Genomic DNA, 55,767 nt, shown 5'->3' with positions numbered 1-55,767 from the left:
CCGAAGGCGGCGCCCGCTCCGTCTGGGAATTTGCCCCCACCCCGCGGCTCTCCTCCTACGTCACTGCGCTGATCGCCGGTCCGTACCAGTCAGTCCGCAGCGAAGTGGTGTCCGCCGACGGGAAAGTCACCCCGCTGGGCGTCTTTGCCCGCAAATCACTGATGCAGTACCTGGACGCGGACAACATCTTCGAGCTCACCCGCCAGGGCTTCGAGTTCTTTGAGGCCCAGTTCGGCTGCCCGTACCCGTTCGAGAAGTACGACCAGCTGTTCGTTCCGGAGTTCAACGCCGGGGCCATGGAGAACGCCGGGGCCGTGACCATCCTGGAAGGCTACGTCTTCCGCAGCAAGGTCACCGACGCCCAGGTGGAACGCCGCGCCATCACCGTTCTGCACGAGCTGGCGCACATGTGGTTCGGGGACCTGGTCACCATGCGCTGGTGGAACGACCTCTGGCTCAACGAGTCCTTCGCCGAGTACATGTCCCACCTGGCCGCCGTGGAGAACACCAGGTTCGACCACGCCTGGACCACCTTCGCCTCGGTGGAAAAGTCCTGGGCCTACCGCCAGGACCAGCTCCCGACGACGCACCCGATCTTCGCCGAGATCAACGACCTGGAGGACGTCGAGGTCAACTTCGACGGCATCACCTACGCCAAGGGCGCCTCGGTGCTCCGCCAGCTGGTGGCCTGGGTGGGCCCGGAGCAGTTCATGGCCGGTGTCCGCGAGTACTTCAGCAAGCACGCCTGGCGCAACACCGAGCTCAGCGACCTGATGGTGGAACTGGAGAAGGCCAGCGGCCGCGACCTGGACCAGTGGGGCCGGCTATGGCTGGAGACCGCCGGCGTCAACACGCTCAAGCCCGAACTGTCCGTGGACGGGGACGGCACCATCTCCTCCTTCGCGATCCTGCAGTCCGCCACCGAGGCCCAGCCCACCCTGCGCCCGCACCGGCTCGCCGTCGGCTTCTACAACCTCAATGAAGCCGGGAAACTGGAGCGGGTCCACCGCGAGGAGCTCGACGTCGACGGCGTCCGCACCGACGTGCCGGCGCTGGCCGGACGCGCCCGGCCGCACCTGATCCTGCTCAACGACGACGACCTCGCCTACGCCAAGGTCCGGCTCGACCCGGAATCCCTGGCCACCGCCACCGCGCACCTCAAGGACTTCAGCCAGAGCCTGCCCCGCACCCTGGTGTGGGGCTCGGCCTGGGATGCGGCCCGCGACGGCGAGACGCCCGCCCGCGGCTATGTGGAACTGATCCTGGCCAACATCGCGGAGGAATCCGATTCCTCGGTGATCCTGGTCCAGCTGCGCCAGCTGGCCACCACGTTGAACTTCTACGTGGCGGCCGAACACAAGGAAGCCACCACGGTGGCAGCCGCCGACCGGCTCTGGCAGCTGGCTTCCGCCGTTCCCGCGGGCTCCGACGCGCAGCTGCAGTTCGTCAAGTCCTACGCGCTGCTGGCCCGCAGCGCCGGCCAGCTCGACACCGTGGCCGGCCTGCTGGACGGCAGCGTGACGCTGGCGGGACTCGCCGTGGATCAGGACCTGCGCTGGGAACTGCTGACTTCCCTGGTTGCCGGCGGCCGGGCCGGGCAGGAGCAGATCGACGCCGAACTCGGGCACGACAACACCGCCACCGGCCAGAACGCGGCCGCCCTGGCCAAGGCGGCGATTCCGACACCGGAGGCCAAGTCCGCCGCGTGGGAGTCGATTGTGGTCAAGGGCGAGCTGTCCAACGCCCTGCAGGGCTCGGCGGTGGCCGGCTTTACCCGGGTGCTCGATCCGTCCCTGCTGGAGCCGTACGCCGCGAAGTACTTCGACGCCGTCCCGGGCATCGTCAAGGAGCGCACACACGCGCTGGCGCAGCAGATCGTCGTCGGGCTCTACCCGGCGCAGCTGGCCACCCAGGCCACCGTGGACCGGACCGATGAGTTCCTCGCCTCGCTGCCGGAGGACAGCGCGGCTCTGCGCCGGATGATGCTGGAAAACCGCGACGGCGTGGCCCGCGCCCTGCGGGCCCGCGCCGCCGACGTCTGACCGGCAGCCACCGACCCGCAGGAACCCCGGCGCTGCTGTGCGGCGCCGGGGTTTTGCGTTCTAGGCTGGTGCCATGAGCCTCGACGAGCACCGCTATGCGCTGACAGTCCGCTGGACCGGGAACCTGGGCGAAGGGACGGCGTCGTACCGCGGCTATTCCCGCGACCACGACGTCGAGATCCCCGGCCTGCCGGTGCTCAAGGGTTCCGCGGACCCCACCTTCCACGGCGACCGGGACCGGTACAACCCGGAGCAGCTGCTGCTGGCCGCGCTGTCGCAGTGCCACATGCTGTCCTTCCTGCACGTGGCCGTGAAGCACGGCGTGGTGGTGACGGCCTACGAGGACCAGGCCGAGGCCCTGATGCGCACCAACCGGGACGGCAGCGGGCAGTTCGAATCGGCCACGCTCAAGCCCCGTGTGACCCTGGCCGCCCCGGCAGCGGAAGGCCTCCTGGAGGAACTGCACGCCGCGGCGAACAAGGTCTGCTTCATCGCCCGGAGCGTCAACTTCCCGGTGCTGCACCAGCCGACGGCGGGGGTCGAGGAGGCCGCAGGCTGACCCGAACCGGCACTGCCCCCGGCCCTAGCCGGTGGCCAGGTGCTCGGCCAGGAGGCGGCGTTCGGTGTCCGGGCTGAGACCGGCCTTGCGCTCCCGGTCCAGCCCGCGGCGCCGCTCATCGGCCAGGGTGTCCCGCAGCGTCTCCGGCCAGGGCCGGGTGCGCAATCCTGCGGCACGGGCGGCGGCGCCGCTGCGTGCTGCGAACCCCTCGTGTTTCGGCGGCAGCCACAGCGGGAACGAGTCCGGGCCAGCCCAGTAGTTTGCCCCGCGGGCTGCCAGCCAGTCCGGCGGAGCGGCCACCACCTCGGCGCCGCCGGCCAGCCGGCGGGCTTCCTCGAGGTAGGCGGCGAACGTCACCGGATCGCCGACGGCGTTCAGCGTCCCGGTGGTGCCGTTTTCGGCGGCGGCGAGGATCCAGGCCGCGAGGTCCCTGACGTCGATGACCTGGGTGGCGTCCGCCGGAATGTCGGGGACCAGGACGGGGCCGGCGCCCCGGGCGAACCGGGCCGGCCAGTACCCGTAGCGGTCGGAGCCGTCGCCCGGGCCACTGATCAGCCCTGCCCGGCAGACGTGGGCCTTATCCCCGGCGAGCTCCGCGGTCCACTGCTCGATGGTCGCTTTGGCTTCGCCGTAGGTGTCCGCACCGGGCTCCGTGCCGGCCGCAAGCGGAGCCAGCACCTCCGCGTCCTCCCCGGCCCCGGGCACGGAGTGGTCCGCGTAGACGGAACAGCTCGAGACGAAGGTCCAGTGCCGCGCGGAGCCGGCTAGTGCCTCGAGCGCCTCCCGCGCCTGGCCCGGGTCCCGCGAGACCTCGACGACGGCGTCCCACCGGCCGCCCGCGGCTGCTGAATAGGCAGCGGCACCCTGCGAGCGGTCTTCCCGCAGCCAGGTGGCGCCGTCGGGCGGGGCGGACGTGCTCCCGCGCGCGAGGCACGTGACATCGTGCCCGGCGGCCAGGGCCTGCCGCGCGATTTCTGCTGACAGGAAAGCCGTGCCGCCGAGGACCAGGATGCGCATGGGGCCACGCTACGGCGCTACTGTTGAAGGGGACCAGAGCGTTATGCGCCCGGCGAACACCGGCCGCCCCTCCGGTCCCCAAGCCCGGCGCCACCCGGCCGGCAGCAAGAACGCAGCAACGAGGAGTTCCCCCGGCGATGTCCATTCTGACCACCACTGAACCCATCACCCCGCCGGACATGTCGGCAATGTCCGAGATCAACCTGCCGGGCGTCCTGATCAGCCTGGGCGTCGGCATCGCCGTGTGGCTGGTGGCGTCCTTTGTGATCTCCGTGATCACCAAGCGCATCGCCGCAGGCTCCACCTTCTTCAAGAAGCCGTACTTCCGCTGGGCGGCCCCCGCACTCCGCGCGCTGGACCATGAACGCCGCGTGCAGCGGGCCCACACCATCGGCGCCCTGCTCCGGAGCGTGGTGGGCGTCCTCATCTCCGTCCTCACCAGCGTGTACGTGCTCAAGAGCCTGAACGTGGATGTGGCGCCCATCCTGACCAGCGTCGGTATCCTCGGCATCGCCATCGGCTTCGGCGCCCAGCAGCTCATCCGTGACTTCCTGGCCGGCATCTTCATCACCATCGAGGACCAGTACGGCATCGGGGACGTCATCGAGACCTCCGAGGTGGTGGGCACGGTGGAGGCGATGAACCTGCGGATCACCCGGGTCCGGGCCGAGGACGGCGCCATCTGGTACCTGCGCAACGGCGAGATCCTGCGTGTGGGCAACCGCTCCCAGGGCACCTACATCCCGCCGGAGACGCCGGCGGAGGACGACGCGGACACAGCGCCCCAGCAGAAGGCCGGAGAATAGGACCATGACGATTCCCAGCGCCGGAGAGCCCCGGCAGCCCAAGCAGCTGCTGCAGAACGATCCGTTCAGCAAGCCCGGCTACACGGACAACTTTTACGACGCCGTGGGCGGCCACGAGACCTTCGTGAAGCTTATCGACGTGTTCTACGACGGCGTGGCCACTGACCCGCTGCTGCGGCCGATGTATCCGGAGGAGGACCTGGGCCCGGCAAAACGCCGCTTCCTGATGTTCCTGGAGCAATACTGGGGCGGGCCCACGACATACAGCGAGGAGCGCGGACACCCCCGGCTGCGGATGCGCCACATGCCGTTCCGGGTCACCCCGGAGGCGAAGGACCGCTGGCTGTTCCACATGCGCACCGCCGTGGATGCCCTGGAACTCCCGCCGCTCTACGAGGGGACGCTCTGGGACTACATGGAGCGGGCAGCCCTGTCGATGATCAACAGCCCGTCCGACGCCTAGGGCGGACATGGAAAGACCCCGGAGGCACTTGGGGGGATGTCTCCGGGGTCTTTCTGCGTCAAGAATACCGGGCCGGGTATCCGGTGGCAAATATTTTTTTGGCTTTTTAGGAATCCGGTAGGGTCCGCGTGCGCTCAACGGCCAGCGCGGCGCGCCCGTTGCCGGCGGCGTGCACGAGGAACGCGACCACGAGGAACGCAACGAGGACCTGCGCGGTGGTCGCCAGCGCTGCCGGCCACCCGCCGTCGAGCGTGGGATCGAGGAAGTCGTACACGTACCATCCGTCCAGGGCGCCGCGCACCCAGGAGAAGACCAGAAAGGCGACGGGGTAGCTCAGCCACAGGACCGGCCGCCACCACCTGCCGCGCACGGTCCTGGTGACCAGGAGCCAGTCGAGCGCGGCGTACAGCGGAGCCAGCCGGTGGTGCGCGAGCTGCGGCCAGTACATGTCCCAGCTCCACCAGGGTTCGTCCGGCGGGGCCACCAGCACCGCGTAGATGATCCCGGTCATCACCAGGTAAAAGACCAGCGCGCCGAACAGGTGGTCCCACCACTCCGGCAACCGTGCCCGCCGCCGGCCAGCCGAGGCGATCAGCACGAGCCCGAGGACGAGGTTGGACTGGACCGTGAACTCCGAATAGAGCTGGAAGATGTCCACATCACTGCCGGGGAGCGTTGCGTCGTAGGTTTTTTGGGCGAGGGCGACGAGCACGAGGATGCCCACCCCGAGGCGGAGCAACCGGATCCAGCTGCGGTCCGGGTGCAGCGATTCGTTGAAGCCAAGGTGGCGGTCAACGGGCGGATCCAGCACCGACATGCCGTTCATGGGCCCAGTTTGCAGGCCCGTCAAGAGTGCTTGGGGCGTGCATCCTCCGGCGCCGCAGCCGCGGACGGCGCGCCTGCTGAGGTTTCTTTAGAGTCCTGAACCGGTGCGGGCCAGGACGTGGCCCCGGGCGCCGCTGAGCCGGAACCAGCGTCCCGCGCGGAAGAGCTGCTGCTCGCCGTCGGCCAGGAAGCCGAGGGTGAGGGCCGCGAAGGCGGCGCCCAGCGGCAGCCCGGCGGCGCCGGGCAGTTCCCTGCCCCAGACCGTGGCGCGGGCGTTGTTGACGATCAAGGCGCCGGGTTTGTCCGGGATGATGGCCGCGATCTCGGTGATGCCGGCCTCGGCGGACTGGCGCAGCGCGGAATCCTGCAGCGTGCCCGCGGGTTCCCAGCCGGTGCGGGGTGCCCCGACGCCGGCCCATGACTCGGTGACGGTGACCGGCGGCAGCGGCAGCCCGACGTCGTTCTCCCCCGCCCGGGCCAGCCGGTCCAGCACTGCGGAGATTGGGACGGTGACATCCGTGTCGGCCGGCTGCGCCAGGGCCATGGTCCGCAGCCCGAGGATAGTGGGCGTCGACTCCCCCAGCAGCCGCGGCCGCAGCACGCAGACGTAAGCGGCAAGCACCTGGCCCGAGGCCTGGAGCCGCATGGCGCCGTCGTCGATCGATTTGGCGCGGGTGGCGAAGGTGCGCAGATCGGCGAGGTCGCGGGGATCGGTGAACTGCAGGGACTGGGTGAGGACGTCAGACACAATATTGACTCTACCGGCTGTGCCTCCTTGGGACGGCGCCGACGTGGCGTCTAGAGTCGAACCATGACTGAAGCCGAAGCCGGATTGCAGGGGCCGCCGACCCAGGACCCCACCTCCTCACTCCTCCAACTGCTGAACCTCGGAGCCTTGGAGGGTGCCCGGACGGATGAGGACATTTTTATGGGCCCCTCGCAGCAGCAGCCCCGGCACCGCGTGTTCGGCGGCCAGGTGCTGGCGCAGTCGCTGATGGCCGGGAGCCGGACTGTTTCCGAAGGCCGGAGCGTGCATTCGATGCACGGCTACTTCCTGCGGCCGGGCGACGCCAACCAGCCCATCACGTTCGGCGTCCAGCGGCTCCGGGACGGCCGCTCGTTCTCGGCACGGCGCGTTCACGCCTACCAGGACGGCATGCCCATCCTGTCCATGATCGCTTCGTTCCAGGACGAGGACGAGGGAATCGAGCACCAGTCCGAGATGCCGGCCGGCATTCCAGCGCCGGAGTCGCTGCCCAGTACGGCGGACCTGCTGGGCAAGTACGACCACCCTGTGGCACGGCACTGGGCCTACGAGCGGCCGTTCGACATCCGGCACGTCGACCCGGCCCTGTACGTCTCGGCCAAGGGCGACAAGGAACCCCGCAATGCGGTCTGGATGAAGACCTTCGGCCCCATGCCGGACGATGCTGACCTGCACCGCGCGGCCCTGGCCTACGCCAGCGACTACACCCTGCTGGAGTCCATCCTCCGCAAGCACGGGATGAGCTGGATCACCCCGGGGATGTCGGTGGCCAGCCTGGACCATGCCATGTGGTGGCACCGCCCGGTCCGCGTGGACGAGTGGCTGCTCTACGTGCAGGAGTCCCCCAGTGCCCAGGGCGCCCGCGGCCTGGCCACCGGCCGGATCTTCAGCCGCGACGGCCGGCATGTGGCCACCGTGGCGCAGGAAGGCATGATCCGGGTTCCCACGGACTTCAAGAACAAGGTCAAGGGCGCCGTCCAGTCCAAGGTGCTGCAGCACCAGATGCGAAAAGCCGACCGCGGCTGATCCAAGGCAAACAAAACGCCGGCTCCCCTGTCAGGGAGCCGGCGTCCTGTTATGGCGCTTTTATGTCCGCGGACTAGTCGCGGGTGAGGCGACGGTGGGTCACGCGGTGGGGCTTGGCCGCGTCCGGGCCCAGCCGCTCAACCTTGTTCTCCTCGTAGGATTCGAAGTTGCCCTCGAACCAGTACCACTTCGAGGGGTTCTCCTCGTCGCCTTCGTAGGCGAGGATGTGGGTGGCCACCCGGTCCAGGAACCAGCGGTCGTGCGAGACCACAACGGCGCAGCCCGGGAATTCGAGCAGGGCGTTTTCGAGACTGCTGAGGGTTTCGACGTCGAGGTCGTTGGTGGGCTCATCGAGGAGCAGCAGGTTGCCGCCCTGCTTGAGGGTCAGGGCCAGGTTCAGGCGGTTGCGCTCACCGCCGGAGAGCACACCGGCCTTCTTCTGCTGGTCCGGTCCCTTGAAGCCGAAAGCGGCGACGTAGGCGCGGGACGGCATTTCCACCTGGCCGACCTGGATGTAGTCAAGGCCGTCGGAGACGACCTCCCACAGGGTCTTGTTCGGGTCGATGCCGCCGCGGCTCTGGTCCGCGTAGGAGATCTTGACCGAGTCGCCGATCTTCAGCTCGCCGCCGTCGAGGGGCTCGAGCCCCACGATGGTCTTGAACAGGGTGGTCTTGCCGACGCCGTTGGGGCCGATGACGCCGACTATGCCGTTGCGCGGCAGGCTGAAGGAGAGCCCGTCGATCAGGGTGCGGTCCTCGAAGCCCTTCTGCAGGCCCTTCGCCTCCAGGACGAGGCCGCCCAGGCGCGGTCCCGGCGGGATCTGGATCTCTTCGAAGTCCAGCTTGCGGGTCCGGTCAGCCTCGGCAGCCATCTCCTCGTAGCGGGCCAGGCGGGCCTTGGACTTGGTCTGGCGGCCCTTGGCGTTGGAGCGGACCCACTCGAGTTCCTCCGAGAGCCGCTTGGCCTGCTTGGCGTCCTTCTTGCCCTGGACTTCCAGGCGGGCGCGCTTCTTCTCCAGGTACGTGGAGTAGTTGCCTTCGTACGGGTACAGGTGGCCGCGGTCCACTTCGGCGATCCACTCGGCCACGTGGTCGAGGAAGTACCGGTCGTGGGTGACGGCGAGCACGGCGCCGGGGTAGCTGGAGAGGTGCTGTTCGAGCCAGAGCACACTCTCGGCGTCGAGGTGGTTGGTGGGCTCGTCGAGGAGCAGCAGGTCGGGCTTCTGCAGGAGCAGCTTGCAGAGCGCGACGCGGCGCCGCTCACCACCGGAGAGCAGGGTGACGTCGGCTTCCGGCGGCGGGCAGCGGAGGGCGTCCATGGCCTGCTCGAGCTGGGAGTCGAGATCCCAGGCATCGGCGGCGTCGATCGCTTCCTGCAGCTGGCCCATCTCCTCGAGGAGGGCGTCGTAGTCGGCGTCCGGGTTGGCCATCTCCTCGGAGATTTCGTTGAACCGCTGGATCTTGCCGAAGATCTCGCCAACACCTTCCTGGACGTTGCCCAGGACGGTCTTTTCCTCGTTCAGCGGCGGCTCCTGCAGGAGGATGCCCACCGTGTAGCCGGGGCTCAGCCGGGCCTCACCGTTAGAGGGCGTGTCCAGCCCTGCCATGATCTTAAGAATGGTGGACTTACCTGCACCATTCGGGCCGACGACGCCGATCTTGGCCCCCGGGAAGAAGGACATGCTCACGTCGTCGAGGATAAGTTTTTCGCCAACGGCCTTGCGCGCCTTGGTCATTGTGTAGATAAATTCCGCCATGCCTACAAATCTAGTGGTTCAACCGGGATAACTCACATCCAAGCGGCTCCGGTGTCCGCCCGTTGCGGGGCAGGATGCGGCCGGCCACGCCAGCTGGCCGCCACGCCGGCCGTGGCGCCGGACCGGACGGTTGGCGCCACGGACCCCCGGCCATGGGTGCCTCTTCAGGCGGCGGTCCCTTTCAGCTCGCCCGTCTCCTCGTCGAGTTCCTCCACGTCGCCGGTGGCGTCATTGACAAAGACCGTGCGGGATTCAGACTGGTGCTCGTCGTCGTCCGGCCCGTCGTAGGGGTAGCCGTCCTCCGGGCTGCCCTCCCGGCCGCCGTCCATGGAACCTTCCGGCGGCCCGGCTGCAGCGGAAGCGTCCGTCGGACCGTTGGCTGCCGCGCGGATGAAGTTGGCGGAGCCCCACATCAGGTCGTGGCCGACGGACTCGGCATCGATCTCCGCGACGTGGTGTTCCCGGCCGTCCTTTTCCCAGCTTCGCATCTTGAGGCGTCCCACAACGATGAGCCGCTGGCCCTTCTTGATGCTGCAGCCCATGTTTCCGGCCAGTTGCCGGTAGCCCTGGACCGTGAACCAGTTGATGGGCAAGTCGACCCATGTGTTGGTTGAGCGGTCGAAGCGCTGGCCCGTGGAACCCAGCCGGAACCACGCCGTTGCCACCCCGCCCGGAGTGGTGGAACTCTTGACGTCCGTGGCAACGAAGCCCCGGACCGTGATGCTGTCCCTCATTCTTATGTCCTGTCTCGAAGTGTGGTGCCCTAGCAGGCTCCTTCAGCTTCGCGCCGGACGGGGTTCTCCGCGAGAGCGCCGGTGCGCCATGTGGAAAACCTTCCCTGAGTCACGGGACCGGACCGCGCCCGCCGCGGCTGCGGGACGGCGCGGTGTACCTGAGCGCGGACGGCCTCCGGGCACGGTAAGCTTTTTGAGGCGTCCGCCGGCAACAGCCGGGCGGGTCCCGCCCCAGTAGCTCAGGGGATAGAGCAGCGGCCTTCTAATCCGCCGGTCGGGGGTTCGATTCCCTCCTGGGGCACACCGAAAAGCGGCTCTGACCTACGGAAACGCAGATCAGAGCCGCTTTTAATTTCCAACGGGAAGCAGCTAATCCACCGCTTACCCACAGCTTTGATCAGCGGCGGCGAGTGTTGCGCTTCTTAATAACGACCTTCATGGTCCTGGAAGAGACCTCCTTGGCAACAACATGCGAGCCCGCGGCGCTACTGAATCCCACCGCGTCACTGATCGCCTTCGCTTCTGCGCCGAGGCCGGCGACCCACAAGGATCCGACGAGCCAGACAATGAAGACAAAGATGTACGTACCATCCGCGATTACCTTGGCGTCGAAAACACTCGCGACGGTCTCCCTGAGGGAAAAATCCTGGATCTCTTCGGAGTAGCCAACAACCCCATCGACTGCCGCATGCGCGGCATCGACAAAGTCGGGCGCAAACTCGCCGGCCGCAACCATCTCTCCGAAATGCGCCAGCACGGATAGATCTGGGAGCTGAGCGGCGAGATCGATTGCAGAAAAAGTTGCTGCAATCGAAGTTAGAGCAGGGACAGTCACCTGGCGGAAGACGTCCATTGTCGGCGCGATAGTCATTGCTATCTGCTTCTGCAACTCCTGCAGGCCGAAAGCTGCCTGCAACTGGAGGTTCATGGACTGAACAAAAGGCTCAAGAACCGCGTGCAGATGAGTGTTTGTCGACTTGGTTATCGGCTCGAACGCGGCCTTAATTTCCGCCCCGATCATTTCTTGGGTGCGAAAGATTGCAGGATCGACGGCGGGCATGGCCTTGGAAAAGGCCTCCAGAGCTGAATGGACGCCCGCGAAGGCCGCAAGGTTGGGCTTGGCGGTCATTTAGTCTCCTGTTGGTGCGCCGAAGGCCTGCAGTAGTACTGTCATGTCTGGCGCCTCGTGAGTTTTCTGGACGTAGTGCCGGCTGGTGATCTGCTCGCTGGAGTGGCGCAGCTGGGCAGACGGGAGTGGCGCAGCTGGGCAGACGCTGACGCCATCCCCTCAGCCTTAGCCAGGAGCGTCTGATCGGCGTTGCGGAAGTCACGCTGGCGGGTTTGGAACCCGTGGCATGTGCAGCGCGAGTGGCCCCATGAGACGAGTTGTGTCGGGTGGGACGGGCGACCCCACGTATTTGGCTGCTCCCATGAGGTGAAGGGGCTCGATGACCAGGTCAACCTCATCTTCTGTCAAAGGTTGTTCGGGTAAACGAAACGGGCGACCCGCAACTGCCGGAAATAGGCGTCCAGGGACGAACTGGCGACTTGACGTCATCATGAGTCGAACTGAGGACGTGGACCACTTCGACCCTGTAGATAGGCCGCACTGGATGAGCAGATGACCGAGCTTTAGCGAGATGACATTTGCGGGCTCCCGCTCGGAAGATTCGAGGGGGCCTCGGGGACGCCCCGTTCTGATCAGGGTAGTGCTCGCGGATAATGCGCCGTCGTGTTCGTCGCACCAGGCGATCTGGGTTGAGCGATGGTGCGTCTCTGTACGTTGGGCGTAATAGCGGCGGAAGACGTTGTCGGCAAAAGTCATGGAGGACTTCCGGTCTGCGTAGCTTCGGACCAGAGCTACTTTCGTGACCCACTGGATCAACGAATCAACTTCCGTGGATGACAACGTTCGCCTAACTCCGTTGGCCAGGTCAAAAACTAAGGGTTTCATGGCCTCATCCATGAGGCGCATCCATCCGTTGTTGCAAGGGGCGCACACGTTGGGAACCTTCATGTCGAAGGGAGTTATGTGTTTGCGCGGCGGGCGATCTGTGATGCCTTGGGCGGTGCTGACTCGGAGGCCTGTACCCGACTCTTTTGGGAAATGCTTCTTCCAATGCTGCGGAAGAACGTGCTCGTCGCTGGTCGGTGCAGTCACACTACCGCAGAATACGCACGGGATTTTCTGGCCCATAGTCCCCCCCCCCTGAATGGCTCGCTTCGAACCGCTCCATCTTAGGGGTAAGTAAGACCGGTTGAGTTACCCAAGCTGGAAGCCCAGAGACAGACCTTGAACTACTGTCTCTGGGCTTCCCTATGCGAATTCCGGGCGTCGGCACCGTCTTGGAGCCGCTGCAGCTCCGCCGGCGCCTGGTACACCTCGCGCAGGATGTAATCCATGAAGGTCAGGACCCCTTTCGCGTCAGCAGCGTCCACTTCAACCGTGAAGTCACCGTGAGCCATATCATTCCCAAACGTGCGGATGGTGTGAGCAGTCTTTTTGGCGAACTCGGTGATCAAGCCCTTGCTGTGCATCGCATCTATCTTCTTGAAGAGACTTCCCGAGTCGATTCCATTGTCCTTAGCGACTGCCTCTATCACGGACCGGGCCATTAGAATCGCGGACATGTGCGCGGACACGCTCATGCACATGTGGGCCTCCGATGCTGGCCGTTCTACGTGCTCCGGTACGTCTGGGTAGTCCTGACCTTGGACAAACTGTGGGTGCCAGTAGTCCGGTTCCTTTGAGTGCCAGAATGCAGACATCGCACCCTCATTGCTGGTATGCATCGGAAGGCTATATACCTGAGACCCTCCGATATTAAGTCCATGGCAGTTGTCGCAGCGGAATGGGTTCTCGATGATGTAGGGGCCGGAAGAGCCCAGTTCCGCTGTGATGGCGGGCCCGATGCTAGTCATGTGGCTGAACTTTCCACACCGTCCGCAAGTTGTCGCAGCCATGGCGGCCTCCCCAAAGTCGTGATATCGCGAACCCTAGCCTAGCTGCCCGATGGGTAAGCGGTGGATCTACTGCGTGGCCAGCCTTGGACCGACCTAGCGGCATGGCAGGGATACCCATGCGCCTCAGATCAGCATGATCTCAGGCGGGCTGAGCGACGGCCATTTCATAGACCGTTCGCGCAAAGGTGTACACACTGTGGACGCCCTTTTGCGGATAGCTTGTCACTCGCCGGGCGTCGGCCCCGCAACACGGGGCGTGTGGCACGTCTACTTGTTAGTCCGGCGTCGTCGTCCAATCGACAAGCTACCCCTCTCCGGGATCCGAACTTCCGCTCCCCAGAAGCGCCGAAGTAGCCCATCCCAGTTTCTCCGTAGCTTGAGGGATAGAGCCTTCCGCCGCATCGGAGAACAGATGAATAGCTTTAAAGTAGACGCAAGCGAATTGACCGCCTTCGCTGACAGCCTAGAACCCAAAACAGAAGTCGCGGTCATCCTGATCAGGGGCGCGGTGCGGAAAACTACCGCCGACACTGCAGCTGATGCGAAGGCCAATGCCCCCGCAGACACGGCATTCCTTCGGAGTAGCATCCAGACATCCTCTGCCGAGTCCAATGCCCAGGTAGCGCAGGGCGTTGTGCAAGCCCGGTCGAGCTAGTCGAAGTTCGTGGAGTTCGGGACGATCAGGTCCGCCCCGCAGCCGGTCCTCGGGCCGGCTGGAGACGAACACGAGCCAATACTTCGTGACGCCGTTGGTCACGTTCTTCAGAAATTTGGGGAGGGGCTGTGAGCGACAAGGTCCTAACTCCCAGGCTGCAGGCCGAGGTATCTCAGTTCGTGCAGCGCATGAACAACGCCGCGCGGAAGACCAAGGAGACTGCCAAGGCCGCCGAAGACGCGGGTAAGACCGATTGACTACTATTAGGCGACCCAGGCAAATCTTTGAATCCCACCGTTCACCCACCGGAAACGCCGAAAAATAGTGATATGCGACTAAAATCGCCCGGCCTGCCTAGCGCCTAATTTCCCCGGAATCACGCGGCCGGTGATGGACAGTGCAAAACCGCCAAAAGCGCCATCCGCTAATCCGCCGATCGGGGGTTCGATTCCCTCCTTGGGCACCCATACACGGCCCCGGCCTGCCGAAACATTCTGCAGGCCGGGCCCGCAGTCCACCGGGCTCCGGCCCAGCGCCGCAACATCCACTTCTCCCGCCCGTTAAAGCCGTCGCATACGGCCCGGCCGATGGGCTCCCGGACATAAGCCGTCAGCACGCTTAGTATTGAGCAGACAGGCAGGGCCCGAGGTATGGCCGCTGCCCGCAACCGAAAGGTACGGCCGCCATGACGCAGACACCCCGCGAATTTGATCCCAGCAACGTCCCGCCCACCCAGCCGGGCACCTTTGACGCCACGGCTGCCGGGCAAGACGCCGAAGCCACGTCCCCCGCGGCCGGCACCGGCATGGTGCCCGGAACACCGGCCGCCGCACCGGCAGACGGGAGGGGCGTGGATGCCGGGGCCGAGGCTCCCGAAACAACCGCACCGGCCCCGGAACGCCAGGTCACCCGCGCCGGCATGGTCTGGGCAGCGGTTGCGAGCGCCTTGGTGGTGCTGATCCTGCTCATCGCGTTCATCCTGCAGAACCAGGAGTACGTCCAGGTGAAGTTCTTTGGCCTCCAGGGATCGGTGCCGCTGGGCATCGCACTGCTCATCGCTGCGGTGGGCGGCGGCGTACTGGTCGCCATCGCCGGAGCCGCGCGCATCATCCAGCTCCGCGTCGCCGCACGCCGCAGCCGCGCCACCCGCTAGTCCGGCCCGGGCGTCCGGCCCGGACGTCCGGTCCCAGGGCGTCCGGCTCCTAGGGCAGGGTCAGGATGACGGGCCCCTCTTTCGTGATGGCCACGGTGTGCTCGCTGTGGGCGGCCCGGCGGCCATTGGCTGAGCGGAGGGTCCATTCGTCGTCGTCATGGAAGTAGTCGTCCTTGCCGCCCAGGATCAGCATCGGCTCGATCGCGATAACCAGGCCTTCGGTCAGCTTGATGCCGCGGCCGGGCCGGCCGTCGTTGGGGACGTGCGGGTCGGCGTGCATGGTCTTGCCGATCCCGTGGCCGCCGTGGTCTGCCAGCAGCCCGTAACCGGCACGGCGCGACGCCCCGCCGATCGCGTAGGCCAGGTCCCCCATCTTGTTGCCGATCCGTGCCGCCTCGATGCCGCGGGCCAGGGCGGCCTCGGTGGCGTCGATCAGGGCTTGGTCCACCGGATCAGCCGTTCCCACGATGAAGCTGATGGCAGCGTCCCCGCACCAGCCGTCAAGGAATGCGCCGCAGTCCACGCTGAGCAGGTCGCCGTCCTGGAGCCGGTAGCCGCCCGGGATGCCATGCACCACCGCGTCGTTGACGGAGGTGCAGATCACCCCGGGAAACGGGACGGACGCCCACCGCGGCTTGTAGTTGAGGAAGGCCGGCGTTGCTCCGGCGGCGGCGATGGTGGCCGCGGCCAGTTCGTCGAGTTCCTTCAGGGAAACCCCGACGGCGGCAGCCTCCCGGACGCGTTGCAGCGTGGCCGCCACCACCCTGCCTGATTCGCGCATCAGGGCTATCTCGGCGGGACTTTTGATCATCGACATGCGCTCAACTTTAGGGCCAGCCGGGGTTTGGCTGAAGCCCCGCACCCGACGCTGAACCAACGTCGCGGTGCACCGCCGGCGTCGGGATGCGGCCGGGACTGGCCCTGACACTTTTCATGGGACCGTACCCAACGACCACAGTAACGAGGCCTGTCACCGACTCCGCGCCCCGCACCAACTGTGAGTTTCCCAACATACTTGACTGATCCAGCCGGATTGTGCCACGCGCGCACAACAAGGAAGGTGCAAGCGCTTACATTCTCGCCCGCCACCCCTGCGGGGCCACAGGTCGGGGGATTTGAAACCCCTCCAAAGCCGTGCCTAGTGTGTTTGCAGGCGCAGCACAGGAAACCCCCAGCCGCCTATGACAGGGGAACGAACCCCTTATCACCCACCACAAAGGCGTCCCCGCGACAGCTCTTTGTCATCGGGGAGCCGGAGTGCCGGGAAACCCTTTTCCACAGATGGCTTCGAACTCCCCGAGAAGAGCACCATGCCTCAGCACCACCCCCATCAACCCCGGAAGCTGCGGAAGCGCTCTGCTGCCGCGGCAACCCTGGCGGCCCTTGCCGTCAGCACGCTCCTAGCCGTTCCGGCCGCCCACGCCAACGAGCCGTCGGACCCGCCGGCAACCCAGCAGATGCCGGCCCCGACGCCGGGCTTCCCCCTTCCCACCGCGCACAGCCAGCAGGCCTACGATCCGGCGTCGGACTTCACCTCCAAGTGGACCCGCGCCGATGCCAAGCAGATCATGGCCCAGAGCGACCCCACGGTAGCTCCCGGCGTGAACTCCATGAGCCCGAACGTCACCATGCCGGAAATTCCCGAGGACTTCCCCACCATGAATGAGGACGTCTGGGTCTGGGACACCTGGTCCCTCACCGACGAGAACGCGAACCAGATCAGCTACAAGGGCTGGGACGTCGTGTTCTCCCTGGTCGCCGACCGCGACGCCGGCTACGGGTTCGACCAGCGCCACTGGAACGCCCGGATTGGCTACTTCTTCCGCAAGACCAACGCCGACCCGGCCACGGACAAGTGGAACTACGGCGGACACGTCTTTGCCGACGGCGCCTCTATCGGAAACACCGAATGGTCCGGTTCCACCCGCCTGATGCAGGGCAATCAGGTCAACGTCTTCTACACGGCCACCACCTTCTACGACGTGGCCGAGCGCAACGCCGGTGGCGGCGGCGTCGCCCCGGACGCAGCCATCGCCAAGGCCCTGGGCAAGATCCACGCCGACAAGAACGGCGTCACCTTCGACGGCTTCCAGCACACCAAGCTGCTGGAACCGGATGGCACGATGTACCAGACCAAGGCCCAGAACCCGGGCTTTGCCTTCCGCGACCCTTACACGTTCGAAGATCCCGCCCACCCGGGCAAGACGTACATGGTCTTCGAAGGCAACACCGGCGGAACCCGCGGTGATTACGAGTGCAAGGCCGAGGACCTCGGATACCGCCCGGGCGACGCGAACGCCGAATCCGTAGCTGAGGTCAACAGCAGCGGCGCCTACTACCAGACGGCGAACGTCGGCCTGGCCGTGGCGGACAACAAGGACCTCACAAAGTGGTCCTTCCTGCCGCCCATCCTCTCCGCCAACTGCGTCAACGACCAGACCGAGCGCCCGCAGATCTTCATCCAGAACGAAGGCGGCAAGAACAAGTACTACCTGTTCACCATCAGCCACCAGTTCACCTATGCGGCCGGTATGCGCGGCCCGGACGGTGTCTACGGCTTCGTAGGCGACGGCGTCCGTTCCGACTACCAGCCGATGAACAACAGCGGCCTGGCGCTGGCCTCACCGACCGACCTCAACCTGCCCTCCGAATCCCCGGAAGCGCCCACCCCCAACCAGAACGGCCGGCAGTTCCAGGCCTACTCGCACTATGTGCAGCCCGGCGGCCTGGTCCAGTCCTTCATCGACAACGTCAACGGGGTCAGGGGCGGATCGCTGTCCCCCACCGTCAAGATCAACTTCCGCGATGGCGTCTCCGAGGTGGACCGCAGCTTCGGCCAAAACGGCCTGGGGCCGTTCGGCTACCTGCCCACCAACGTCAAAGTTGGCGGCGAGGGCCTCTACAAGTAGTTTCCACCGCCCGCCAGGCCACCGCCTGTCGCGACGGCCTGGCAAGAGGTAACGGACGGGGGCGCCGGAATGGCGTCCCCGCCCCTTTTTGCCGGTACCGGCCCTACCCGAACGGCCATGATGTCCCACAAATGGAACCTGTCTTTACCCGCCGCCAGCCGTAGCACCTGGTTCGCCGTGGCGCTGGCTGCCAGCGCCCTGCTGGCCGCCCTGGTGGCGTTCATTCCCCAGATCCACACGCCGGACACGGCCGCGAACAGGGCTGAAAGCGCCCTGGAGAACGTTGCCTCGGCACAGTCCGCGCTCAAGGCTTCCCGAGGCACTTACGGCACATATTGGCTCTCAGGGGGCGATCGTACGCTGGAGGACGGCCAACCCATCCGGTCCGCCGGAGTGGAGGATCTCCGCAGCATCACCTGCCCCGACGGGTGGGTTGCCGCAGCCCGGACCGGCAGCGACGTCTTCCTACGATCAAGCCTCGATGATCAAACACAGCAGGCCGGGGCAGGGGAAGTCCGCCGGCCGGACTGCATCACGCCTGAAGCCGTTGATGCCATGCTCGGCGACCTCGGCAGAATCGACCGGACACCGGCCCCGGGGACATCGCCTGAGCGTCCTGCCGGCTCTTCGCAGTACCGCCCGGCGTACCACATCACGCCCGGCAAGGACTGGATGAACGACCCGCAGCGCCCCTTCTTCCTGGACGGACTCTGGCACTACTACTACCTGTACAACGCTGACTACCCTGAGGGCAACGGCACCGAGTGGTACCACCTCACCAGCACCGACCTGTTGACGTGGAAGGACGAAGGCGTTGCCATCCACAAGTACGAAAACGGGCTGGGCGACATCGAAACGGGCAGTGCGGTGGTGGACTACCAGAACACGGCCGGCTTCGGATACGGCGCCGTCATTTCGGTCCTGACGCAGCAGGACGAAGGGGTCCAGCGGCAGTCTCTTTTCCATTCAAACGACGGCGGCTACAGTTTTACCGCCTACGAGGGAAACCCCGTGATGGAGAATCCCGGGGAGGAACACTGGCGCGACCCAAAGATCGTCCGCGATGACGCAAACGGGCAATGGCTGATGATCCTGGCCGAGGGCGGCAAGCTGGGAATGTACACATCGCAGGACCTCAAGACGTGGCGGTACGCCTCGAGCGTTGAGCTGCCCGGCCTCGGCGTCCTTGAATGCCCGGACCTGTTCCAGCTGGACCTGGACGGCGACCCCGCGAAGCGGACCTGGGTCCTGGCAGCCAGCGGAAATGGAACCGAAGAAGGCAGGACAACCGGCGTCGCCTATTGGACTGGAACCTGGGACGGCCACACGTTCACGCCTGCCACTGACAAGCATCAGTGGCTGGACGCCGGCTCCGACTTCTACGCTGCGGTGACCTGGGACGATCCCCGGCTCACGGACGGGCAGCGGATGCAGTCGCGGCAGGCCCTGGGCTGGATCAACAACTGGGACTACGCCCGGAAACTCCCCACAGACGACTGGCACGGCGGGATGGACTCTATCGTGCGTGATATCCGGCTCAAGACCGTGGAAGGGAAACCGACACTCGTCTCAAGCCCGTCACAGACGTTGGCCCGCCTTGAAGGGGAAGCCTCCTCTACCGGCCCAACACCAATTACCGCGGCAGGCACTGCAGGCCTTCCCGCTGTCCAAGGCGGTGCCTACCGGCTGGACCTGACCATCGAGCGCTCCGCAACGGACGGTGGGGACGGCAACCCGGCCGAGGCGCTTCTGCAGTTGGCGAGCGAAGACTCAATCTTCGCAACCGTGGGCTACGACTTCACGGCCGGGACAGCCTTTGTCACGCGTGAACAGCCGGCGGACGGGGGTGCAGACCTTGGACCGCTGTTCGCCGAGCGACGCACCGCCCCGGTTCCGGCCGGGGACGGCAGCGTGGACCTGACCGTGTTCGTTGACCACTCGTCCCTCGAAGTCTTCATCAATGACGGGGAGAAGACGCTCACGTCACTGGTGTTCCCAAAGTCGGAAAAGCAGTCGTTCAAGCTGGTGGCCGGCGCAGGAGACCTGGCCCTTAGGACCCTGACGTATACCCCTTTGGCTTCAACGCGCTGAGCGGCATCTATCAACTGCGTCGCGTCCAAGGACGCAGTAATCCTGTTCCCCACCACTGAGTCGTCCTCCGGCCTGCGGGCGATCCGCAGGCCGGAGCCCCGCGGGAGGAGCGTGGCGCTGCCGCCAGTCAGCGAGCCCCGCCGAAGCTCAGATGACCGGGCGGGTGGTGACCGGTTCCTCGGACTTGCTGAAGAGCATCTTGGTCTTGGGGTCGAGGAAGATCAGGTAGAGGGCGAAGAGCAGCGCAATGATCGCCGCGGCGTTGCGGGCCAGGGCCAGCGCCAGGCCGAGGTCGGCGGTCTGCAGGTAGGGGAAGACTTCCAGCTGGTCCGAGATCGCGTAGACCATAAAGAACGACACGATGAAGTACAGGGCCTTGACCTGCCAGTCATCCCGGATGCCGGTCACCGCGAAGAGCGGGATGAGCCACACCACGTACCAGGACTGGATCATCGGGGCCAGGACCACGACGGCGGCGAACGCCAGCGTGAGCCTGCGGATCAGGCGGTCGTAGTCGCCGCGGAAGATCTGCCAGGCGATGATGCCCACCGCCAGGAGTTTGCCGGCGTCGTACACCCACTTGGCCAGGCCCCAGCCGTCCAGTCCGAAGGCGTTGGAGATCGAAGCCACCACCAGGCCGAGCAGCCCCACCGGGGCGTACCAGATCCAGATGCTGCCCGGGGCGGAAAGCCCGTTGATCCAGCCGAACCCGAAGCCGTTGACCATGCTCATGGCGTACAGCAGCCCCAGGCTGATGCCTGCCGTGAGGCCCCAGAACACAAACTTGCGCGGCCAGCCGGCGTCTTTGCCGGCCCACAGCAGGCCGATGAACGGCAGGAAGACGATGGTGATGGGCTTGACCGAGATGGACAGGGTCACCAGGACCAGGCCGAAGATGACCCGCCGGGTGGCGCAGTAGTAGAGCCCGGCCAGTGCCAGGCCGATCATCAGCGCGTCGTTGTGGACGCTGGCGATGAAGTTGGTGAGGAACAGCGGGTTCGCGGCGGTGAGCCACAGCGCCCGGTGCGGGTTGACGCCGTGCAGGTCCGCGAGCTTGGGCACGTAGATGATGCACAGCACCACCCCGATCAGCGCCGCCAGGCGGAACAGCATGATGCTGGCTTCCGGGTGCACGTTGGTGGACCAGACCACGAACTGCTCGATCCAGAGGAAGAGTTGGCCGTACGGAACGGGCGCCTCGGTCCACATCTTGTCGGCACCGAGCTGGAAGTAGTTCGACAGCGCGGAAATGCCGTTTTCGTAGGGGTTGAAGCCCTCCACCATCAGCCGGCCCTGCCCGATATAGGCATAGACGTCGCGGCTGAACAGGGGCACGGAGAACATCAGGGGCAGCCCCCACAGGACGACGGCCTGCAGCGTGGCTTTGCGGGCCTCCGCCCCCCAGACGCGCACGCGCTGGCCCAGCCTCAGCCAGGCGCGGACCAGCAGCATCCCGCCGACAGCCAGCAGCACAATGCACAGGGCGACGCCGACGGCCTCGGTGCGCATCCAGATGAACAGCGGCACCCGGCGGAGTTCGGAGGCCGGGGCGAGCCAGCCGACGCCGAGAGACCCGATCGCCATAAAGAGCGAGCCGACAAATCCCGCCAGCAGCGGTGAACGGGCGTTGTCCACTTCAGCAAGAGGTGCCGCCGGAGACGTGCCGGCAGCCGTCTTCCCTGCCGCAGGCACAGGCGCCGTCATCTCAGGATCGTCCAATCTGTTGTGGGGCTCGTCACCGCCCGCAGCCGGGCGTCAGAATGAGGCCCGGGGAGCGCCGCGGGAACGAAAAAATTTCGACGCCCGCGTACCCGAAATCCTAGCATCGGACCGCCCGGAGGCGACGAAACGGTAGGCTGGGCGCGTGCCTATATCTAATGAACGCATCGTCTGGATCGACTGCGAAATGACCGGCCTGGACACCACCAACGACGCCCTCATCGAGGTGGCCGCCCTGGTGACGGATTCCGAGCTTAATGTCCTCGGCGACGGCGTCGACGTCGTCATCAAGCCCGACGACGCCGCCCTGGCGCAGATGAACGATTTCGTCCGCGACATGCACACGCGCTCCGGTCTGCTGGCCGAACTACCCCACGGCAAGACCATGGCCGAGGCCCAGGCGATCGTCCTGGACTACATCAAGAAGTGGGTGCCGGACCCGAAGAAGGCACCCCTGGGCGGCAACTCCGTGGGCACCGACAGAGTGTTCCTGGTCCGTGACATGCCGGAGCTGGTGGAGCACCTGCACTACCGGGTGATCGACGTGAGCACCATCAAGGAGCTGTCCCGGCGCTGGTACGCCCGGGCCTACTTCCAGTCCCCCGCCAAGCTCGGCGGCCACCGCGCCCTTGGTGACATCCAGGATTCCATCGACGAGCTGCGCTACTACCGCGAGGCCGTCTTCGTCCCCGCCCCCGGGCCGGACAGCGCCACGGCGCAGCGGATCGCCAAGCGGGTCATGGGCGCAGCGGACCAGCCGGCACCCGCCGGGGATCCCGCTGGCGACTCTGCTGGGGACCCCGCCGCCAGCCCGGTGAAGTGACCCCGCACCTGCACCCCGGGTGTAATCTGCGCCACGTTTGAGGAAAATTTTCCCGAAAACCGCAAAAGTGGCAAAAGCATCCCCCGGAAGCAGGTAAGCTATTTGTCGTTGCCTTTTCAGCCCGCCGGTTCACCGGAGGGCATGGCGGGGCACATGGTGGGCGTAGCTCAGTTGGCAGAGCGCCTGGTTGTGGTCCAGGAGGTCGCGGGTTCAACCCCCGTCGCTCACCCTCACGAAGGACGGCAGTAATTGTCCGATCCTCTTCAAAGGCCGTACCGGTTATCCGGTGCGGCCTTTGTTGTCTCTCCAGTTGCCCGTGCCAGGAACCTTGAACGGAAGGAACCGCAATGAAGCGCAAGCTTTTTGAAGAAGACCACGAGATGTTCCGTGAGGTGGCGGCCGAGTTCAACACCCGCGAGGTGGCACCGCACTACGCCCAGTGGGACAAGGACCACATGATGTCCCGGGAGCTGTGGACGGCGGCCGGCGGTCAGGGCCTGCTGGGCCTGGCGGTCCCCGAGGAATTCGGCGGCATGGGCATGAGCGACTACCGCTTCCGCGCGGTGCTGGATGAGGAGTTCGCCAGGAGCAACCACCTCGCCGTGGGCCTGGCCTTCCACCTCCACGACGACCTGGTCCTCCCCCACCTGCTGGCTTACGGCTCGGATGACCTCAAGAGCCGCTGGCTTCCGGGCATGGTCTCCGGGGAAAAGGTCACGTCGGTGGCCTGGACCGAGCCCGGCGCCGGCTCGGACCTCCGGGGAATCCGCACCAAGGCCGTCCGCGACGGCGACGACTGGCTGATCAGCGGCCAGAAGACCTTCATCGGCAACGGCATCTCCGGCGACGCCTCCCTCGTCCTGGCCCGCACCGACGGCGGCACCGGCCGCGGCAACGCCGACTCCTTCTCCCTGTTTATGGTGCAGAAGGGGGAGGGCTACAACACCGGCAAGCAGCTGGACAAGATGGGCCTGAAGGCCTCGGACACCGCGGAGCTGTTCTTCGACAACGTCCGGGTTCCGCACGGCGACCTCGTCGGCGAAGAGGGCAAGGGTCTGCAGTACGCCGCCGAGCAGCTCCCCCAGGGCCGGCTCGCGATCGCAGTGGCGAGCTCCGCCGTCGTCCGCGCCGTCTACGAGGCCACCGTCGGCTACACGAAGGAACGCAACGCCTTTGGCGAGCGGATCATCGACTTCCAGAACAGCCGCTTCGAACTCGCGGACATCCTCACCGAGGTTGAGGTCACCGAAGCGTACGTGGACCAGGCCGTCCTGGCCTTCAACGCCGGTGAACTCGATGCCGCAGGCGCAGCCCGGGCGAAGCTGTGGGCGTCCGAGCGCGCCAAGTCCGTCACCGACCGCTGCCTGCAGCTGCACGGCGGCTACGGCTACATCCTGGAATACCCCGTGGCGCAGGCCTACCTGGCCGCCCGGCTGCTGACCATCTTCGGCGGCACCAACGAAATCATGCGCGACGTCGTCGGCCGCACCATCGCGGACTGACCAGCCTCCCGCAAAATCACAGCCCAGCACCAGAGGAACTTTCCTGACATGACCGTTCTGCCCATCACCATCTGGGGTGAGCCCGTGCTGCACCGCCGGGCCGCCGAGGTTGAAGTCTTCGACGACGAACTCCGGACCCTGATCGCCGACATGTTCGAGACCAACGACGCCGCCAACGGCGTCGGGCTCGCCGCACCCCAGGTGGGCGTGGGAAAACGCCTGTTTGTCTACAAATACGAAAACGACGACGGTGCCCCGCCCACCGGCGTCGTGGTCAACCCGGTGCTGACCCTCTCCAAGGTCTCCGGCGCGCTGCCGGATCCGGACGAGGAAGAGGAAGGCTGCCTGTCCTTCCCCGGCGGACAGTATCCGCTCAAACGCGCCGAGTGGGCCCGGGTGGAGGGCTTCGACGGTGACGGCAACCCGATCTCGTTCGAGGCGACCGGCTGGTTCGCCCGGGTGATGCAGCACGAGTATGACCACCTCGACGGCAAGCTGTACGTCAACCGCCTGATCGACCGCTACGCCCGCAAGGCCATGAAGCAGGCCAAAAAGAGCGGCTGGGGCGTGCCCGGGCTGACCTGGATGCCGGGCGTGGACCCGGACCCCTTCGGCCACTAAGCCCCGGGCTCACGCCGTCCGGTCGACGGCGGCCAGGATGGCCGCGCCCAGCTCCGCCGGCCGGGTGAACTGCGGCCAGTGACCGGTCGGAAGGTCCACGTAGTCGACGTCGCGGATGCGTCCGAGCTCCGCAACGTACGGGTGGCCGGCGTCGATCATCTCCTTGAGCATCGCTGAGGGGAACTCGCACGCGATGACGGTGGCGGGGACGTCGTAGCGGCGCTCGTCGTGCAGCCGCTGCTTGTCCTGCGCCACGCCCTTGGGCTGCGGGACGGCACGGGCCCGGAACGCGGCCCGCAGTTCCTCGTCGAGGTCGGTGAGGTCTTCGTCCTCGAAAAGCTCCCACGGCGGAAGCGGCACGTCGTCGCCGTCGTCGGGCAGTTCATCGTTGATCACGCCGCCCTCGCCGAGCGGGCCGCTGTCGACGTAGATGGCCCGGCGGACCTTGTCCGGCCGGGAATCGACGGCGCCGTGGATGATGGCGCCGCCGCCTGAATGGCCCACCAGCACTACCGGGGCCTCAAAGGCGTCGATAGTGTCCACCACAGCGTCGATGTGTGTCCGCAGCCCGATGCCGGCGCGCGGCGCGTCGACCGATTCGAGCCCGGGCAGCGTGAGCGGGTGGACCCGGTGCCCGGCCGCTACGAGCGGCGGGGTGACCTCCTCCCACGAGGCGGCGTCCAACCAGAATCCGGGTACGAGGATGATGTCCATGCCGGTACCCTACCGTCCCTGTCCGACCAAAAGGCAGGTCCGACCAAAGGGCAGGAAACTTCGGATCAGCCCTCGTCCGGCCGCTGCAGCTTGCCGGCGTGATCCGGTACGTACCGGAACAGCTCCCGCGGCGGGCGGGTGTAGTTCACGGCTTTCGGCCGTTCGGGCAGGGTCACGGGTTCGGTCCGCACTTCGGTGTAGTCAATGCTGGAGAGCAGGTGGGCGATCATGTTGATCCGGGCCCGGCGCTTGTCCTCCGCCTCCACCACGTACCAGGGCGATTCGGCGGTGTCCGTCTGCATGAACATGTCGTCCTTCGCACGCGAGTAGTCCTCCCAGCGGAGAATCGCTTCCCGGTCCATCGGGGAGAGCTTCCACTGCCGCAGTGGATCGTCCAGCCGGGACTTGAACCGGCGTTCCTGCTCCGCATGGCTGATCGAGAACCAGTACTTGAACAGCAGGATGCCGTCCTGGATCAGCAGCCGCTCAAAGACCGGGCACTGGGCCATAAAGCGTTTGTGTTCGGCCGGGGTGCAGAACCCCATGACATGCTCGACGCCGGCCCGGTTGTACCAGGAGCGGTCCATCAGCACGATTTCTCCCGCGGCGGGAAGATGCGCCACATAGCGCTGGAAGTACCACTCCCCCCGCTGCCGCTCCGTGGGGGCCGGCAGTGCCACAATGCGGGCAACCCTCGGATTCAGATATTCGGTGACCCGCTTGATGGCGCTGCCCTTCCCGGCGGCGTCGCGGCCCTCGAAGATCACCAGCACCCGGGCGCCCGTGCTGCGGACCCATTCCTGCAGCGCCACCAGCTCGGACTGGAGCCGGACCAGCTCGGCCTCGTAGACAGCGAGGCCCAGCCGCCCGGGGCGATCCGGGTCCCCCTTGGCCCCCTTCCGGCCCGAGGGTTTCTTGCCGGAGCTGCCTCTGGCGGAGCTGGCTCTGCCGGTGCCGGCCTTTGGATGTGCCATGGTTACCGTCCCGTCCCTGCGGTATGGCGGACTGTTCCTGCCGCACTAGCTGCCGCTCTTGCCCGCCGCGCCCATTCTCGCCGAGCGGCCCGCGGCCCACAAGGGGACGTCCGCCCGGGACAACGGCAACCCGGGTGCCTATGCTGGGGCCATGGAAGCCCCCGGCCGGACAGCGATGCAGCCCATCCTCACGCTCACGGTGAACCCCGCCCTGGACGTCAGCACCGCGACGGAAGAGGTCATCAGCGGCCACAAGCTGCGCTGCCACACCAGCCGGCTGGATCCGGGCGGCGGCGGCATCAACGTGTCCCGGGTGGTGCAGCGCCTGGGCGGGCGGACCCTGGCTGTCTACACTGCCGGCGGACCCACCGGCGAGGCGTACCGCCGGCTGATTGAAGCCGAGCGCGTCCCCACCCTCGCGGTGCCGATCCAAGGCAGCACCCGCGAGGACTTCACCGTCGATGAGACGACGACGGGCCGGCAGTTCCGCTTTGTGCTGCAGGGCCCCGAACTGAGTGAGCCCGAGTGGCGCCTGTGCCTGGCGCTGGTGGCGGATTCGATCCCGGTCGGTGGGTACGTGGTGGCCAGCGGAAGCCTTCCGCCCGGCGTTCCGGACGACTTCTACGCCCGTGTGGCCCGGCTCTCACGCCTGCATGGTGCGCGCTGCATCGTGGACGCCTCCGGCCCGGCGCTGTCCGAAGCCCTCGCCGAGGGGGTGTTCCTGGTGAAGCCGAGCCGGCGCGAGCTGGGGCTGCACTTCGGCGCACCTCTGGACAGCCCCGGGAGCCAGGTGGAGGCGGCCAGGGCACTGGTGGCGCACGGCTCCGCGGAGCACGTTGCCCTGACCCTGGGCGGAGGTGGTGCCGTGCTCGCCTCGGCGTCGGGCGTTCTCCGGATGGCTGTGCCCCAGGTGACGGTCCGCAGCACCGTTGGGGCCGGCGACAGTTTCCTGGCCGCGTTCGTGCTGCGCCTGGCGCAGGGCCGCACCCTCGAGGAGGCGCTCCGGGCCGCCGTCGCCGCCGGAAGCGCCACTGTGACCACGACGGCCACCGAACTCTGCCACCGCGAGGACGTGGAACGGCTGGAGGCCGGGCTCGCCGCGCAGTCCCGGAACGAACGCACCTGACCTACCGCGCCGCAGCCCCCACCGTCTGCTGTCCGGGGCAGGACCCCAGGATGCGCTTCATGGCGTCCCTCTCGGCCGGCGTGACCCACAAGCCGTAGGCCGCCTTGACGGAGATCTGCCGGGCGACGTAGTGGCAGCGGAAGTTCTTGTTCGGCGGCAGCCAGGTGGCGGCGTCGGACGCACCCTTGTCCTGGTTCGCGTCGCCGTCGACGGCGATCAGGTTCAGCGGGTCGTTCGCCAGGTGCTGGCGCTGCACAGGTGTCAGCTGCTGGGCCCCCTTTTGCCAGGCATCCCCCAGCGCCACGACGTGGTCGATCTGCACCGCCGCGCTGCTCTCGGCACCCCGGCGGAACGATGCCTCATGGCCGGTGCAGGGTTCCCGGAACGATCCCGCGGCCACCAGGCAGCGGGACCCCGTTGTGAACGTGGTGTCCGCCAGGTCGCGGCGGAGGATGTCGTTGCGCGTGTCGCAGCCGTTGCGGTCCACGTCCAGCCACGCCTGGCCGAAGGCGCTGCGATCGTAGTTGTCCCGGCCGGCACGGCCTTTGACCGGGAGCGCGTCCAGCAGCGCCGTTGCGGGCCCGGATGGGACCGGCCGCACGGAGAGGACCGCGTCCATCCAGCCGGGCGCAAGCACGGGAGCCTCGCTGGGGCCGTCTGCCGGCGGGCCGACGGCGTCGAACTGGCCTGCGGTGAAGAACCAGCCGAGCCCCGCAACAACGGCGAGGGCAGCGGCAGCCAGCAGCGCCCACGCCTGGCGGGACCGCCGTCGTTCCTTCCGGAACTCCGCCCACGTCAGCGACATGCCAGTTCCGGGACGGAGTCAAAACTCTCCACCCCTGAAGCCTAGGCCGCTCCCCCGGTGCAGCCGGGGTTCTCCACAGTGTGGAGGACGAGTGCGCCTCAGTTCTCTTTCGTGACGCGCACCAGGTCCTCGTTGGCGAGGGCCATCAGCGATTCGAGTTGCTGGACCCGCGACTCGTCGACCTCACCGGCCGCATGTTTGGCGCGGGCGTCGTCGAGCAGCCGTTTGGCTTCCTTGACGTTGTGCCGCGCGACGTCCAGCGCGTGTTCCAGGGTGGTTTCGTGCTCCACTGCCGGGTTCTGTTCCATTGCACCATTGTGGTGCGCTTTCCCGGCCGATTCCAGAGGTATCGGCCGGGAAAGACAGAACAGAACAGCTTTCAGGGCCGGAGTATTAGGCCGTGACCTCGACGGGGAGGCCGGCAGCTTCCAGGGTGGCGGCTGCGTCCTTGGCGGGGAACGACGGCGGGTTCACGCCGGCCATTTCCTCCATCACGCGGACCACCTGGCAGCTGTAGCCGAACTCGTTGTCGTACCAGACGTAGAGGATGACGTTCTTGTCGTTGGAGATGGTGGCGAGGCCGTCGACAATGCCGGCGCGGCGTGAGCCGACGAAGTCGGTGGAGACCACCTCGGGCGAATCGATGTAGTCGATCTGCTTGCGGAGGTCCGAGTGCAGCGACATTTCCCGCAGGTAGTCGTTGACCTCGTCCTTGGTGGTGCCGTTTTCCAGGCTCAGGTTCAGGATGGCCAGCGACACGTCCGGGGTGGGGACCCGGATGGAGCTTCCGGACAGCTTGCCCAGGAGCTCCGGCAGGGCCTTGGCCACCGCGGTGGCGGCGCCGGTCTCGGTGATGACCATGTTCAGCGCCGCGGAGCGGCCGCGGCGGTCGCCCTTGTGGAAGTTGTCGATGAGGTTCTGGTCGTTCGTGAAGGAGTGCACGGTCTCCACGTGGCCATGGACCACGCCGTAGCGGTCGTTGATGGCCTTCAGGACCGGGGTGATGGCGTTGGTGGTGCAGGAGGCGGCCGAGACGATGGTGTCCGAATCGGTGATCGCGGTGTGGTTGATGCCGTGCACGATGTTCTTCAGCTCGCCCTTGCCCGGAGCGGTGAGCAGCACGCGGGCAACGCCCTTGCTCTGGAGGTGCTGGGACAGGCCCTTGGCGTCGCGCCAGCGTCCCGTGTTGTCAACAACCAGGGCGTCGTGGATGCCGTAGGCGGTGTAGTCCACGGTCGCGGGGTTGTCCGAGTAGATGACCTGGATCTGGACGCCGTTGGCGGTGATGGTGTCGTTCTCGGTGTCCACCTTGATGGTGCCTTCGAAGGAACCGTGGACCGAGTCGCGGCGCAGGAGGCTTGCGCGCTTGGCGAGGTCGTTGTCCGATCCGCGGCGGACCACGATGGCGCGCAGCCGCAGGCCGTGCCCGCCGCCGGCCTTTTCGATCAGGAGGCGGGCCAGAAGTCGGCCGATGCGGCCGAAGCCATAGAGGACGACGTCGGTGCTGGTGCGGTCGTCGCCGCCGCGCTTGCCAACAACCTCGGCGAGTTCCTTCCGGAGGAACTCATCCAGGCTGGCGCCGTCGCCTTCGACCCGGTACTTCTCGGCGAGGCGGGCGATGTCGATCGCCGCGGCGCCGAGGTCCAGCTTGGTCAGGGCGTCCAGCAGAGGAGCGGTCTCCTCGAGGCGCAGTTCTTCCTTGCTCATCCGGCGGGCGAAGCGGTGCGCCTTGAGGATGTTCATGGTGGACTTGTTGATCAGGCTGCGGCCATGGATGGACGTCACCACGTTGTTCTCACGGTACAGCCGGCCGATCACCGGGATCATGGCCTCGGCGAGCGCCTCCCGGCCCATCCACGTATCAAGACAAGAATCTGACGTCTGGCTCACAGAAATACCTTCCTAGAAATCCACCACATACGCCCTCGTATGCGGAAGTCGGCTGCCGGAGGTTATCCGGCACCTCGGCGCCGGGGATTCGGTCCACCCCGGGGCGCCTGTGACGAGCAAAGAAAAACCGCCGGCTGCGAACGCAGACCCGGCGGCAGAACTTCTACGTTCACCACCCATTCTACGGGCGGACCGGCCGGGCCCGTGCCCAGCGGTGGGTGAAATGACTCACACCGGATCCTGCCCCGCTAGGCTGGGGCGATGGTCAAGATGGGGTTCCTGGTACTTGCCGTGGTGCTGTGCACCGGCTGCGCGGCCACGGGCGCGGGCACGCCGGCGGGGTCACCGTCTCCGGTGCCGCCGCCGGCGTCAGGTCCCGGACCCGGCATCCCGACGGCGGTCGGGTTCACCCTGGTGGCGCACCGCGGCGGTGCACTGGTCTACCCGGAGTCCTCGGCGGAAGCCTTCGAGGCCGTGAGCAAGACGGAGTTCCCCATCGAGACGGACCTGCGGCAGCTCCGGGACGGGACCCTTGTCCCCCTGCACGACGACGCCGCCGAACGGACCATGACGGGAGTCACCGGACGTCCCGGTGACATTACGCCGGCCCAGTGGGCTGCGGCCCGCATCAAGCACCCGTCGGGCGGCGCCGAGGGCACGCCCACCACGTGGGAGGAAATGCTGGACCTGTACGGGGGCCGGAACGTCCTGGTCCCCGAGGTGAAGGATCCCGCCATCGACCTGGCTGCCTTTGCGCAGTCCATCCTGCGGCGCGGCATCCAGGAGAAGGTGGTGGTGCAGACCTTCAGCTTCCCCGCAGCCCAGGCCCTGGCCGGGCACGGCCTGCAGGTGCTGTACCTCGTTCGGAACGGCGACGAGCCCGATCCGGCGTCGATCACCGCGGCGGGGATCGGGCATGTGGGCCCGCACAAGGGCATCACCCCGGAGTACCTGCACCGGCTGAAGGACTCCGGCCTGACCGTGTGGCCTTACACCGTCAACGACGCGGCAACCGCGTCACGGCTGCGGGCCGGCGGTGCCGACGGAATCTTCACGGACACCCCTTGGGAGCTGGCGGAGCAGCTGGAAACGCGCTGATCCGCCCCGGCTTCAGGGGAAACGTTCTAGTTAGCGTCGGCGAGGATCATGTCCGCGGCCTTCTCCGCGATCATGATGGTGGGCGCCTGCGTGTTGGCACTGACCAGGCGGGGCATGATCGAGGAGTCGACAACGCGCAGGCCCTCAAGCCCATGGACGTTCAGGCGCGGCGAGACGACGGACTGGTCAGTGGTTCCCATGGCGCAGGTGCCCACCGGGTGGTAGGAGGTCCGCCCGTAGGACCGTACGAAGTTGACGTACTCGTCGCGGGTTTCCACGCGTGTGCCGTCCCCGATGCGCTCCGCTTTGACCAGCGACGCCATGGACGACTGGCTCATGATCTCGCGGCTCTGCTTGACCCCGGCGATGGACATCTCAAGATCGTAGTCATCGGCAAGGTAGTTCGGGTCGATGAGCAGCGGCTTGCTGGGGTCCGAGGACGCGAGCCGGACCGTTCCCCGGCTGCGCGGACGCAGGAAGTAGGAGTTCAGCGTGGCCCCGAACCCGGGCTTCAGCGCTTCGGCGGCCGTTCCCACCCGGGCGGCCGGCAGGAAGTGGAACTGCAGGTCGGGGCTCTTCTCGTCCTTGTTGGCGTAGCTGAACCCGCCCGCCTCGACCAGGTTTGAGGCGAAAGGTCCTGACCGGAAGGCAAGGTACTCGACGCCGGCCAGCACGGTGGCCGGCCGCACCTGGTTGAGCCGGTCCAGGCTGTGGTAGTCCGTGAGTTCGTAGACAATGTCGACGTCGCAATGGTCATGCAGGTTCTTGCCGACGCCGGGCAGCGCATGGACGGTCTCGATCCCGGCAGCCGCCAGGTCCGCCGGATCGCCGATGCCGGAGAGCTGCAGCAGCTTGGGCGAACCGAAGGCACCGGCCGAGACGATCACCTCGCGGTTGGCGCTGTACGTCCGCACGCTTCCGCCTTCGATCGCCTGGATCCCGACGGCCCGGCCGTTCCTGATGATCACCTTGGAGACGGTCACGTTGGCGCGGACAGTCAGGTTGGGCCGTTTCCGGGCGGGCTTGAGGTAGGCCACGGCCGCACTGCACCGGCGGCCGTTCTTGGTGGTGGTCTGGTAGAAGCCCACACCGTACTGGTCGGCGCCGTTGAAGTCGCTGTTGTACGGCAGCCCGAACTCCTGGCCGGCCTTGACGAAGGCCGCTGACAGCTTGTGCGGGCGCTGGGGGTCGGAAACACCGAGCGGGCCGTCGGTCCCGTGGTGCGGCGCCGAGAGCCGGCTGTTCGATTCGGAGCGCACAAAGTACTGGTTCACCTCGCACGCGGACCAGCCCTCACAGCCGAAGTCCGTCACCCAGCTGTCGTAGTCCTCAGCGACGCCGCGGGTGAAGACCTGCGAGTTGATGGAGCCCCCGCCGCCCAGGACGCGGCCCTGGGTGAGGGGTATGCGGCGGCCGTTGCTGTGCGGCTGCGGGATGCTGGCGTAGTCCCACTGGTACGGGCTGCCTTTCAGCTTCGGGAAGCCTGCCGGGACATGGATGAAGGGGTGCCGGTCGGATCTGCCGGCTTCGAGCAGCAGGACGCGGACCGAGGGATCTTCGCTGAGCCTGCCGGCCAGAACGCTGCCGCCGCTGCCGCCCCCGGCAATCACATAGTCGTATGCTGCGTCATCCGGCATTCTGGCTCCTATGCTGTTCGCAAAATCCACCGCTGCTTGAAGCGTTCCCTGCAGTCTCTGGTTCCGTAGAAAGGATGTCAAGCAATCAGTTTGGTCTGACGCACAGCGGGAGGAGGCCGGTGGGCGGGCGGCGGGGCGGAAAAGCGGCCGGCAGGGCCGCTGTCGGAGGCCGGCGGCGCCGCGCTGCCGCCGCAACGATTCAGTGAGTGGATGGGTTGACCGATACGCCGGGTTCTGTGTTCCCGCGCCGTTACCAGCGCGGGAGTAGCGGCCATCCATCTACGAACGCCGTTGCCGACGCCCTCCAGCAGCCTACCCGGGCACTCGGGCGGGCAGCCCTCAAACGTGCCCTGTCTGGCCTTGCTCCGGGTGGGGTTTACCTAGCCTTCCCGGTCACCCGGGAAGCTGGTGGTCTCTTACACCACCGTTTCACCCTTACCTGCCCTGCCGCGCGCGCAAGCACGCGCCGCATGCAGGCGGTCTGTTCTCTGTGGCACTGGCCTGCGGGTTACCCCGAGTGGGCGTTACCCACCACCCTGCCCTGCGGAGCCCGGACGTTCCTCGAGCCACTTGCGTGACGCGCGGCCGCCTGGTCAACCCATCCGCAGTCCATTCTACGGTCAGCGCAGACCCGTCCTGCGACACGACGGGCTGCCGGGCCTAAGATCGGGGCATGGATCCGTCCGTCCTGTCCCGGCGCCGGCTGCTGCAACTGGCAGCAACTGTCTCGACCGGGGTGAGCACGGCCGCGCTCACGGCGTGCACGGCCGGGCTCACCCCTGTCGAGACGGACTCTCCCACCAACCCGGCGGCGGCCCCGGTTTCGGCGCCGCCGCCGCTGTGGCCGTCCGCACCAGCACGGGCCAGTTCGTCTCCGCTTTCCGTCCGGGGACCGCCACCCACTGGTCGCTGGCCGCGCCGGACCTGCCGCCGGGCGGCGCGCAACCCGAACTGCCTGTGGCGGTGTTCCTGCACGGGCGCGGCGGCGACCACTCCGTCCTGTTGGAGGGCCTGGCTGGCGCTGAGGCCCTGGAGCGGCATCTCGCCGCGGGCGGCGCGCCGTTTGCCCTGGCGGCCGTGGACGGCGGCGACACCTGGTGGCACCGCCGGGCAGACGGTACCGACACCCAGGCGATGCTGGTGCAGGAATTCGCGCCGCAGCTCGGCCGGCTGGGGTTCGACCTCGGCAGGATCGGCCTGTTCGGGCTTTCCATGGGAGGCTTCGGCGCCCTCCTGCTCGCCTCACAGGGCAGGCTGCCCGGGGTCCGGGCCGTGGCGGCCATGAGTCCCGCGGTCTGGGCGGCATATGATCCGCGGCTGGAAGGCGCCTTCGACGGCCCGGCCGACTTCGCTGCCCACAATGTGTTCGCGCTCCGGCCAGCCCTCGCGGCGCTGCCCAAGAGGATCGACTGCGGCACCGGGGACGATCTGGCCGCCACGGTCCGGGACTACCGCGCCGGACTGCCGGGCGCCGTCGACGGCGGGTTCCAGCCCGGCGGGCACGACGACAGCTACTGGCGTTCGATCCTGCCCGACGTGCTGGCTTTCCTGGGCCGCCACCTCGGCTGAGCTGCACCCGGGCCCGGTCAGCAGTCACAGAGAACGGGGACACCGCACGGCTAAGATTGACCGGTGCTGATTCTGCTCCCGCCCTCCGAAGGCAAGACCCCCGCCACGGCCGGCGACACCATCGACTGGTCCGCCCTGAGCTTTCCCGCGCTGAACGCCTGCCGCGCCAAGGTGCTGGACGGGCTCGGAACGGTCAGTGCGCACCAGGACGCGCTGTCGCTCCTGGGCGTGGGGCCCTCGCTGCAGGCCGACGTCGACCGCAACACCCGGCTGCACGCCGAGCCGGCCGCCCCCGCCCACCAGGTCTACTCCGGCGTTCTGTACGACGCGCTGGGCTACGACTCCCTGACGCCGGCGCAGAAGCGCAAGGCCGATGAAACCGTCCTGGTGATCTCCGCACTCTGGGGAGCCATCCGGTTCGGCGACCGTGTGCCCGCCTACCGGCTTTCCATGGGGACCGCACTGCCCGACGTCGGTCGCCTTGCGTCGTTCTGGAAGCCGCAGCTTTCGGCGGCCCTCGCGGAGGCCGCGGACGGGGAGCTGCTGGTGGACTGCCGCTCGAGCACGTACGCCGCGGCGTGGGCTCCCCCGCCGGCGCAGACCGTTGCCGTGAACGTGTTCACGGAGGCGGGCGGCGTGCGGAAGGTGGTCAGCCACTTCGCCAAACACACCCGCGGCGAGCTGGCCCGGCACCTGCTGGCCCGGAGGGGCAAGGCGCCGCAGACCCCCGCGCAGCTGCAGAAGGCCGCGGCCGAGAAGTGGACCGCGGAGCTTGTCGAGGGCACGGCCCGGAAGCCGCACGCCCTCAACATCATCCTGCCCGGCTAGCGGGACAGGTGCCCGGCTTGCGGGACAGCTGCCCCGCGGTCAGCAGGGTCCTAGGCCCATTCGGCGGAGCGGACCAGGATGCAGCCGGAGTCCGGGCAGAAGACAATGTCGTCCTCCGCTGCGGCCTTGATGTCGGCGAGGTCTCCCGGGCTCAGCTGCATGCCGGACCCCTCGGACGTTCCGTGGAAGAGGCGGGCCGCGCCGACCCCGCGCTTGGCAAGGGTCTTCTCGTAGATGGCCAGCAGTCCGGCGTCCAGGCCGTCGGCGAACTTGGCACGCTTGCCGCGCACCACGGTGGCCTCGGCGGCAATCTCGGCGAGCTTCTCGTCCAGCTCGGCACGGATGGCCCCGAAGGAGCCCTGGATGTCGTCTACGATCTGCTGCTGGGAAGCCTGGCGCAGGCGGAGGGAATCGAGCCGCTCCAGGACTTCCAGTTCCACGTCCTCAAGGTCGGAGCGGCGCTTGTTCAGGGAAACAAGGTCGCGCTGCAGGGCCACCAGGTCCTTGGACAGCCCGGTGCCGCTGTTGAGCCTGGCCTCGTCGCGTTCAATCCGGGAGGCCACCTGCTCGACGTCCGCTTCGGCGCGCTTGAGCTCGAGTTCGGCGTCGTGGACGGCCACCTTCGCGGCGCCCAGTTCGCCGTTGGCCACAGCAAGGGCGGCTTCGAGATCGGTGATGCGGGAGTCGCTTTCAAGGCTCCGGCGGCGGTTGAACAGGGATTTGAGCTTCGCATCAAGTCCCTGCAATTCGAGCAACTTCAACTGTTCCGCCGGTGCTGCCTTGGCCACTATTTACCTCCGCTTGTTCCCTGCCGGCCGAAGCCGGGCGCCTGCGCGGCGCTCCCTAGACTCTAGCGCGTAGCGTGCTCCCCAGGCTTAGCCCGGAGTCAGAATGAAGTCCCACGGGTCGCTGTTGGTGGTGCTGACCCGGATCTCGACGTCGTGGCCCTGGTCGCTCAGCACATTGCCCAGCGCCTCGGCGGCGGCCGGCAGCCACAGCCACTCGCTGGCGAAGTGTGAAACGTCGATCAGGTAGGGCCGGTCGTTGACCGCCGCCTCGCGGGCTTCCGACGCCGGATGGTGCCGGAGGTCCGCCGTCAGGAAAACGTCGGCGTTGCTCGCCCGGACCTCGCCGAGGAGTGAGTCCCCGGCGCCGCCGCACACCGCCACACGGCGCACCAGCCCGTCCCTGTCCCCCGAAACGCGCACGCCGCCGGCGACCGAAGGCAGGATGCCGAAGACGCGGGCGGCGAAGTCGCCCAGGGTGACGACGTCGTCGAGGTCACCCACCCGCCCGATGCCTTCTTCCGGCAGGCCGTTTGCCGCCTGGGTCAGCGGCTCGACGTTCTGCAGCCCCAGCGCGTCCGCCAGGACATCGGAGACGCCCCCGACGGCGGAATCCCCGTTGGTGTGCACGGTCAGCAGGCCCGTCCCCGACTCGATCAGCCGATGGATGGCCCGCCCCTTCGCGGTGGTCGCCGCGACCGACGTGACCCCCTTGAGCAGCAGCGGATGGTGGGTGATGAGCAGCTCGGCACCGAACTCGATGGCCTCCTCGATCACCTCGAGGGTGGGATCGACGGCGAAAAGGATCTTGCCCACCGGTGCGGACGGATGGCCGGCCACAAGGCCCACCTCGTCCCAGTCTTCAGCGAGGGATTCCGGCCACAGTTCCTCGACGGCCAGCAGGACGGTGCCCAGCGTGGGAGCCTCGGCAGCTTCCCCGGACCCGTTGCCGGCGGCATCGTTTTCTTCGGCCTGCGTGGCTGAAACGTCGGTGTTTTCAGGTTCCATACCCACATTTTTACCCTATCGACCGGGCTCCCCCGCAGACGCCGGGAATCATCGGGGCCCTTCAACCATTGAAGAGAGCATGAGAACTTTTGTCCTCGGCGGAGGCTGCTTCTGGTGCCTCGACGCCGTCTACCAGAAAACCAACGGTGTCAGCGAGGTCGTTTCGGGCTACACCGGAGGCCATGACCGCGACCCGGACTACTACTCCGTGTGCTCCGGAACCACAGGCCACGCCGAAGTTGTGGCCGTGACGTTCGATGAGGAGGTCATCCCCGCGGAGGTCATCCTGGACATGTTCTTCGCGCTGCACGACCCCACCACCCTCAACCGCCAGGGCTACGACGTCGGAACCCAGTACCGCTCCTCGATGTTCTACGAAACGACCGAGGAGAAGATCCTCTTTGAGGAGGCGATCGACCGGAACCAGGAGCTGTGGGCGCACCCGATCGTCACGGAGGTCAGCAGGCTTCCCGTGTTCCACCGGGCGGAGGAAATCCACCAGAACTACTTCGCCAAGTTCCCGGAGCAGGGCTACTGCCAGGTGATCATTAATCCGAAGCTGGCCAAGGCCAGGAAATATTACTCTGCATGGCTTAATGCTTAGCTAGGGTCCGAAAGCCCTCGTTAAGCTGACCTCAGCATTCCCTCTTCGACAGACAGGCGCAGACACCCATGGCACGGATCTATGACGATGTTACCCAGCTGGTCGGCGGAACCCCGCTGGTCCGGCTCAACCGGCTGAGCGAAGGACTGGACGCCACGGTGGCCGTCAAGCTGGAGTTCTACAACCCGGCCAACAGCGTCAAGGACCGCATCGGCGTCGCGATCATCGACGCCGCGGAGAAGTCCGGGGCCCTGAAGCCCGGCGGAACCATCGTCGAAGGCACCTCCGGCAACACCGGCATCGCCCTGGCCATGGTGGGCGCTGCCCGCGGCTACAAGGTCATCCTGACCATGCCGGAGACCATGTCCACCGAACGCCGGGTCATGCTGCGCGCCTACGGTGCCGAGATTGTGCTCACCCCGGGTTCCGAGGGCATGCGCGGCGCCGTCGAAAAGGCCCAGGAGATCGTCGCCAACACGGAGAACTCCATCTGGGCCCAGCAGTTCGCCAACGAGGCCAACCCCGAGGTCCACCGCCAGACGACGGCCGAGGAAGTCTGGGCCGACACGGACGGCAAGGTGGACATCTTCGTCGCCGGCGTCGGCACCGGCGGAACCGTGACCGGCGTCGGGCAGGTGCTCAAGGAGCGCAAGCCCGACGTGCAGATCATCGCCGTCGAGCCGAAGGACTCCGCCATCCTCAACGGCGGCGCACCGGGCCCGCACAAGATCCAGGGCCTCGGCGCCAACTTTGTCCCGCAGATCCTCGACACCAACATCTACGACGAGGTCATCGACGCCACCCTTGAGGACTCGGTCCGCGTGGCCCGCGACCTTGGCGTCAAGGAAGGCATCCTGGGCGGCATCTCCTCCGGCGCGATCGTGTGGGCTGCCCTGGAACTGGCCAAGCGCCCCGAGAACGCCGGTAAGCTGATTGTTGCTGTTGTGTGCGACTTCGGTGAGCGCTACATCTCCACCGTGCTGTACGACGACATCCGCGGCTGACACCCGGCCGTGCCCCAAGATTTCGTAGAAAGGTCTTTGTGAGCTTCTTCGCAAGACTGAAGGAAGACCTCGACGCCGCCCGGTCTCATGACCCGGCGGCTCGAGGTTCTTTTGAGAACTTCTTTGCCTACTCCGGCCTGCACGCGATCTGGCTGCACCGCCTGACGCACCGGATGTGGCAGAACCCGGCGCTGCGGTTCCCTGCACGGCTGGTCTCTCAGCTGGCCCGGTTCCTCACCGGGATCGAGATCCACCCCGGCGCCACGATCGGCCGCCGCTTCTTCATCGACCACGGCATGGGCGTGGTGATCGGCGAGACCGCCGAAATCGGCGAGGACGTCATGATCTACCACGGCGTCACCCTCGGCGGCCGCTCCCTGGCCAAGGTCAAGCGGCACCCCACCATCGAGGACCGCGTGGTGATCGGCGCGGGCGCCAAGATCCTCGGCCCCATCACCATCGGCCGGGACAGCGCCGTGGGCGCCAACGCCGTGGTGGTCAAGGACGCCCCGGCCGAATCAATCCTCACGGGCGTGCCCGCCACGTGGCGGCACCGGGACGCGCAGCGCGAGACCAAGGCCGCCGTCGATCCCGCTGAATACCTGATCGAATACCGGATCTGACCGACGCCTGACGTCCGGGCAGTCTTACGCGGGGAACCGCTTGTAGATGTTCCAGATGACGACGTCGAACACCCTGTCCGGCAGCACCCGCCGCAGCAGCAGGATGGCCCGGGCGCCCTTGCCCACGGGATAGCGGGTCTTGGGCTTCGGGGACGTCGCGGCGTGGACGATGGCGTCGGCAATGACCCCCGGGGGCGTCGACATCGTTGAGCCCACGGTGGACGCCAGCGCCGCCGCCACCACCTTTGCCTGGTCCATGTAAGGGCCGTGGCCGGATGTGGCGAGCAGGCTGTCGCCCGAGATGACGCCCCACTCCGATTCGGTCCCTGACGGCTCGATAATGCACACATCGACGCCGTGGGGCTTGAGTTCGAGGCGCAGTGAATCGCTGAGGCCCTCCACGGCGAACTTCGTGGCGTGGTACCAGGCGCCCAGCGGCTCATACATCTTCCCGCCGATCGAGGACACGTTGATGATCCTCCCCCGCCCCGCGGCCCGCATCCCGGGAACCACCAGCTGGGTCATCCGTGCCAGCCCGAAGACGTTGACGTCGAACTGCCGCCGCCCCTCGGCCAGCTCGACTTCCTCCAGCGAGCCGTAGGACCCGTAGCCGGCGTTGTTCACCAGCACGTCCACCCGGCCGTGGGCGGCGATGACCTGCCCGACGGCGGCGCTCATGGAATCCTCGTCGGTGACGTCCAGCTCCACGACCGTTACGCCGTGGGCCTTGAGCGGCTCCATCTTCTCCACCCGGCGGGCACCGGCGTACACGGTGAAGCCCCGGGCGGCGAGCTTCCAGGCGGCCTCAAAACCGATGCCGGTGGAGGCTCCGGTGACAAACGCTACGGGCTGGGTCATCTGCTGCACTCCTCGGACGGCGGCGTGGACGCGGGCATGGATTCCCGGGCGGTTCCCGGGGAAAACGAACGGCCGGTGCTCCCAGAGTAACGGGAGCACCGGCCGCGGCGTCAGGTGTGGACCTAGTGCGTGTCCACTGCCTCGATTTCGGACTTGTCCTCGCCCCAGAGGGTGTGAAAAGTGCCTTCAGCGTCGACACGGCCGTAGGTGTGCGCGCCGAAGAGGTCGCGCTGGCCCTGGATCACGGCGGCCGGAAGGCGCTTGCGGCGCAGGCCGTCGTAGTAGGCCAGCGAGGAGGAGAACACCGGCACCGGGATGCCGAGCTGGACGGCGGTCGAGACCACGCGGCGCCAGGCGGGGAGGACATCGGCGATCGCCTTGGTGAACGCCGGGGCGAAGAGCAGGTTGGCCGGCTTCTGGTCCGCGGCGTACGCCTTGGTGATTTCCTTGAGCAGCTCGGCGCGGATGATGCAGCCGCCACGCCACAGCGAGGCGATCTCGTCCAGCTTCAGGTCCCAGCCGTATTCCTTGGCGGCGGAGGTGAGCATGTCCAGCCCCTGCGCGTAGGAGACCAGCTTGGAGGCGTACAGCGCCTGGCGGACGTCCTCGACGAAGCTCTCGGGGATCTCGACGTCGGCTTCTTCACCGGCCAGCAGTTCCTGGGCCAGCTTGCGCTGCTCCGTCTGGGAGGACAGGGCGCGGGCAAAGACCGATTCGGCGATGCCCGACGTCGGGGAGCCCAGCTCGAGCGCGGAGATGACCGTCCAGCGGCCGGTGCCCTTCTGGCCTGCGGCGTCCACGACGACGTCGACGAACGGCTTGCCCGTCTTCGGGTCCACGTGGCCGAGGACCTCGGCGGAGATTTCGATCAGGAAGGAGGCGAGGTCGCCCTTGTTCCACTCTTCGAAGATCTTTGCCTGGTCCGCCGGTTCGATGCCCGCGCCGGAGCGCAGCAGGTCGAACGCTTCACCGATGACCTGCATGTCGGCGTATTCGATGCCGTTGTGGACCATCTTGACGAAGTGGCCGGCGCCGTCGGTGCCGATCCAGGCGCAGCAGGGCTGTCCGTCCACCTGGGCGGCGATCTTTTCCAGCAGCGGGCCGAGGGCGTCGTAGGACTCCTTGGAGCCGCCGGGCATGATGGACGGGCCGTTGAGCGCGCCTTCCTCGCCGCCGGAGACACCGATGCCGACGAAGTGCAGGTCCTTCTTGGCCAGCGCGGCTTCGCGGCGGCGGGTGTCCTCGTAGTGGGAGTTGCCGGCGTCGATGATGATGTCGCCGGGTTCGAGGAGCGGCTCGAGCTGTTCGATCACGGAGTCGACCGGCTTGCCGGCCTTGACCATGATGAGCACGCGGCGCGGCTTCTCCAGCGAGTCGACGAGCTCCTGCAGGGTTTCCGTGCGGACGAAGTCGCCGTCGTGGCCGTGCTTGGCCAGGAGCGCGTCGGTCTTCTCGACGGACCTGTTGTGCAGGGCAACGGTGAACCCGTTCCGGGCCAGGTTGCGGGCGAGGTTGGCCCCCATCACCGCAAGGCCGGTGACACCGATGTGTGCTGACATCAAAACTCCAATTCATTCTGTGCAACGAGTGCAATCCGTGCCGCGCGGAAGGCGGCACTCTCTTCTTTGGGATCAGTGGCTGTCAATAAACCATATGTATTTCCGCGGGCTGCGGGAAAGCAGTGCCCACGTGGCGGAATATGGCGCGTCACAAACAGTCTATGATTTCCGGCGCCCTCTGCGCCGCTCCGGGCCGGGGCGGCAGGTGGCGGACCGTGCGCCGCACTATGCTTACGACTATGTCAACCAGCCTCCACCACCGCGCGATTGAGCACCTCGGCACCCGCATTGTGACGGGCGAGCTCCCGGCCGGCCACATCATGCTGGCCGAGCACCTCGAAGAGGAACTCAAGGTGTCCCGTTCGGTGGTGCGTGAGGCGGTGCGCGTCCTGCAGTCGCTGGGCCTGGTGGAAACCACCAAACGGGTGGGCATCCGGGTGCTGCCCGCCAGCCGCTGGAACCCCTTCGACCCGCAGGTGATCCGCTGGCGCCTCGCCGGCGTCGGGCGCGGCGCGCAGCTGCGCTCCCTCGCCGAGCTGCGCACCGCCGTCGAGCCCGTGGCCGCCGAACTGGCCGCCGCCAACGCCCCCGAGGAGATCCGCCGCGAGCTGGTGGAGGTCTCGCACGCAATGCGCGACGCCGGGAAGGCCGGGGATGTGCCGCGGTTCCTCGAGCTGGACATCCAGTTCCACTCCCTGCTGCTGACCGGCTCCGGGAACGAGATGTTCGCCAACCTGGTGGGCCAGGTGGCCGAGACGCTGACCGGACGCACTGTGCATGGCCTCATGCCGGACCACCCGAACGACACGGCCCTGCAGTGGCACGGGGACGTGGCCGAGGCTATTGCCGCCGGGAACCCGGCAGGGGCCCGCGAGGCCTCGGAGCGGATCATGCGGCAGACCATCTCGGAGATGGAACCCGAATGGCAGGACCAGCCGAGGGTGTTCGTCCCGGTCCCCCGGCCGTAGCCTTCCCTGACCCGGGCCGGTCCCGGTCCTGGTGCCCGGGTCCTGGTGCCCGGTCCGGTCACGCTCCGGCGTCCGGGCGGAAGTCCAGCAGCACCTTCCCGGAAGCTGCGGAGTTCCGCGCCACGTCGAAGGCCTCCAGTCCGTCGTCCAGCGGGAACGTGTGGGTGACCACGGGGTCGACGAACAGCGTCCCGTCGGCGAGTGCCGCAATGACATCGTCGATTTCGTCGTTGAAGCGGAAGGATCCCAGCAGTTCCAGTTCGCGGGTGATGGCGAGCGAGATCAGCACGGGCTGCGGCCCGGACGGCAGCAAGCCCACCATCACCACCTTGCCGCCGCGCACCGCCCCCTTCATCGCGGAGGCCAGACCGTGGTGGCTGCCGGAGGATTCGATCACCACGTCCGCGGCGACCGCCTCGATGGCCTCCGTTTCGTCGCCCCTGAGGACCCGGTCGGCGCCCACGGCGCGGGCTATCTCCAGCGGCTTGGCGTGCATGTCCACAGCCACGATCCGCCGTGCGCCGGCCCGTTTGAGGACCGCCACGGCCAGCGCGCCGATGGGGCCGCTGCCGATCACCAGGGCGGTCTTGCCTTTTACTTCCCCGGCACGTGAGACAGCATGCCAGGCGACGGCCGCGGGTTCCACCAGCGCCGCGGTCCGCAGCCCGAGGTGGTCCGGCAGGGCGCGGAGCATCCGGGCGGGCAGGGCGGTGTACCGGCTGAAGGCCCCGTCGGTGTGGGGGAAGCGCGCCGCGCTGCCGAGGTACGTGCACCCCGGCGAAAGGTTGGGCCGGTCCTCCGGGTAGGGGACGGAGCCCGGGCCGGGTGTGGCGGGATGGACGGCCACCCGGGTTCCGGCCGCGGGCCCGGTGCCGTCCGCGGCGGACTGGAGTACGGTCCCCACAATTTCGTGGCCGAGGATCATCGGTGCTTTGAGAACGGATTCGCCCGCGGCGCCGTGCAGCCAGTAGTGCAGGTCGGAGCCGCAGATGCCGCCGAAAGCCACCTCAATCACTGCCTCGTCGGACGCCGGGGCGGCGAGGGGGATGTCTTCGATGCGGAGGTCGCCGGCGGCATGGGCCACCACGGCGGGCGCGGTGGACGGGAGGAGCGCTGCGCCGGGCATCAGACCACCACCGTCATTCCGCCGTCGATGAAGATGGTCTGCCCGTTGACGAAATTCGAGCCGTCGGACGCGAGCCAGACGGCCGGGCCAGCCAGGTCCTGCACTGTCCCCCAGCGGTGGGCCGGGGTGCGGCCCAGGATCCAGGCGTTGAACTGTTCGTCGTCCACCAGGTTCTGGGTCATTTCGGTGTGGATGTAGCCCGGAGCGATGCCGTTGATCTGCAGCCCGGAACCTGCCCATTCGGCCGTCATGGCCCGGGTCAGGTTCCGCAGGCCGCCCTTGGCCGCGACGTAGGGTGCGATGGTGGGGCGGGCCAGGTCCGTCTGGACGGAGCAGATGTTGATGATCTTGCCCCTGCCGCGCGGGATCATGCGCCGGGCGGCCTCACGCCCCACGAGGAAGGCGCTGGTCAGGTCGGTGGCAATGACGCGTTCCCAGTCGACGACGTCGAGCTCCAGCATGGGAACCCGGTGCTGGATGCCGGCGTTGTTGACCAGGATCTCCAGCGGCCCGATAGTGTCTTCCACCCAGGCGATGCCCCGTGCCGCCTCGGTGTCGCTGGTGACGTCGAACGCGCAGCTGGCGATCCGGCCGGGCGGGTAGTCGGCGGCCATGGCTGCCTCGGCGGCCTTCAGCCGTTCGGGGTTGATGCCGTTGAGCACCACCGTTGCCCCGGCGTCGGCCAGGGCGCGGGCAAGGGCGTTGCCTATCCCCCGGCTGGAGCCGGTCACCAGCGCGGTCCGGCCGGTCAGGTCAAAAAGTCCACTCATTCGTTTGCTGGTCCTTACTTGGTGTTGGCTGTGATGGCGGCTGCCGTGCCGCCGCTGGAGCTGTGACTGAGGTTGGCGATGGCCTGCCGCACCACGGCAAGGTCCCGGTCCCCCAGCCCCTGGCGCGTCAGTTCCGCGTAGAGGTCCACTCCGGCGGCGGCCATGGGCACCGCGGCGTCGACGGCGCGGGCGCTTTCGAGCACAAAGGACAGGTCCTTGTGCATGAACTTGGCCGGGCCCGTCGGCTCGTAATCCTTGGCGGCGAGCCGCGGCCCCACGATCTCGAGGACCCGGCTACCGGCCAGGCCGCCGGCAAGGACCCCGTAGAGGGCGTCAACGTCCATGCCGGAACGTTCGGCGAGTTCAGCGGCCTCGGCGAGCGCCGCCGTCGTGGTCCCGACGATCAGCTGGTTGCACGCCTTGGCCAGCGAGCCGGAGCCCAGCGGACCCAGCCGCCGGACGGTGCTGCCCATGGCGCTGAACAGCGGCAGGAGCCGCTGGAAGTCCTCCTCAGAGGAGCCCGCCATGATGGCCAGGGTCCCGGCAACGGCGCCTGCGGTGCCGCCGCTGACGGGCGCATCGACGACGACGGCGTTGCCGCCGCTGGCCCGGTCCACCCGCGCCCCGAACTCCTTCACCGCAGCGGGCGAGACGCTGCTCATGACCACCACGAACGTTCCGGCGGCGGGAGGATTGCGGGACCATGCGGCCAGAAGCGGCGCGGCAGCGTCCTCGATGTAGGACAGGTCCGGCAGCATAAAGATGATGACCGGCAAGTCGCGGAGTTCCTCGACCTGGGCCACGCGGGCCCCGCCGAGGGCTTCAAACTTCTCCAGCGCCTCCGCCGAGCGGTTCCAGGCGCGGACAGCCCAGCCCGCGGCGAGGAGGTTGCCGGCCATGGGCGCCCCCATCAGGCCCAGGCCCACAAAGCCGGCTTCCTTCCGGTCCATATCCATTCCGCCTCACTCCGTTGTGGTTTGTGCCAGTGAATTTCAGCAATCCGTTCAATATCCTAGCCCCCATTCAGTATGATGAACACTATGACGACTCAAACCACCGTCGCGATCGCCGTCCCGCTCGAAGCAGAGCTTGTGGAGCGTATTCGCGCCGTAGATCCCTCCGTTACCGTCCTCTACGAACCGGACCTTTTGCCGCCGGAGCGCTACCCCGCCGACCACGCCGGTGACCCCGCGTTCCGCCGGACGCCGGAACAGGAGCAGCGGTACTGGGACATGCTCAACAAGGCCCAGGTGCTGTACGGCTTCCCGAACGAGAGCCCCGCGGGCCTCGCCAAGATCGCCGGCAGCAGCGCACACCTGGAGTGGATCCACGCCATGGCCGCCGGAGCCGGCGGTGCCGTGAAGGCATCCGGGCTGGACGCTCAGGCGCTGCAGAAGTTCAAGGTAACCACCTCGGCCGGCGTCCACGCCCTGCCCCTCGCCGAATTCGCGGCCCTCGGGATCCTGAACGGCTTCAAGCGCAGCGCCGAACTGGCCCAGGACCAGGCGGCCCGGAACTGGCCCGAAATCCGCACCCCCACGCGCCTGGTCAACGGCTCCCACCTCGTAGTCACCGGACTGGGCGAGATCGGCGTCGAGACGGCACGGATCGCCCGCGCCCTCGGCATGACCGTCAGCGGAACCAAGCGGACGGTGGAACCCCTCGACGGGATCCAGGAGGTCACGGACAACCACGGCCTTCCGGGCCTGCTCGCCACGGCGGACGCGGTAGTGAATACCCTTCCGGGCACGCCGTCCACCGAAAAGCTCTTCAACCGCGACGTGTTCTCGGCCATGAAGCCGGGAACGGTGTTCGTCAACGTGGGCCGCGGCACCGTGGTGGACGAGGAAGCGCTGCTGGAGGCACTCGGGAACGGCCAGGTGTCCTATGCCTGCCTCGACGTTTTCGCCGTGGAACCGCTGCCGGCGGACAGCCCGCTGTGGAGCCACCCGAAGGTCATGGTGTCGCCGCACACCTCGGCCCTCAGCGCGGCGGAGAACCGCCTGATCGCGGAGCGCTTCTGCAGCAACCTGCGCACGTTCCTCGACGGCGGCGAACTCCCCCACCTCGTGGACACGGTCCACTTCTACTAGGCCCGCCTCACCCCGGGCCCGCGGCCCAGGCGCTGCGGACAATGGATCGGCCCCTCCGGCTTCGGAGGGGCCGATTTTTTCGTAGGTGGGCCGCGGGAGGAGTAGCCCCGCGCCGCGCTACCAACGACCCCCTACGTGCCGGGCGACGCGCCTCATGCCCAGCGCTGCTCGTGAGGCGCGGCGACCCGCTTCATGCCCGGCGACGCGATTCGTGCCCAGCGCGCCGGTACTCCCGCGTCGCACGGACCTTGCCGCGTCACCAGGCACTTTGCGCGTCGCCACACCCCATCACAGCCCGCGACCACCGCCATGCGCTGCTGCTCCCGCCCCGCACCTCGCACCCAGACCCGCACCCGCTCATCACGACACCCCGGCACATCCCGAAACGCCTCGGTACGACAAAGGCCGTGGCCCCCTCCAGGTCGGAAGGGGCCACGGCCTTGCCCGCGGTCCGCGGACTGACGTGCCAGGCGGCTAGCTGGCGTCCTCGGTGAGGAGGAGGTCGCGTCCCACCGTCTCGGGCGTGAAGAACGTCGTGACGAAGGAGATCAGCGCGAGCACCAGCGAGTAGATGGCAAGCACCAGCCAGGAGTGGTCGGTCACCGCCAGGAGCGCCGCACCCACCAGCGGAACGAGCCCGCCGGCCATCACGGCAGAGATCTCGCGGCTCATGGCCACGCCGGTGAAGCGGTACCGCGACCCAAAGAGTTCGGGCAGGAGCGGGCACTGCGGGCCGAGCATGGACTGAACACCAAGGGCGATGCCCACAACCATCACGACCCACACCAGGGTGACGTTGCCCAGTGTCACGAGGTAGAACGCCGGCAAAGCGATGAGAGCCTGGAACAGCGCTCCGTAGCGGTAGACCGGGACCCGGCCGAACCGGTCAGACAGCGCACCGAAGGTCACGACCATGACGGCGGCAAAACCGGCTGCAATCAGCAGGCCCACCGGACCAATGAACTTGTCCCCCGGGAACACCCCATCCTTGGCTGCCAGGAAGGCGATGAGGAGGGCCGAGTAGATGGAAGAGTTGCCGTTCTCACCCATGCGCAGGCCGATGCCGATCAGAGTGTTCTTCTTGGAGTGCTTCCAGAGCTGGCCAATGGGGTTCTTGGCGACGTTCTTGTGCTTCTCGAGTTCCTGGAAAACAGGGGTTTCCTTCAGCCGCAGCCGGATGAAAATGGCCACCGCGATCAGGAGCACGCTGGCCAGGAACGGCACCCGCCAGAGCCAGCCTTCGAGCGTGGCCTTGTCCGCCATGGCAATGAGCGCAAAGGTACCGGCACCGAGCAGTGTGCCCAGCTGGATGCCGACGAAGGGAAGTGCTGCGAAGAATCCGCGACGGCGGCGCGGCGCAACTTCGGAAATCAGCGTGGTGGCGCCGGCCTGCTCTGCGCCTGCCCCCAGGCCCTGAATGATGCGCAGGGTGACCAGAAGGACGGCTCCCACCATTCCCGCCTGTTCAAAGGTGGGCAGCAGGCCTATGGCGAAACTGGCCGTACCCATCAGGCCGATGGTCAGGATGAGGACCATCTTGCGGCCGAACTTGTCACCGACGTAGCCGAAGAGCATCCCGCCAAAGGGACGGGCCGCGAATCCGACGCCGTAGGTGGCGAAGGAGGCGATCAGTGCGCCGTCGTCGCCGAGCGGCTTGAAGAACAGCGGGCCGAAGATCAGGGCCGATGCCAGGCCATAAATGTAAAAGTCGTAGTACTCCAGTGCCGAACCGACGGAGCTGGCAAGAGTTGCCCTCCGCAGCTGGTCCGGTTCGACGACGGCGCCGTCAGCTTCAGCAAGCTGTGTAGTGGTACTGGTAGACACAAGCACTCCCTCAAGGACACTCCAGACCCCCGTTGGCCTGGTGGGGTGTGAACAACCCCGGAGGGATGATCACCATGTTGAACAGAGTACAACATAGTGATCAACGCGCCAATGTGTCATCTGATTTATTTTTGATCCCGACGCCGGCCGGGCGAATGTGTCCTCTTTAGCCCATGGGATTGCCCAGGGACCGGGCCAGCTCCTTGAGTTCTTTGACCATCTGCGCGCCCTGCTCTTCTGAATAGGTGGCTTTCAGGGCGGTGACGGACAGACCCAGGCTCGGCCCGTGGGCACCCCGCGTGGGCACAGACACGGCAAGGCAGACGACGCCCGTTGTTGATTCCTCGTCCTCGAAGGCGTAACCCTGTTCCCGGATGACCTCAAGCTGCGCCTTGAGTTCGGCGCCGGTCCGCAGCGACTTCGGCGTCAGGACGGGCAGCTCGGCGTCGTCGGGGAACATCTCCGCGATGTCGTGGTCGTGCAGTCGCGCGATCAGGGCCTTGCCCACGGCGCAGAGGGACACCGGCATCTTGTCGCCGATGTTTGATGTAAGGCGCACAGCGGGGTGGCCCTCATAGCGGGCAAGGTAAATGACGTTTGTTCCGTCCAGCATGGCGATGCGGACGGTTTCGCCGGACAGCGTTGGCGCCTGCTCGCAGAACCGGTAGAACTCCTGGACCTCATCGAGGCGGCTGAGATAGGCCGCGCCGAGCTCTACCAATTTGCGTCCCAGTGTGAACTCCGCACCTTGGCGGTTGATCAGCCGGGCTTCCTCAAGCGCAAGGAGGAGATTCGACGTCGACGATTTGGGGATGCCCAGCTCGCGTGCGAGATCGCTGAGCGTCAGGCGCCCGGTCGCGGACGCAGCCAGTGCCTCCAGCACGGCAGCCGCACGGGTGACGGCCGGCGCGGGCGATGCGCTCCCCAGCCCATCGGAGGTTCGGGAAACTCGGGAATCGGCCATGATTCTCCTTCGGATATCGCGTGTGGGTCGCAGGCGCCAGCAGTGTTGTCCATTCAGCTGAACAGTAACCATCATAATGTCTGGCGCAGGTGAGCTCCCACACCCGACGGCGGCTTGCCCGGGTGGTTCCCTGAGCACGGCGACACCGGCCCGGGAGCCGGCCTTCGGCGGGAGCCGAACCGGGCAGGTGCTAGACCCCAGCGACAACCGGATTCGTGAGCTCCCCGACGCCTCCAATCCTGCAGGTGACGGTGTCTCCCGGAACGATGCGGGCGCACTCGGCCGGGAAGCCGGTGAGCACCAGGTCGCCGGGGTGAAGGGTCATAAACGACGTCAGGTAGACCAGGATTTCGTCCACGCCCCAGCCAAGATCGGCCGTGCTGGCCGGCTTTAGGTCCACGCCGTTGTGTGTGATGCCGATGGCCAGGCCGCCGGCATCGAGCCCGGTGACGATCCATGGACCCGCCGGCGTGAAGGTGTCCTGGCTTTTGGCGCTGATCCAGAGCTGGTCGGTTTTCTGCAGATCCCGGGCAGAGACGTCATTTCCGATGGTGTAACCGAGGATCGCGGTGTGCGCGTTTTCGAGAGTGAGACCCCGAACCTTCCTCCCAATGACAACTGTCAGTTCCGCTTCCGGCTCAACATGCCCGACCGCCGGTCCAAGTTCTATGGCGTCGCCCGGACCCACCACGCTGGTTGCTGCCTTGTGGAAGGCCTGGGGCGGGAGGTCGCGGCCTGCCTGACCCGTGTTGTGGGCCATCCCCAGGACGTTGGCCGGTGTACTGGGCGCCAGGAAAGTGAAGGTGCCTTGTCCAACCGTGACGCCCGGCTCCCAGCCAAGGCGGGGTGCGCCGCCGGCGTTGGCCGGCGAACCCGGAAGCGGCGAACCGATTACGGTCCACACCAGACCGGCCGCGCTTCCGAAGTCCGGGGCGTCGTTGGCGACGAAGTGGTACTCACCCTCCGACGTGGCGTCCAAGGGGCGGACCCGGGCAATCCGGCGGGGAGGTGTGGCGGTCATCCACACATCCTAGGTCGGGAAGTCAGCCAGCCTTGCACAGAAGGGCTGGCATTACGTCGCAAAGAGGCTGACGATTACGCCATCGAATAGGCATTTTTGCAGCCCAGAAACGCCCTCGTCCCGTTTCTCATTTCCCAATCTTCACGGTATATTCATATTCAAGCCTTCCACCGCGGCATCCCCCAATAGTCGCGGTGGAAGGCTTTTCCAATGCCCCGGCATTTTCGGGCCGCTGAGCGGGTCAGGTTTCGGTCGAACCGCCTGCCCCTCTACGCGGCGTCCGCCATGGCCTCCCTCAGCCGCCAGCCGCCACCGAGTCCGTCACGGATGATTTCCATGGTGGTGAGATGCGAACCCGAGTTGCGGCCCAGCCTCGCCTGCACCTGCCAGACCTCGACGTCGACGCGGCTCAGCCCCTTGGGCATCCGCCGCTCCGCCTCCCACCAACTCACTCGCTCAAACCAGCGGACCGGTTCAGCACTCACCGTCCATTCGCGGCCGCCGCGCACCACCGCTTGGGGCCTGCCATCCGGGCCCGATTTCACTATGACGTGTTCCATGCCAGCGACAGTATGTCGAGGCTCCGACAATCTTCGCGGCCTGGCACCGCCCCGTGGCGTCTTCCTCAGCGTCCATGCAGTGGACGACCGCCCTCGACAGTCAGCTGAGACTCCAGCGGCTGGTATCAGGCTGCGGTGTGGAGGTGTTGGGGGTGGAAGTAGTGGTTGCGGCGGGGTTTTTGGTGGGGGTCTAGCCGACAAGAGGAACTCTGCGGCCGAACTCCTCCAGCTGATGTTGTAGTGACCGCACCCGTCGAATTCTCCGCCGTACGGTGACCTCACCTGTTACCGCCAAGGCTGCATAGAAAAGCGCACTGACCCAGTAAAACCAGGCACCCGCCGGGTTGACGAGTGAATCATAGATGTTCAGGGCGATAAGACCAGCCGCCAAAATCGGTCCCAGCCAGCGGCCGGACACCATATCCCGCCGCCTCCTGCTAAGCGCAGGACCCCAGTCAGCAAAGAGGCTGGCGAGGGGAAGCACACCGGTGCGCAACGCAACGTCCAATACAGCGGTCTGCTCCTCGCTGAGGCTGTGGTCGTCCTTGAGTACAGCTTTCATGAGGAGCGGGGAAAGGAAAGTGGATACCGTAGTCCCCACGGCAAAGACCGCCCCCCATGGCCACAGGTGATCCTGGAATGACGTTCCAGGATTCCAGGCGACTTGAAGGGCCACCCAAATCTGGGCCGTCAATACGAGCTGGAGCACAATGCCTGCCCAGAAGGCCGGTCGGGCCAGCGTCCGGCTCAAAGTCATCTTCATCTGATCCGGACCCCCATCGGTCATCGACCGTGTCACCGTTCTTTGTCAGGACTCTACGCTGCCTCATCGACTAAAAACGCCGATATTCAGCGCTGTTGTTCCGGGTAATCAGAATGGCTTGCGCCTGGGCCCACCCTATGGTTGCAGGCAACTCCTCACCGGTAAAGCCCGGCCGCGGTACCGGTCACCGGACCCACGGCTGCCGTCGTAGCGGGTGTCGTCGCGTTAATCGAATCATCACGCCAGCCGGTGGTCCACGACGCTGAGTTTCGCAGCTGCGGTCCCTGCCTGCTTCCTGGTCCGGTCCACGGCACCAGCCCCCACCACCTGCAAGTGCTCCACAAACCGCGAGAGCTCCTCGACCTTGCCCGTGAAATCCGCCGGCTCCCGGAAGTCCCACATCCCGGAGTCCCCGGCCGGAACGTCGCTCCGGCCCGAGTCCTCAACGGTGATGAAATCCTGGGAGGCTTTCATGGAACCAGTCCATCAGAGACCACCGACATTAACGCTTGATCCGGGATCGGTGGAGGAGGCCCAAAACTTTTAGACCACACAAAAGAACCCCGCCAGTGCGGCCCTTCGGCCTGCCTTGACGGGGTTTCTCGTGGTGGGTCCTACCGGGATCGAACCGATGACATCCACGGTGTAAACGTGGCGCTCTACCAGCTGAGCTAAAGACCCAAACCGCTGTTTCTGCGCTTCCGCGCTTCAACCAACGAACAGTTACTGTACCGGATGAACAAGGCCCGGCGCCAATCGGCCGCGGGCCGCCCGGAAGCGTTTCACAGCGGCGGCAGCTCGGCAGCGAGCCAGGTGAGCGATTCGCTGACGCCGGCGTTGAGTTTGACGATGGCGAGGTCGTCCCCGCGGGTCTGGCCACGGTTAATAATGACCACCGGCTTTCCCTGCTTCGCGGCATGCCGGGCAAACCGCAGGCCGCTCATGACGGTCAGCGAGGACCCGGCCACCAAGAGTGCGGCGGCCTCGTCCACCATGGCGTAGGAACGCTCCACCCGGTCCTTGGGGACATTCTCGCCGAAGTAGACGAAGTCGGGTTTAAGCGTGCCGCCACAGGCCGGGCAGTGCGCCACGACGAAACTCTCGATCAGTTCCGCGTCCTCGACCGTGGCGTCCGCGTCCGGCGCCATTTCGACCGCTCCGGCGGCCAGGGCCTTGTCCAGGAACCCCGGGTTGAGCTCTTCCAGCACCCCTGCAAGCAGGGCCCGGCTGAAATGGCGGTGGCAGGCAAGGCAGACCACCTGGTCAAAGCGTCCATGCAGGTCAACGACGTTGACACTTCCGGCATCCTCGTGGAGTCGGTCCACGTTCTGGGTGATGAGGCCCGTGAGCAGCCCGCGGCGCTCCAGGCGGACGACGGCGGCATGGCCGTCATTGGGGTCCGCCCGCTTCAGGTGGGACCAGCCGATGTGGTTGCGCGCCCAGTAGCGCCGCCGGTTGTCCGCTGCGCCGATGAACTCCTGATACGTCATGGGCGCCCGCGGCGCAGCACCCGGCCCGCGGTAGTCCGGGATGCCGGAATCCGTACTGAGGCCGGCCCCCGTCAGCAGAGCGAAACGCTCCCCCGCGAGGATGCCGTGGATCTCCCGGAGGACTTCGAGTTCATCCCGGGCAGGTTCGCCCGCGGGGACCGGGGGCAGGCTGGCAAAGCCAGTCATGCCGGTCCCGGGCCGCCGCGTCCTCACCGCGTCAGCTCCTGCCGAGTCCCGCCAGGGCTGCGCGGTATCCGGTGAAGTCCCGGGCCTGGCCGCGGGGGTTCACCACCACGTACCGCACCACTCCATCGGCGTCGATGACAAAAGTTCCCCGCTTCGCCATGCCGCTTTCGGCGTCGAGGACCCCGTACTGCCCGGCGACGGCGCCATGCGGCCAGAAGTCGGCCAGCAGATCGAAGGAGTAGCCTTCCTTCTCGGCGTAGGCCCGCTGGGCGAACTTGCTGTCCACCGAAATGCCAAGCACGACGGCGTCCGCGTCCTCGAAGAGGGCCAGGTTGTCCCGGATTTCGCAGAGTTCCCCCGTACAGATGCCGGAGAAGGCGAACGGGAAGAACACCAGCACCACATTCCGGCCCCGCAGCTCCGAGAGCTTCACGGGCTCGCCGAACTGATTCAGGAGTTCAAAGTCGGGAGCCAAGTCGCCGACGGCGGGAACGGCGTCGATGTCGACGACCGTTGCCGCTTGGGTCACTTGTTCTTCCGCGTGACGAGGCGGGTGGCGCTCCAGTCCTTGGAGACGCCGGCAGACGTGGTGTAGTGCAGGCCGGCGGTGGGCGCAGCGTCCTGGATGTCAGCCGGGGAGACGTAGCCGACCCGGCCGGACTTCGGGGTGAGCACCCAGACGACGCCGCCCTCGGTCAGGGTGGTGCGCGAGCCGACCAGGTTGTCCACCAGGTCGCCGTCGTCGGAGCGCCACCAAAGAATCACTGCATCGACTACTTCGTGGTCGTCCTCATCGAAGAGTTCCGAGCCCGTGAGATCTTCAATGTCGTCACGCAAGTCGAAGTCGACATCGTCGTCATAGCCGAATTCCTGAATCAGGTCCCCGGCTTTGAAACCCAGTTTTTCCGCCACATTTACCGAAGTGGCGGCGTCGGCCTCGCTCACGTGTTGCTCCTATGCTTGGTGTTTTCAATAGCGCTAGTGATTTCCATTACTCCAAGCCAACACCCTTTGCGCCCGCGCTTCAAGCTGTTGGCCCCGCGATCCGCCATATTCTGCGTCACACGCCGCGATCCGGGCACCGCAGGGCGGCACGTCGTCACACAACCAGTATGCCGGTCAAATACGACAAGGCCCCCACACGACGGCTACGCATCCCTGAGCTGTCAGAGCTAGAGTGGCTGGTGACGACTACGCCCGCGAGGGCGAATACCCCGCTGACGAAGGCGGGATTAGTTGTGATTGGACCTTGCCCGGCGCACATGACCGGGCAGTAGTAACCGATACGTCGCACATGTCGCGTTCACGCCAGGCAGTTACCCTGCCGGAGCTGAGGGCGCCGATGAATGCGCTCAAAGAGAGGTTGGACGTGGCTGCAGGAGAAGAGACCTCCCATATCCTCAGCGGGTTGACTAACCAGCTGCCTGATCGTGATCCGGAAGAGACCGCCGAGTGGCTGGAGTCCCTGGATGCTTTGATTCTATAAGAGACACCCTCCCAGCGGACATGCCCTCCCCTGGCCCCTGCCCGTGGACATGACACCACTATGCGCATTCCTCGCGGCCACCGGTGGACATGCTCCCCGGTCACGGACGCCGTCCGCGGGACATGTCCAGTGGGGGCTGCGGCGGCCTGCACATGCTCCCCCGGCCCTCTGTGGCGCCCGGGGAGCATGTCCAGCCTTAGGCCGCAGCAGAGAGCGTGTTCAGGGTTTCGCGGACCATGGCGATGAACTCGTCCGGCCGGTTCAGGAGCAGCCCGTAGCTGACCACGAGCGTCGGGACGCCCAGCCGGGTGGTGACGTTCCACCGGCGCCGGTCTTCCTCGAAGCTGGTCCGGTCCATGTGGTACTTCGCGCCGTCGGTCTCAATGCCGAGCCTGCCGTCAACCATGAGATCGAGGTGTCCCATGCCGGGGATGTTGACTTGCGATTCCACATGGAACCCCGCCCGCCGCAGCCAGTACCGGGCCATGCACTCGATGATGGACTGCGACTGGGGAACGATGCTCTGCACCAGCCGTCGTTCCCTGGCATCGTTGCGGCCGGCCAGCCGGTGCCGCAGTTCCGAAAAAGTCACGCCCCTGGCAACGACGGCTGACTCCGCAATGACGAGGGCATCGAGTTCCGGCAGACACCGGAGGCTCTGCACGACCGTGTCCAGCAGGGTGGGCGGCGCTGCGGACCGGTGGCACACAAATCCTGGATAGTGCCTGCTGTGCGGGACCGCGACGTGAGGCAGCGGCGGAGGCTGGAGAACCCATAGGCCCCGGATCTGCGCCGCTGTGACGCAGGCCGGCTCGGCAGGCAGGGAGCGGATGGCGACGAGTCCGGCGTCGGCGTCCGGAAGCGCATAGACGCCCCGGGCCACGCGGGCGACGTCCCCGCGGGCCAGCGCTGACTTGAGCTGGAAATCCGAGACTCCCGCGGCAGCGAGATGTTTGGCGCGGGCGACGCCGTCGTATCTGGCAATCACTTCGATGACATTGAC

53 protein-coding genes, 3 tRNA genes and 1 other RNA gene (2 of these 57 only partly in view) are annotated in these 55,767 nt (G+C 66.8%); 23 read left to right on the top strand and 34 right to left on the bottom strand.

Features of this window, described 5'->3' with window-relative positions; genetic code table 11:
- Both pepN and AR539_RS12555 read left to right on the top strand, forming a co-directional pair.
- Nucleotides 1–2,042: the 3' portion of an aminopeptidase N gene (gene pepN / locus AR539_RS12560; protein ID WP_066437373.1), read on the top strand. It extends 511 nt beyond the left edge of the window; only the last 2,042 of its 2,553 coding nucleotides appear in the window; its start codon lies beyond the left edge, outside the window; its stop codon occupies nt 2,040–2,042.
- A gap of 73 nt (nt 2,043–2,115) precedes the next feature.
- Complete coding sequence (locus AR539_RS12555) at nt 2,116–2,601, top strand: OsmC family protein (RefSeq protein ID WP_066437370.1); 486 nt, start codon at nt 2,116–2,118, stop codon at nt 2,599–2,601.
- Between the two features lie 24 nt (nt 2,602–2,625).
- On the opposite strand, the gene AR539_RS12550 is transcribed toward AR539_RS12555, so the two are convergent.
- Entirely contained in the window at nt 2,626–3,618 is a 993-nt protein-coding gene (locus tag AR539_RS12550) for an NAD-dependent epimerase/dehydratase family protein (protein WP_066437368.1), read from the bottom strand.
- 179 nt (nt 3,619–3,797) lie between these two features.
- Here AR539_RS12550 and AR539_RS12545 point away from each other — a divergent pair, with 179 nt between their 5' ends.
- Both AR539_RS12545 and AR539_RS12540 read left to right on the top strand, forming a co-directional pair.
- Entirely contained in the window at nt 3,798–4,424 is a 627-nt protein-coding gene (locus tag AR539_RS12545; RefSeq protein WP_066439947.1) for a mechanosensitive ion channel family protein, read from the top strand.
- Nucleotides 4,425–4,428: 4 nt separating this feature from the next.
- Nucleotides 4,429–4,887, top strand: a complete 459-nt coding sequence (locus AR539_RS12540) for a globin (protein ID WP_066437365.1) — start codon at nt 4,429–4,431, stop codon at nt 4,885–4,887.
- Nucleotides 4,888–4,993: 106 nt separating this feature from the next.
- Here the strand turns inward: AR539_RS12540 and AR539_RS12535 are convergent, their stop codons facing one another.
- Together AR539_RS12535 and AR539_RS12530 are read right to left on the bottom strand one after the other, a co-directional pair.
- A complete protein-coding gene (locus tag AR539_RS12535; RefSeq protein WP_066437359.1) occupies nt 4,994–5,713 on the bottom strand; it encodes a Pr6Pr family membrane protein in 720 nt (239 codons plus the stop codon).
- A gap of 87 nt (nt 5,714–5,800) precedes the next feature.
- Entirely contained in the window at nt 5,801–6,460 is a 660-nt protein-coding gene (locus AR539_RS12530; protein ID WP_066437355.1) for a hypothetical protein, read from the bottom strand.
- 63 nt (nt 6,461–6,523) lie between these two features.
- Here AR539_RS12530 and tesB point away from each other — a divergent pair, with 63 nt between their 5' ends.
- The gene (tesB, locus tag AR539_RS12525; protein WP_066437352.1) at nt 6,524–7,504 is read left to right on the top strand and encodes an acyl-CoA thioesterase II; all 981 of its coding nucleotides are present in this window, start codon (nt 6,524–6,526) and stop codon (nt 7,502–7,504) included.
- 73 nt (nt 7,505–7,577) lie between these two features.
- On the opposite strand, the gene ettA is transcribed toward tesB, so the two are convergent.
- Both ettA and AR539_RS12515 read right to left on the bottom strand, forming a co-directional pair.
- A complete protein-coding gene (gene ettA, locus AR539_RS12520) occupies nt 7,578–9,260 on the bottom strand; it encodes an energy-dependent translational throttle protein EttA (protein WP_066437344.1) in 1,683 nt (560 codons plus the stop codon).
- A gap of 164 nt (nt 9,261–9,424) precedes the next feature.
- Entirely contained in the window at nt 9,425–9,994 is a 570-nt protein-coding gene (locus AR539_RS12515; protein ID WP_066437341.1) for a single-stranded DNA-binding protein, read from the bottom strand.
- Nucleotides 9,995–10,222: 228 nt separating this feature from the next.
- On the opposite strand from AR539_RS12515, the gene AR539_RS12510 reads away from it, so the two are divergent.
- Nucleotides 10,223–10,295 (top strand) — tRNA-Arg (locus AR539_RS12510).
- Nucleotides 10,296–10,391: 96 nt separating this feature from the next.
- Here the strand turns inward: AR539_RS12510 and AR539_RS12505 are convergent.
- Nucleotides 10,392–11,123, bottom strand: coding sequence for a hypothetical protein (locus tag AR539_RS12505; RefSeq protein ID WP_066437340.1), 732 nt, complete (start codon nt 11,121–11,123; stop codon nt 10,392–10,394).
- 1,169 nt (nt 11,124–12,292) lie between these two features.
- Complete coding sequence (locus AR539_RS19065) at nt 12,293–12,916, bottom strand: DUF4145 domain-containing protein (protein ID WP_197410633.1); 624 nt, start codon at nt 12,914–12,916, stop codon at nt 12,293–12,295.
- A gap of 825 nt (nt 12,917–13,741) precedes the next feature.
- Between AR539_RS19065 and AR539_RS19815 the strand changes: the two genes are divergently transcribed.
- Both AR539_RS19815 and AR539_RS12495 read left to right on the top strand, forming a co-directional pair.
- Nucleotides 13,742–13,870 (top strand): hypothetical protein, encoded by a 129-nt coding sequence (locus AR539_RS19815; protein ID WP_269433705.1) that lies wholly within the window; start codon nt 13,742–13,744, stop codon nt 13,868–13,870.
- Between the two features lie 428 nt (nt 13,871–14,298).
- Nucleotides 14,299–14,766 (top strand): LapA family protein, encoded by a 468-nt coding sequence (locus AR539_RS12495; RefSeq protein ID WP_066437334.1) that lies wholly within the window; start codon nt 14,299–14,301, stop codon nt 14,764–14,766.
- A gap of 49 nt (nt 14,767–14,815) precedes the next feature.
- On the opposite strand, the gene map is transcribed toward AR539_RS12495, so the two are convergent.
- Nucleotides 14,816–15,583 carry a type I methionyl aminopeptidase gene (gene map, locus AR539_RS12490; RefSeq protein ID WP_066437332.1) on the bottom strand — a complete coding sequence of 256 codons (768 nt, stop codon included), beginning with the start codon at nt 15,581–15,583 and terminating at the stop codon, nt 14,816–14,818.
- A 493-nt stretch (nt 15,584–16,076) separates the two neighbouring features.
- Here map and AR539_RS12485 point away from each other — a divergent pair, with 493 nt between their 5' ends.
- Together AR539_RS12485 and AR539_RS12480 are read left to right on the top strand one after the other, a co-directional pair.
- The gene (locus AR539_RS12485; RefSeq protein WP_066437331.1) at nt 16,077–17,675 is read left to right on the top strand and encodes a glycoside hydrolase family 68 protein; all 1,599 of its coding nucleotides are present in this window, start codon (nt 16,077–16,079) and stop codon (nt 17,673–17,675) included.
- A 117-nt stretch (nt 17,676–17,792) separates the two neighbouring features.
- Nucleotides 17,793–19,766: a glycoside hydrolase family 32 protein gene (locus AR539_RS12480; RefSeq protein ID WP_231728606.1), complete on the top strand. Its 1,974-nt coding sequence runs from the start codon at nt 17,793–17,795 to the stop codon at nt 19,764–19,766.
- A gap of 147 nt (nt 19,767–19,913) precedes the next feature.
- Here AR539_RS12480 and mptB read toward each other — a convergent pair whose 3' ends face one another.
- Nucleotides 19,914–21,470 carry a polyprenol phosphomannose-dependent alpha 1,6 mannosyltransferase MptB gene (mptB, locus tag AR539_RS12475; RefSeq protein WP_197410632.1) on the bottom strand — a complete coding sequence of 519 codons (1,557 nt, stop codon included), beginning with the start codon at nt 21,468–21,470 and terminating at the stop codon, nt 19,914–19,916.
- 202 nt (nt 21,471–21,672) lie between these two features.
- On the opposite strand from mptB, the gene orn reads away from it, so the two are divergent.
- The 4 genes from orn to def all read left to right on the top strand — a co-directional run bounded on the left by orn (nt 21,673) and on the right by def (nt 24,431).
- Complete coding sequence (gene orn, locus AR539_RS12470) at nt 21,673–22,308, top strand: oligoribonuclease (RefSeq protein WP_066437327.1); 636 nt, start codon at nt 21,673–21,675, stop codon at nt 22,306–22,308.
- Between the two features lie 156 nt (nt 22,309–22,464).
- Nucleotides 22,465–22,537, top strand: a tRNA-His gene (locus tag AR539_RS12465).
- 118 nt (nt 22,538–22,655) lie between these two features.
- A complete protein-coding gene (locus AR539_RS12460; RefSeq protein ID WP_066437325.1) occupies nt 22,656–23,810 on the top strand; it encodes an acyl-CoA dehydrogenase family protein in 1,155 nt (384 codons plus the stop codon).
- A 48-nt stretch (nt 23,811–23,858) separates the two neighbouring features.
- Nucleotides 23,859–24,431: a peptide deformylase gene (def, locus tag AR539_RS12455; protein ID WP_066437322.1), complete on the top strand. Its 573-nt coding sequence runs from the start codon at nt 23,859–23,861 to the stop codon at nt 24,429–24,431.
- A 9-nt stretch (nt 24,432–24,440) separates the two neighbouring features.
- Here def and AR539_RS12450 read toward each other — a convergent pair whose 3' ends face one another.
- Together AR539_RS12450 and ppk2 are read right to left on the bottom strand one after the other, a co-directional pair.
- Complete coding sequence (locus AR539_RS12450; protein ID WP_066437320.1) at nt 24,441–25,145, bottom strand: alpha/beta fold hydrolase; 705 nt, start codon at nt 25,143–25,145, stop codon at nt 24,441–24,443.
- Between the two features lie 65 nt (nt 25,146–25,210).
- A complete protein-coding gene (gene ppk2, locus AR539_RS12445) occupies nt 25,211–26,119 on the bottom strand; it encodes a polyphosphate kinase 2 (RefSeq protein ID WP_082699347.1) in 909 nt (302 codons plus the stop codon).
- A gap of 151 nt (nt 26,120–26,270) precedes the next feature.
- Here ppk2 and AR539_RS12440 point away from each other — a divergent pair, with 151 nt between their 5' ends.
- Complete coding sequence (locus AR539_RS12440; RefSeq protein WP_197410631.1) at nt 26,271–27,245, top strand: 1-phosphofructokinase family hexose kinase; 975 nt, start codon at nt 26,271–26,273, stop codon at nt 27,243–27,245.
- A 1-nt stretch (nt 27,246) separates the two neighbouring features.
- On the opposite strand, the gene AR539_RS12435 is transcribed toward AR539_RS12440, so the two are convergent.
- The 3 genes from AR539_RS12435 to AR539_RS12425 all read right to left on the bottom strand — a co-directional run bounded on the left by AR539_RS12435 (nt 27,247) and on the right by AR539_RS12425 (nt 29,940).
- A complete protein-coding gene (locus tag AR539_RS12435) occupies nt 27,247–28,050 on the bottom strand; it encodes an HNH endonuclease family protein (RefSeq protein WP_066437315.1) in 804 nt (267 codons plus the stop codon).
- A gap of 98 nt (nt 28,051–28,148) precedes the next feature.
- A complete protein-coding gene (locus tag AR539_RS12430; protein WP_066437312.1) occupies nt 28,149–28,358 on the bottom strand; it encodes a hypothetical protein in 210 nt (69 codons plus the stop codon).
- An 85-nt stretch (nt 28,359–28,443) separates the two neighbouring features.
- Nucleotides 28,444–29,940 (bottom strand): glyceraldehyde-3-phosphate dehydrogenase, encoded by a 1,497-nt coding sequence (locus AR539_RS12425; protein WP_082699346.1) that lies wholly within the window; start codon nt 29,938–29,940, stop codon nt 28,444–28,446.
- Between the two features lie 261 nt (nt 29,941–30,201).
- Here AR539_RS12425 and AR539_RS12420 point away from each other — a divergent pair, with 261 nt between their 5' ends.
- Complete coding sequence (locus AR539_RS12420; RefSeq protein WP_066437307.1) at nt 30,202–31,038, top strand: glycerophosphodiester phosphodiesterase; 837 nt, start codon at nt 30,202–30,204, stop codon at nt 31,036–31,038.
- A gap of 26 nt (nt 31,039–31,064) precedes the next feature.
- Here the strand turns inward: AR539_RS12420 and AR539_RS12415 are convergent, their stop codons facing one another.
- Both AR539_RS12415 and rnpB read right to left on the bottom strand, forming a co-directional pair.
- Nucleotides 31,065–32,675 carry a GMC family oxidoreductase gene (locus AR539_RS12415; protein ID WP_066437305.1) on the bottom strand — a complete coding sequence of 537 codons (1,611 nt, stop codon included), beginning with the start codon at nt 32,673–32,675 and terminating at the stop codon, nt 31,065–31,067.
- 207 nt (nt 32,676–32,882) lie between these two features.
- An RNA gene (gene rnpB / locus AR539_RS12410) (RNase P RNA component class A) lies at nt 32,883–33,276 on the bottom strand.
- Between the two features lie 239 nt (nt 33,277–33,515).
- On the opposite strand from rnpB, the gene AR539_RS12405 reads away from it, so the two are divergent.
- Both AR539_RS12405 and AR539_RS12400 read left to right on the top strand, forming a co-directional pair.
- The gene (locus AR539_RS12405) at nt 33,516–34,244 is read left to right on the top strand and encodes an alpha/beta hydrolase (protein WP_082699345.1); all 729 of its coding nucleotides are present in this window, start codon (nt 33,516–33,518) and stop codon (nt 34,242–34,244) included.
- 63 nt (nt 34,245–34,307) lie between these two features.
- Entirely contained in the window at nt 34,308–35,072 is a 765-nt protein-coding gene (locus AR539_RS12400) for a YaaA family protein (RefSeq protein WP_066437302.1), read from the top strand.
- 50 nt (nt 35,073–35,122) lie between these two features.
- On the opposite strand, the gene AR539_RS12395 is transcribed toward AR539_RS12400, so the two are convergent.
- On the bottom strand, nt 35,123–35,860 hold the full coding sequence (locus tag AR539_RS12395; protein ID WP_066437300.1) for a zinc ribbon domain-containing protein: 738 nt from the start codon (nt 35,858–35,860) through the stop codon (nt 35,123–35,125).
- Between the two features lie 87 nt (nt 35,861–35,947).
- Nucleotides 35,948–36,865, bottom strand: coding sequence for a Nif3-like dinuclear metal center hexameric protein (locus tag AR539_RS12390; RefSeq protein WP_066437297.1), 918 nt, complete (start codon nt 36,863–36,865; stop codon nt 35,948–35,950).
- A gap of 79 nt (nt 36,866–36,944) precedes the next feature.
- Here AR539_RS12390 and msrA point away from each other — a divergent pair, with 79 nt between their 5' ends.
- The 3 genes from msrA (at nt 36,945) to epsC (ending at nt 39,096) form a co-directional block, all read left to right on the top strand.
- On the top strand, nt 36,945–37,469 hold the full coding sequence (gene msrA / locus AR539_RS12385) for a peptide-methionine (S)-S-oxide reductase MsrA (protein WP_066437294.1): 525 nt from the start codon (nt 36,945–36,947) through the stop codon (nt 37,467–37,469).
- Between the two features lie 68 nt (nt 37,470–37,537).
- On the top strand, nt 37,538–38,473 hold the full coding sequence (cysK, locus tag AR539_RS12380; RefSeq protein ID WP_066437292.1) for a cysteine synthase A: 936 nt from the start codon (nt 37,538–37,540) through the stop codon (nt 38,471–38,473).
- A 38-nt stretch (nt 38,474–38,511) separates the two neighbouring features.
- Nucleotides 38,512–39,096, top strand: a complete 585-nt coding sequence (gene epsC / locus AR539_RS12375) for a serine O-acetyltransferase EpsC (RefSeq protein WP_066437290.1) — start codon at nt 38,512–38,514, stop codon at nt 39,094–39,096.
- Between the two features lie 24 nt (nt 39,097–39,120).
- Here the strand turns inward: epsC and AR539_RS12370 are convergent, their stop codons facing one another.
- Together AR539_RS12370 and gndA are read right to left on the bottom strand one after the other, a co-directional pair.
- Nucleotides 39,121–39,954: an oxidoreductase gene (locus tag AR539_RS12370; RefSeq protein WP_066437288.1), complete on the bottom strand. Its 834-nt coding sequence runs from the start codon at nt 39,952–39,954 to the stop codon at nt 39,121–39,123.
- Nucleotides 39,955–40,076: 122 nt separating this feature from the next.
- Complete coding sequence (gene gndA / locus AR539_RS12365; protein WP_066437286.1) at nt 40,077–41,513, bottom strand: NADP-dependent phosphogluconate dehydrogenase; 1,437 nt, start codon at nt 41,511–41,513, stop codon at nt 40,077–40,079.
- A 239-nt stretch (nt 41,514–41,752) separates the two neighbouring features.
- Here gndA and AR539_RS12360 point away from each other — a divergent pair, with 239 nt between their 5' ends.
- The gene (locus tag AR539_RS12360; RefSeq protein WP_066437283.1) at nt 41,753–42,481 is read left to right on the top strand and encodes a FadR/GntR family transcriptional regulator; all 729 of its coding nucleotides are present in this window, start codon (nt 41,753–41,755) and stop codon (nt 42,479–42,481) included.
- A gap of 58 nt (nt 42,482–42,539) precedes the next feature.
- On the opposite strand, the gene AR539_RS12355 is transcribed toward AR539_RS12360, so the two are convergent.
- Genes AR539_RS12355 through AR539_RS12345 form a run of 3 tightly spaced genes read right to left on the bottom strand, consistent with a single transcriptional unit; the run spans nt 42,540 to nt 45,327 of the window.
- On the bottom strand, nt 42,540–43,607 hold the full coding sequence (locus AR539_RS12355; protein WP_066437281.1) for an L-idonate 5-dehydrogenase: 1,068 nt from the start codon (nt 43,605–43,607) through the stop codon (nt 42,540–42,542).
- Nucleotides 43,607–44,377, bottom strand: a complete 771-nt coding sequence (locus AR539_RS12350) for an SDR family oxidoreductase (RefSeq protein WP_066437276.1) — start codon at nt 44,375–44,377, stop codon at nt 43,607–43,609. Before AR539_RS12350 ends, AR539_RS12355 begins: the two co-directional genes overlap by 1 nt.
- Before the next feature lie 14 nt (nt 44,378–44,391).
- Nucleotides 44,392–45,327, bottom strand: a complete 936-nt coding sequence (locus tag AR539_RS12345) for an NAD(P)-dependent oxidoreductase (RefSeq protein WP_066437273.1) — start codon at nt 45,325–45,327, stop codon at nt 44,392–44,394.
- A 78-nt stretch (nt 45,328–45,405) separates the two neighbouring features.
- On the opposite strand from AR539_RS12345, the gene AR539_RS12340 reads away from it, so the two are divergent.
- Complete coding sequence (locus AR539_RS12340; RefSeq protein ID WP_066437269.1) at nt 45,406–46,470, top strand: D-2-hydroxyacid dehydrogenase; 1,065 nt, start codon at nt 45,406–45,408, stop codon at nt 46,468–46,470.
- Nucleotides 46,471–46,944: 474 nt separating this feature from the next.
- On the opposite strand, the gene AR539_RS12335 is transcribed toward AR539_RS12340, so the two are convergent.
- From AR539_RS12335 to AR539_RS12285, 11 genes are all read right to left on the bottom strand, one after another.
- The gene (locus tag AR539_RS12335; protein WP_066437267.1) at nt 46,945–48,300 is read right to left on the bottom strand and encodes an MFS transporter; all 1,356 of its coding nucleotides are present in this window, start codon (nt 48,298–48,300) and stop codon (nt 46,945–46,947) included.
- Nucleotides 48,301–48,460: 160 nt separating this feature from the next.
- Nucleotides 48,461–49,258, bottom strand: coding sequence for an IclR family transcriptional regulator (locus AR539_RS12330; RefSeq protein WP_066437265.1), 798 nt, complete (start codon nt 49,256–49,258; stop codon nt 48,461–48,463).
- 190 nt (nt 49,259–49,448) lie between these two features.
- Nucleotides 49,449–50,279: a fumarylacetoacetate hydrolase family protein gene (locus AR539_RS12325; RefSeq protein ID WP_066437262.1), complete on the bottom strand. Its 831-nt coding sequence runs from the start codon at nt 50,277–50,279 to the stop codon at nt 49,449–49,451.
- A gap of 269 nt (nt 50,280–50,548) precedes the next feature.
- Nucleotides 50,549–50,839 (bottom strand): hypothetical protein, encoded by a 291-nt coding sequence (locus AR539_RS12320; RefSeq protein WP_066437257.1) that lies wholly within the window; start codon nt 50,837–50,839, stop codon nt 50,549–50,551.
- Between the two features lie 190 nt (nt 50,840–51,029).
- On the bottom strand, nt 51,030–51,602 hold the full coding sequence (locus tag AR539_RS12315) for a hypothetical protein (RefSeq protein WP_066437254.1): 573 nt from the start codon (nt 51,600–51,602) through the stop codon (nt 51,030–51,032).
- A gap of 237 nt (nt 51,603–51,839) precedes the next feature.
- Nucleotides 51,840–52,076, bottom strand: coding sequence for a hypothetical protein (locus AR539_RS12310; protein WP_066437252.1), 237 nt, complete (start codon nt 52,074–52,076; stop codon nt 51,840–51,842).
- 131 nt (nt 52,077–52,207) lie between these two features.
- Nucleotides 52,208–52,283, bottom strand: a tRNA-Val gene (locus AR539_RS12305).
- Nucleotides 52,284–52,384: 101 nt separating this feature from the next.
- On the bottom strand, nt 52,385–53,278 hold the full coding sequence (locus tag AR539_RS12300; RefSeq protein ID WP_066437250.1) for an NAD-dependent protein deacetylase: 894 nt from the start codon (nt 53,276–53,278) through the stop codon (nt 52,385–52,387).
- Between the two features lie 31 nt (nt 53,279–53,309).
- Nucleotides 53,310–53,807, bottom strand: coding sequence for a peroxiredoxin (locus AR539_RS12295; RefSeq protein WP_066437238.1), 498 nt, complete (start codon nt 53,805–53,807; stop codon nt 53,310–53,312).
- Nucleotides 53,804–54,223, bottom strand: a complete 420-nt coding sequence (locus AR539_RS12290; RefSeq protein ID WP_066437226.1) for a DUF3052 domain-containing protein — start codon at nt 54,221–54,223, stop codon at nt 53,804–53,806. The genes AR539_RS12295 and AR539_RS12290 overlap by 4 nt, the downstream gene beginning before the upstream one ends.
- Nucleotides 54,224–54,960: 737 nt before the next feature.
- Nucleotides 54,961–55,767, bottom strand: partial view of a type IV toxin-antitoxin system AbiEi family antitoxin domain-containing protein gene (locus tag AR539_RS12285; RefSeq protein WP_066437223.1) — the 3' portion only. It continues 3 nt past the right edge of the window; 807 of the gene's 810 nt are visible here — the last part of the coding sequence; its start codon lies beyond the right edge, outside the window; it ends in the stop codon at nt 54,961–54,963.

The organism is Arthrobacter sp. EPSL27 (genome assembly GCF_001512305.1).
Classification (GTDB): Bacteria; Actinomycetota; Actinomycetes; order Actinomycetales; family Micrococcaceae; genus Arthrobacter.
The sequence above is the reverse complement of the archived record's forward strand: the minus strand, read 5'-3'. Positions and strand labels throughout refer to the sequence as shown.

Bases quoted from the DNA above. Each gene is read 5' to 3' on its own strand.
- AR539_RS12495 (WP_066437334.1), top strand. From the start codon at position 14,299: ATGACGCAGACACCCCGCGAATTTGATCCCAGCAACGTCCCGCCCACC.
- AR539_RS12345 (WP_066437273.1), bottom strand. From the start codon at position 45,327: ATGGACCGGAAGGAAGCCGGCTTTGTGGGCCTGGGCCTGATGGGGGCG.
- AR539_RS12415 (WP_066437305.1), bottom strand. From the start codon at position 32,675: ATGCCGGATGACGCAGCATACGACTATGTGATTGCCGGGGGCGGCAGC.
- AR539_RS12555 (WP_066437370.1), top strand. From the start codon at position 2,116: ATGAGCCTCGACGAGCACCGCTATGCGCTGACAGTCCGCTGGACCGGG.
- ettA (WP_066437344.1), bottom strand. From the start codon at position 9,260: ATGGCGGAATTTATCTACACAATGACCAAGGCGCGCAAGGCCGTTGGC.
- AR539_RS12310 (WP_066437252.1), bottom strand. From the start codon at position 52,076: ATGAAAGCCTCCCAGGATTTCATCACCGTTGAGGACTCGGGCCGGAGC.
- AR539_RS12440 (WP_197410631.1), top strand. From the start codon at position 26,271: ATGGAAGCCCCCGGCCGGACAGCGATGCAGCCCATCCTCACGCTCACG.
- AR539_RS12355 (WP_066437281.1), bottom strand. From the start codon at position 43,607: ATGCCCGGCGCAGCGCTCCTCCCGTCCACCGCGCCCGCCGTGGTGGCC.
- AR539_RS12540 (WP_066437365.1), top strand. From the start codon at position 4,429: ATGACGATTCCCAGCGCCGGAGAGCCCCGGCAGCCCAAGCAGCTGCTG.
- AR539_RS12330 (WP_066437265.1), bottom strand. From the start codon at position 49,258: ATGGCCGATTCCCGAGTTTCCCGAACCTCCGATGGGCTGGGGAGCGCA.
- AR539_RS12340 (WP_066437269.1), top strand. From the start codon at position 45,406: ATGATGAACACTATGACGACTCAAACCACCGTCGCGATCGCCGTCCCG.
- tesB (WP_066437352.1), top strand. From the start codon at position 6,524: ATGACTGAAGCCGAAGCCGGATTGCAGGGGCCGCCGACCCAGGACCCC.
- AR539_RS12360 (WP_066437283.1), top strand. From the start codon at position 41,753: ATGTCAACCAGCCTCCACCACCGCGCGATTGAGCACCTCGGCACCCGC.
- AR539_RS12545 (WP_066439947.1), top strand. From the start codon at position 3,798: ATGTCGGCAATGTCCGAGATCAACCTGCCGGGCGTCCTGATCAGCCTG.
- msrA (WP_066437294.1), top strand. From the start codon at position 36,945: ATGAGAACTTTTGTCCTCGGCGGAGGCTGCTTCTGGTGCCTCGACGCC.
- AR539_RS12515 (WP_066437341.1), bottom strand. From the start codon at position 9,994: ATGAGGGACAGCATCACGGTCCGGGGCTTCGTTGCCACGGACGTCAAG.
- AR539_RS12420 (WP_066437307.1), top strand. From the start codon at position 30,202: ATGGTCAAGATGGGGTTCCTGGTACTTGCCGTGGTGCTGTGCACCGGC.
- AR539_RS19065 (WP_197410633.1), bottom strand. From the start codon at position 12,916: ATGACTAGCATCGGGCCCGCCATCACAGCGGAACTGGGCTCTTCCGGC.
- mptB (WP_197410632.1), bottom strand. From the start codon at position 21,470: ATGACGGCGCCTGTGCCTGCGGCAGGGAAGACGGCTGCCGGCACGTCT.
- AR539_RS12480 (WP_231728606.1), top strand. From the start codon at position 17,793: ATGATGTCCCACAAATGGAACCTGTCTTTACCCGCCGCCAGCCGTAGC.
- def (WP_066437322.1), top strand. From the start codon at position 23,859: ATGACCGTTCTGCCCATCACCATCTGGGGTGAGCCCGTGCTGCACCGC.
- AR539_RS12320 (WP_066437257.1), bottom strand. From the start codon at position 50,839: ATGGAACACGTCATAGTGAAATCGGGCCCGGATGGCAGGCCCCAAGCG.
- AR539_RS12435 (WP_066437315.1), bottom strand. From the start codon at position 28,050: ATGTCGCTGACGTGGGCGGAGTTCCGGAAGGAACGACGGCGGTCCCGC.
- gndA (WP_066437286.1), bottom strand. From the start codon at position 41,513: ATGTCAGCACACATCGGTGTCACCGGCCTTGCGGTGATGGGGGCCAAC.
- orn (WP_066437327.1), top strand. From the start codon at position 21,673: ATGACCGGCCTGGACACCACCAACGACGCCCTCATCGAGGTGGCCGCC.
- AR539_RS12430 (WP_066437312.1), bottom strand. From the start codon at position 28,358: ATGGAACAGAACCCGGCAGTGGAGCACGAAACCACCCTGGAACACGCG.
- cysK (WP_066437292.1), top strand. From the start codon at position 37,538: ATGGCACGGATCTATGACGATGTTACCCAGCTGGTCGGCGGAACCCCG.
- AR539_RS12315 (WP_066437254.1), bottom strand. From the start codon at position 51,602: ATGAAGATGACTTTGAGCCGGACGCTGGCCCGACCGGCCTTCTGGGCA.
- AR539_RS12325 (WP_066437262.1), bottom strand. From the start codon at position 50,279: ATGACCGCCACACCTCCCCGCCGGATTGCCCGGGTCCGCCCCTTGGAC.
- AR539_RS12300 (WP_066437250.1), bottom strand. From the start codon at position 53,278: ATGACTGGCTTTGCCAGCCTGCCCCCGGTCCCCGCGGGCGAACCTGCC.
- AR539_RS12370 (WP_066437288.1), bottom strand. From the start codon at position 39,954: ATGACCCAGCCCGTAGCGTTTGTCACCGGAGCCTCCACCGGCATCGGT.
- AR539_RS12350 (WP_066437276.1), bottom strand. From the start codon at position 44,377: ATGAGTGGACTTTTTGACCTGACCGGCCGGACCGCGCTGGTGACCGGC.
- AR539_RS12535 (WP_066437359.1), bottom strand. From the start codon at position 5,713: ATGAACGGCATGTCGGTGCTGGATCCGCCCGTTGACCGCCACCTTGGC.
- AR539_RS12390 (WP_066437297.1), bottom strand. From the start codon at position 36,865: ATGGAACCTGAAAACACCGACGTTTCAGCCACGCAGGCCGAAGAAAAC.
- AR539_RS12460 (WP_066437325.1), top strand. From the start codon at position 22,656: ATGAAGCGCAAGCTTTTTGAAGAAGACCACGAGATGTTCCGTGAGGTG.
- ppk2 (WP_082699347.1), bottom strand. From the start codon at position 26,119: ATGGCACATCCAAAGGCCGGCACCGGCAGAGCCAGCTCCGCCAGAGGC.
- AR539_RS12505 (WP_066437340.1), bottom strand. From the start codon at position 11,123: ATGACCGCCAAGCCCAACCTTGCGGCCTTCGCGGGCGTCCATTCAGCT.
- AR539_RS12550 (WP_066437368.1), bottom strand. From the start codon at position 3,618: ATGCGCATCCTGGTCCTCGGCGGCACGGCTTTCCTGTCAGCAGAAATC.
- map (WP_066437332.1), bottom strand. From the start codon at position 15,583: ATGTCGATGATCAAAAGTCCCGCCGAGATAGCCCTGATGCGCGAATCA.
- AR539_RS12450 (WP_066437320.1), bottom strand. From the start codon at position 25,145: ATGGACATCATCCTCGTACCCGGATTCTGGTTGGACGCCGCCTCGTGG.
- AR539_RS12485 (WP_066437331.1), top strand. From the start codon at position 16,077: ATGCCTCAGCACCACCCCCATCAACCCCGGAAGCTGCGGAAGCGCTCT.